Here is a 56,663-nt window from a genome sequence, read left to right as displayed (position 1 = left end):
CGTGTGGGCCGCAGCCAGCGGGAGAGCGGTGACGACCGGGGCGTCGTCCGCATTATCGGTGAGCCAGTTGTCGTAGCCCGCGCCGTTGGCAGCGATGAGGTCCGCGCTCTTCGCCTTCGCGATGTCGGCCGCGGTGGCCTCGTAGCCGTGCGGATCGTCGTCCTTGTTCTCCATGATGGTCTCGACGGAGAAGGTCTTCTCCGCGCCGTCGACGCTCTCGATGACCGCCTTGGCGATGTCTCCCCAGACCGGGGTCGAGGCGACGATCTTGAATTCCGTGTTCTCGGCCGGGTTGTCCTGCGAGCCGCCCTCGGAGCAGGCGGCGAGGCCTGCGGTGAGGGTGAGGACGCCGAAGATGGCGGCGCCGCGCTTGCGGGTGGTTGCACTAAAGTTCATAAAAACTTCTCACGGTTGTTGGTAATGGGAACTGGTTGCAATAAGCAATGTAGTGCAGCACCCCTCCGCCCAGCAATTTTTTGGCCAACCGCCTACGGTAAGAGGCATGAATCAACCCGCCCGCCGAGGCACCCTCGCCTCCATCGCCGCCGAGTTGGGCGTATCCCGAACCACCGTCTCCAATGCCTATAACCGGCCCGGTCAACTCTCCGAGGAGCTGCGCACCAAGATCCTGCAGACCGCGGAGAAGATGGGCTACCCGGGGCCCGACCCCATCGCGCGCTCCCTTCGCATCCAGCGGGCGGGGGCCGTCGGCGTTCTCCTGACCGAGGAACTGACCTACGCCTTCGATGACCAGGCCTCTGTTGAATTCATGTCTGGCGTCTCGCAGGCCTGCGGCGAGATGGGTGTGTCCATGCTGCTCATCCCCGCCGGGGTGCAGTCCGATGGGAAGGACGCCACCGCCCTGATTAACCAGGCCGCCGTCGACGGTTTCATCGTCTACTCCGTCGCCGACGAAGACCCCTACCTGGAGGCCGCCATCAGCCGAGGACGTCCCGTCGTCATCTGTGACCAGCCCGCCGGCCGGGAGGGGGTCCGCTTCGTCGGTATCGACGACCGCGAGGCCATCAAACCGGTCGTCCGTCGTCTCGTCGACGCAGGTCACCGCAAGATCGGCATCCTGTGCATCCGACTGGATCGGGAACCCAACAACGGGCCCGTCAGCCAGGAGCGGCTTGCCGGGGCGCGCATGAACGTGCAGCGGGATCGTGTGACCGGCGCGCTCGAGATCCTCGCTGAGGCGGGCATCGATACCGCCAGCGTGCCCCTCGTGGAGCGCCACATTAACGACGCCGGAACCACCGAGGACGCCGCCCGCGAGCTGTTGGAGAATCACCCGGATCTCACCGCCGTGGTGTGTACGACCGACTCGATGGCGCTCGGTCTGCTGCGCTACGCCGAATCGGCGGGCATCGACGTGCCCGGCGATCTTTCGGTGACCGGTTTCGACGGCATCCCGCAGGCGGAGGCCGCAGGTCTGGTTACGGTGCGCCAGCCCTCCCGCACCAAGGGGCGGCTGAGCGGGGAGCAGCTCGCGGAGGAGATCAGCGAGCGCCGGAAGGCGGCGAAGAACCGGAAGTCCGCGCCATCGCGGGCGCAGTCGGAGAACCCGCCGGCGGTCTACCTGGAGACCACGGTGCTGGACGGAACTTCTATCGCCGCCCCGCGGGCTTAGGGAAAGCGGGCACTAACCACCCAGCTCCGCGGGCCACTGCACCGCGGGCTCAATGGATCCAGCTCCGCGGGCGACTGCGCCGCGGGCACTAATGACGCAGCTCCGCGAGCTGCTGGAGTGCGTCTCGAACGGCGAAGGGGCTGCCCAGGCTACGGGTCGCCGCGGTGGTGTCTGAGAGCCGGCCGCCCACATGGACGCCGACGTCTGGGCGTGGCTGAGTGAGGGTGGCAAGGACGGTTTCGTCCGTGACGTCGTCGCCCAGGAAGAAGACCACGTGCTCCGGCAGCTGGGTGCGCAGGCCCACCACGTAGCTGCCCTTTGTTGCGGTGGCGACGCTGAGTTCCAGGATGTCGCGACCCCAGGTGACCTGCACCGGAACCGCCGGGGTGCTGCAGGTGGCCGCGAACTCCGCCAAGCGCTGATTCGCCTGCTCCGCGGCCTCGGGGCTGGTGGCCTGCCGGGTGTGCAGGCCCGCCGAGTACGGCTTGTACTCCACCCACATGCCGGGGTTGGCTGCCGCGATCTGTTCGGCGTGGCTGCCCAGCTTCTGCAACACCTGCGCCTGAGCCGAGGAAGTGGCGTTCGCGGTAGCGTCCGTGGTGCTGTCGGCGGCGTCCTCGCTCGAGGTATCGGTGCCACCCGAGAGTGAGTCCTCCGCGCCGTGGGAGCCGACCAGGCGGATATCGTCCGGGCCCGGGCTTTCGAGTACCGGTAGGCCGGTGACCGCGGAGAGTTCGCGCAGCTGGCGGCCGGAGATGATGAGCACCGTCACCCCCGGGAGCCCGGCGAGCTCGTGCAGTGCCTCCAGCGCGCCGGGGACCGCGCGCACGTCGGTGGGGGAGTCCGAGAACTCCGCCAGCGTGCCGTCGAAGTCCACCGCGAGTAGGAGCCTCTCCGCCGCCGCGAGGTAGGAGAGATCCTCTGCGCCCAGAGTGTCGGGGCCCAGAGTGTCGGAACCCAGCGTGTTGGGATCCTGTTCCTTGGGACGCGGTGAGTTGGGATTCTGCGGGCCTGGGATCGGGGTGGCGGGCATTGGCGAGCTCCTTAAAGTGTTCTCTTCGCGGGGCCCGTGGCAGCCCCTGGGGGCGGGTACTGCCTAGGCGCGGGAGACCATGCTCAGCGACTTCGGGGTCTCCCACTCCGGGGCGTCCGGGTGGAATTGCTGCAGCCGCAGCGAGCGTCCACCGTCGCGCGTGTAGGTCAGTGTCTGGTTCTCCAGGACGTCGCGAAGGCGCTCAGCGTTGCGTTCATCGCTCGGTGCGCACTGGGATTCGCCGCCGATTTCCTCGACGCTCAGCTGACCGACCTCCAGCTGGGATTCCTTCTCCCGCCATTGCACGTCGGCCTTGAGATTCAGGCAGCCGCTCGCCCCGGTCAGGGAGTCCTCACCAATGACCAGGAAGAGGCGGCCCTCCTGGGTCTCCGGCAGATCCGCCGGCGTCTCCGGGTCCTGGTAGATGCGGGTGACCTGCCACTGCGTCCACCCCACCGGGGATTCGGACTCGCCGCAGGCACTAAGCCCCAGCAGGCCGGCGGCAGCGAGGATGGCGGCACCCGCCTGAGCCACGGTTCGGCCCCGCTGAGTTCCGCGCAGGTTTCTGGGTTCCATCACCGTTCCTCCCCACTCGGGGACGTCGCGTCCGCGCGCAGTTCGGCCAGGAAGCTGTCCGCCCAGTGGTCGACGTCGAACTCGCGGACGTTCTCCCACATCTTCCGCATCCGCGCCCGGCGATCCGAAGGCTTGGAGGTCGCCGCCGCGAGGATGGTCTGCGAAAGCTGGGTTTTATCGTAAGGGTTGCACATGAACGCGCTGGTCAGCTGCGTGGCTGCGCCCGTGAACTCCGAGAGCACCAGGGCACCAGTGCCATCCGAGTGGCAGGCTACGTACTCCTTGGCCACCAGGTTCATCCCGTCCTTCAGCGCGGTGACCAGCATGATATCCGCCGCCAGGTACAGTGCCACCAGCTTCTTGAAGGACTGGTTATTGTGCACATAGCTGACCACCGGCCGGCCCATCGAGCCATGCTTGCCGTTGATGCGGGAGACGATGCGCTCCACGTCCTTGCGGGTGGCCTGGTAGTCCTCCAGCCGTTCCCGCGAGGGGGTGGCCACCTGCACCATCGAGATGTCCTTGGCCTTGAGACCGTGCTTCTTCAACTCCCCGGAGTCCAGCAGTTCCTCAAGGGCCAGCAGGCGCTGCACGATGCCCTTCGTATAATCCAGCCGGTCCACCCCGGCCATAAGAACCTTCGGTGAGCCGAGCTGCTGGCTCAGGTGCTGCGCCTTGGCCAGCGTCTCCGGCTGTTGGGCCTGTCGTTCGACGGCGGCGGAGTCCAGGGAGATCGGGAACACCCCGATGCGGGTGACATGCTCTCGGGCCTGCTGAACCTTCCCATCGACCTCGGCCTGCGCATCGGCTGCGGCAGCACTGGTCGTCGTGGGATTCGTGGTGCACCAACCGATGACGGAGTTTTCCTCCGGAAGTCGGGCACCATTGACGAACTCGGCATCCGTAGGGTCGTCGTAATGAACGTCGAAATCCAGTGCGCGGAGCGTATGCAGGAAGTTCCGGGCGCTGTCCTGGGTCTGGAAGCCGATGAGATCCGCGCCGAGCGTGCCGGCCAGCACCTCGCGGCGCCACGGGAGCTGGCGGAACAGCTCCGGGGCAGGGAAGGGGATGTGGAGGAAGAAACCAATCTTCAGGTCCGGGCGCGCCGCGCGGATCATGCCGGGCACCAGGTGCAGCTGATAATCCTGCACCCACACCGTCGCGCCGGGCGCGGCCTCCTTGATCGCCTTATCCGCAAAGCGGCGGTTGACGGCGTGGTAGCTCGCCCACCAGGAGCGCTTATAGCGCGGATGCACAATCAGATCGTGGTACAGCGGCCACAGCCCCGCATTGGAGAAGCCCTCGTAGAACTCCTCGTAATCCGTCTCGGAGAGATTCACCGGGATGAGGTCGATGCCGGTCTTCTTACGCGACGGCATTTCCTTGGACTTGACCTTCTTGGTCGTTCCGGGCCAGCCGATCCACGCGCCGTTATTGTGCTGCAGCACCGGCTTGAGCGCCGTGACGAGCCCGCCCGGGGAGGCGACCCACTTATCGTCGATCCGGTCGACGGGCAGACGGTTGGCGATAACAAGAAAATCCGAACCACCGTCGGTGGCCATCGTGCCTCCTGAAGCGCTTCCTAGGTGCCGATTATGGCACCAAGTGTACGCGGACTACTGGGCCTTCTTCGTGGCCTTTTTCGTCGCCTTCTTAGCGGCCTTCTTGGTGCTCTTCTTCGCAGCCTTCTTCGTGGCCTTCTTGGTCGCCTTTTTCGCAGCCTTCTTGGTGCTCTTCTTGGCGGCCTTCTTTGCCGACTTCTTCGTGGTCTTCCGGCTCGCCTTCTTCGTGGCGGCCTCGTTGGCCTCCAGCTCCTCGACGACCTTGCGGTGGATCAGGCCATCCGGCTCGACGCCGAGCATGCTCATCAGGGTCACGCCGTCCAGGAAGTCCTCGGCATAGGTGGCAACGATCCGCTGGGCGGCGAGAGCGGTTTCCACCGGTACGGCGTGCAGAGACTCGGCGCTAGCTGGACGATTGTCTGTGACCTTTGGGGGCACTGGCATCCTCTTTCACGAAAACTCTTGAACTGGCGGTGGGCTTTGACGGTGAATCAAAAACTCGTTGCCTGGTAACGGGCCTATTCTACGCTAATCAGTCCCGGCCGTGTTCGGAGCCCGCAGCTGAGGCACCATCGCCGGTGAGGTCCTGCTGAGCCGGGGAGTCGGCCTGCTCCTGCGGCTGCTGTTGTGCCTGCTTCTCGTCCTCCCGGATCTTCGCGAGCTTGCGGCGCTGCCTCGTGCGCAGCAGGGAGTCGATGCTCCACAGGGACCGGGTGCCCTCCCGCTTGCGGCTCATCCGCGGCACCGAGCGGTCCATCGGGTGCTGGTCCAGGGGGTGTGCCGCGTGGTTGCCGTGTCGGCGCCGTGGCCGGCGTTCGCGCACCGCAATGCGGGGGCGGCGCAGGCCGTACTCCCGGTGCAGGATGCGTGGGCGACGCAGGCGGCGGGCCACCCACTCGCCGAAAACCACGCCGGCAGCCAGCGTCGTCGCCGTCGCTGCAGCCAGGGCCAGGTTCGACATACCAATGACCAGCTTGTCCTGCAGGATCGAGGACATTCCCCGGTATAGCGCCAGGCCGGGCAGGAAGGGCGTAATGCCGGCGGCGGCGGTGATCTGCGGCGGAACCATATACCGGCGGGAAAGCAGACCACCGGTCATGCCCACCAGAATCGCGGCGGCCGCAGCTGGCATCATCGTGGAGCTCTCGGCCAGCACCTGGACGATATTGTGCGCGATGGAGGCGACCAACGCGGTCGCCGCGGCGACCACCGTCGCGCGCCGCTCCGTGAAGCAGGCCAGACAGAAGAAGACCGTCGCCGCCGCGCCAGAGAGCACGCGCACCGTCGTCCCGCCGAGTACGCCTGAGGTGGTGGACACGTCCAGAGGGGTCATGTCGATGCCAACCATGTGGACGAACTGCAGGGCCGCGCCGATGCCGGCGATGATCGCGCCCGTGTTCAGCACCGTCTCGAAGAAGCGGGCAGAAGCCGTGACCGGCGCCCCCGTCACCGCATCCTGAAGCGCCTGGACCAGCGTTAACCCGGCGAGCTGCGCGACGATACAGGACGCCACCACCAGCGAGGGAGGGAAGTACCAGCCGCGTTCCGTCGCGAACTGCGTGACGACCGCGGCGGGCAAGACCGCGATGAAGCCACCCAGGAAGTTCTGGTAGAACTCCGGCAGCGACTTCGACGCCAACCACGCCGTCGAGAACATGATGAACAGGGTCGTGATCGTCGCGACGAAAGCGACAGCGTAGCCACCGCCCAGCAGCAGGGCGATGGAGAAGGCAAACCCACCCCAGGAGAGCAAAGCCCAGCGGGTACGGAACGGCAGCGGGCTGCGCTCGATCTGGGCGAGAATCTGCTCCGCGGTATCCAGCGGGGTGGCGCCGGCGATGATGGAACGCACCAGCCGGTCGATCTCCGTGAGGCGGGAGAAATTCGTGCTGAGGGTCTTCACGACTCGGAAGGCGGACACGGGGCTGCGGGACTCGTCGTTGTGGGCGTACACGGTGATGGTGTTCAGCGTGATGTCCACGTGAGTGTAGTGCAGGCCATACGCGGCGGCGATCGCCTTGATCTCCGCCTTCGCGTCCGAATTGCCGGTGCCGGCGGCCAGCAGTTGGTCCCCGATGCGTGCAGCAAGGTTCAGTACGCGGTGGATTTCCTCCGGGTCCGTGAGGTTCACCGGGGCCAGCGGGGTCGGCGGCGGCGCTAACCGAATCCCGTCGATGGTCGCGCGATTGCCGGTAAAGAGCATGTCGCTGGCGCGTCGGGCGAACCGAGCTAGATAATTTGCCACAACCACACCGTACACAAGGCCCCCTCCCGCACTTGAGGTGATGGTGGGTCTAAAAATTCGTGGGCTCTCGTGGTGGGCTGCTACTCTTTAAGCGCTCATGCCTCGTACGGGGCGTTGGGTGTGCCGAAGTGGCGCAATTGGCAGCGCAACGCACTTGTAATGCGTAGGTTGCGAGTTCGAGTCTCGTCTTCGGCTCTGTGTAAGGCTCCGGGAAACCGGGGCCTTTTCTTTATGTCTTGGCTCTTGCTCCGGGGTTCGCCCGGGAGGCCGTGCGGGTGGCGGGGATAAGTTCTTAGTGGTTTGGGGGCATTCAATAAATGGGGAGAAAGAGAGAGTGCCGGAATGGTGACTTTTCGGACGAAATAAAAATTAACTCCAGTTTTGCCCTCTATTAACTCGCGATATAACTGGGGTTGGAGAAGCGTTTCTCTAATTAGACCCAAATGGGGGAAATTCATATCCGCGCTGGCACAAGGTTGTTTCGAAGCTATTCTTCTGCTGTGTGTTCGTGCCGCTGAAAGACGTTAAGCATTTCTTCGGCGCGGCTTTCTCGCCAGAAGTAATAATTCACCCCACGCGTAATGTGAAAGCCTTTTCATGCCTCAATTGACCGCAATTCGCCCCTCGCGATCGAGCAAGATCGCCACCCGCACCGCTGCAACAGCCCTCGCCGCCGCCCTCGCCGGCGGCATTGCCGCGAGCCCGGCGGTCACCACCGTAGCGCTCGCCGCTCCGGCCGGTTCCTCCCAGGCCGGTACCGCACCTCGAGGCAACCTGCTGCCGGAAAGCTCCGCCACCGGACCCGTCCAGCTCCCCGGCTCCTACGACCCCGTCCCCCACAACGGCGCCCCGCAGCCACAGGCCTTCCCGGCCTCCGAGTACGGCTGGTACCTGTCGGATCTCAGCTCCCACCCTTATGGCAACTACGTCACCCTCATTGACGGCTTCAAGGACCTGCGGGCCAAGCACCCGGGCGTCATGAAGTCCAACCTTGACCAGGTCGCCGAGATCAACAACAACGCCCCCGCCGCCCGGATCGCCCAGGCCCAAGAGGATGCCGCGACCTCCAAGGAAGGTGTGCTCCGCATCTTCGCCGACGCCTTCGGCGAGGAGCTCGGCGAGCACTTCCGCCAGGCGCTGAAGGAGCACCGTCTTCCCAAGACCCAGATGCTTTTCGGCGGTGCCACCGCACGCGCCGGGGGAGTGGCCTCCTCCACCTTCATCGAGAAGACCTACTACAACAACGAGCGCCCCTTCGTCGCCGCACCGGAACGGATCACAAAGCACAACCTGCCGGGCAAGGACTTCTACAGCACCTCGAAGTCCTTCCCCTCCGGGCACACGAACCAATCCACCTGGACCACCACGCTGCTGTCCTATATGCTCCCCGAGTTCGCTCCAGAGCTGCTCGCACGCGGAGCCGAGGGTGGCTACTCCCGCGTGGTCCTGGGCGTGCACTACCCGCTGGACGTTATTGGTGGTCGCATGGTCGGCACCGCTGCCGCCGCGGATCGACTGAACGACCCGCGCATGCGCGCCAACCTGAATGCTGCCGCCCAGGAGATCCGTGCTGAGCTCGAGTGGCGCTGCGGCGACACCCTCGCGAACTGCGCACAGAAGCAGGCCGAGGCCGGTAAGGGCTATAACCCAGAATCCGTGGATCGCTACACCGAGCTGATGAATTACGGCTTCACCCCGGTCTACTCCGAGTCCGCCCCAATGGTGGTCCCGCAGGCCGCGCCCGCCCTGCTGCTGGGCAAATACCCGAACCTCTCCCACACCCAGCGCGCCGAGATCCTCCGCCAGACCGCCGGCCCGGCCGGGTACCCGCTGGATAAGCAGGGCCCGGAGGGCTCCTGGCAGCGACTCAACCTGGCCAAGGCGCTCACCGCCCAGGTCACCATCGCCGACGACGGCTCCGTGGAGGTGGCTGGCTAATGGCAACGCTTACTCGTCGCCGCGTCCTGCAGGGAATGGCCGCCACCGGTGGGGTGGCCGCCGCGGGGAGCCTGCTGCCTGCCGCCCAGGCAGCCCCCGCCCGCACCGTGTTGGGTGCGGAGAACTGGGACCCCGAGGTCTTCGCCCACTCCGTCGCCTCCGGGGATCCGACCGCCAGCGCCGTCATCATCTGGACCCGCGTGACCCCAACGAAGGACGCACAGCCCGGCTTGGGGAAGGGGCCGGACGTCCCCGTGACGTGGGAGGTCGCCACCGACCCGGAATTTCAGGACGTCGCCGCATCCGGGAAGGTCACCGCCAGCGCCGAGTTCGATCACACCGTCAAGGTCGACGCCACCGGCCTAGGATCCGCCACCACGTATTTTTATCGTTTCACGGCCGACCTGGGGGAGCGGAAGGCGACCTCCCGGGTGGGGCGCACCCGCACCGCCCCCGGATCCGGCGACGATGTCAGCGCGATCCGCTTCGGCGTGTGCAGCTGCTCGAACTACGAGGCCGGCTTCTTCCGCAGCTACCGGGACATGGCCGAGCGCGATGACCTGGAATTCGTCCTGCACCTGGGGGACTACACCTATGAATACGAGACGGGCGGCTACACCGGCGTGTACGGCCAGCAGCCCCGCACCGTGGAGCCCGCGCACGTCACCCAGACACTCGCGGATTTCCGCATCCGCCAGGGTTGCTACCGCAAGGACGCCGACCTCGCCGACCTGCATGCAGCCAAGCCGATGGTCTGCGTGTGGGACGATCACGAGTTCGCAGACAATAACTGGCGCGAGGGTGCGACCGGGGAGAGCTTCAAGAAGGGGGACGACTACCCGGCGCTAAAGGCAGCCGCCTCCCGCGCGTACTTCGAGTGGATGCCCGTGCGGGTGCGCCCCGAAGCGCGCGCCCAGCACCTCTACCGCACCCTGCAGTACGGCCCATTGATGGAGATCATCATCCCGGACCTGCGCTCCTACCGCGATGCGCAGCTGATCCAATCCGGTGACCACCTGCTGGACTCCGACCCGGACTTCATTCGCGCCGCCGGTCGGGAGGGCCGCACCATGATGGGGCGCAGCCAGTTCGAGTGGTTCAGCAACGCCATCAAGTCCTCCACCGCGAAGTGGCAGGTCATCGCCAACGAGGTGATGTTCGCGCCGATGACCCTGCCGGCGACCCTGGACCCGAAGCTGCACGACTGGCTGGTGGAGAAGATCGGCCTGCCGGAGCAGGGCATCCCGCTGAACCTCGACCAGTGGGATGGCTACATGGTGGAGCGGCAGAAGATCATCGACATGATCGCCGGGCTGCCGGATAAGAACGTGGTCTTCCTGACCGGGGATATCCACAGTTCCTGGGCGAACGATATTCCGCGGGATATTTTCGGCTACCGCACAGGCCAGAACACGAAGGCGGTGGCCACTGAGTTCGTGACCCCGTCGGTGACCGCGAAGAGCGCCTTCGATTCTTTGGCGGTCAGCCGCGCCTTCGACGCCGCCACTCGGCAGCTGCTGTACACCGGCGAGAACCTGCTCTCCGGGGTGAACCGTTGGTTCAAGTGGATCAACTTCACCGATCACGGCTACATGGCCGTGGAGGTGGGGCAGAAGGCCACGCAGTGCGACTGGCACTACGTGGACCACGTGCTGGCCAAGGACACCCCGTTCCGCCTGGGCAATAGCTTCCGGGCCGAGGTGGGCTCCCCTGGTGCCCGTAGCGTTGGCGCGGGCCTCAATCGCGCCCAGCGGGTTTATTAGTCCGACCGGGAGCGGGGAAGGGGCGCTTGCTAGAAGCGGTAGACCATGACGTAGCACTCCTCGTGGGGTGCCACGCCGTGGTCGATGAATCCGAACTTGGAGTACATGCGGCGGGCGCGGTCATTGCCGAAGTCCACCGCCAGGCTGACGGAGTGGTAGCCCTTCGCACGGGCGTGGTCCAGGGTTGTACCCAGTAGCTTGCGGCCGAGCCCAAGGCCGGTCATCGTCGGGCGGAGTGCGATGGCCAGCTCCGGGATGTCATCGGAGATATAGCCCGCGCCGGGCTCGGATTCGGTGAAGTTACGCAGCCATGCAGCGCCCGCGGGCGCGCCTTCGTACTCGGCGATGATTCCGCCCTGCTCCGCGGTCCACATGTCTACGTAGCGGACCAGGTCATCCTGGAAGTGCTCGGAGAGGTCTTTCCCAGGGTCACCCCAGGTATCGGTTTCGCGGAACATTTCCGTGATGAATCCGCGGTCGCCCTCGGTCGCGACACGAAATGCGACCGCGTCCGTGTTCGGGCGCTCGGCTGCTGACTCTGCCTGAATATCCTCGCTCATGCCCCCAAATATAGAACACCGGCGCCGAACCGCGGGATCGAGGATCCGTGCTCGGCGCCGGTGGGCTCCACAATCTAAGGAGCTTTCAGCAGGTCGGGGATTAGTAGATGTAGACCTTGTCACCCGGCTGCAGGTAGTTGAAGAAGGTCTGGGCGGACTTGCGATCCATGCGCACGCAGCCGGCGGACTGCACGTTGGTCGTGCCCTGGTGGAAGGCGTGACCGTTGTTCGTGAAGTAGACGGCGTACGGCATTGGTGCATTGCCGAACTCGTAGCTGATCTCGTCCTTGACCTTGCGGGTCACGGTGAACATGCCGCGCGGGGTCTCCTGGCCTGGGCGGCCGGTGGAGACGACGACCGGGCCGTAGGAGCGGTTGCCGCCCCTCTGCAGCCAGGCGCGCTGGGCCTTGATATCAACGCATGCGTGCGCGGAAGCCGGGCACGGGTTGGAGGCCGGGCGGGCCTGCTTCTTCGGGGCCTGCTTCTTTGGTGCTGGCTTCGGGGCCGGCTTCGGCGCGCGAGCAGCCTCGCGCTGCTGCAGGGCGCCCGGTGCGACAGCGTTGACGAAGTTATCGATGCCCTGAACAACCGGGGTGCGGAACTGCGGCGGCAGGTTCTTGGCCTGGGCCACGAGCGCGTCGCGGGCGTTCAACAGGGCGGTCACGCCATTGGCCTGTGCCTGGCGCAGCTGGGCGTCGAAGTCAGCCTGCAGCTGAGCGATCTGCGGCGGCAGGGAAGACCCGGCCACGGAGGAGCCGAGCTGCGGGGCAGCGCTGGCCTCAGAGGCGGTGGCGACGGATGCCCCAACGCCGAGGGTGGAGGCGCCGAGCGCGAGGGCAGCAGCGCCAGCGAACTGCTTCTTGGAGGTGTTGGACACCTTGCGGTGCTTGCCGATGTAATGAGTCATGCGCTTCAGAATAAACCCATTTGTACGTGAGAGAAAGCTGAACGCGCCGGTTGAGCCTCCTGTTAATGCTGCGTTCAACTGGCAACGCTGCCCGTGGGGCGGCGTGGGGCGAGCCAGGTCCCCCGGGATCCGCCGCTATCGCGTCTCAGTGCTGCCGGACCCCACACCGCCCGCGACGGGAATATTCTCCAGCGGACAAGCGCTAAAATATGTACAGCAAGCATTCAGCAAGCTCCCAGTCTCGGTGGAAGCAGATCGGTGAAGATAGAGCCATGACTACCCCAAACACGCAGCCCGTTAAGGTTCTCGTCGTCGACGATGAGGACAACATCTCCGACCTGATCAAGGTCAGCCTGAAGTTCCAGGGCTTCGACGTGGAGACTGCTGACAACGGGCAGACTGCGCTGGAGATCGCGGAAACCTACCGCCCCGACGCCTTCATTCTGGACGTCATGATGCCCGGCATGGATGGCTTCACCCTGCTCAACAAGCTCCGCGAGGCCGGCCACGACGCCCCGGCCCTGTTCCTCACCGCCAAGGACGGCGTGGAGGACCGCATCCACGGCCTGACCATCGGCGCGGACGACTACGTCACCAAGCCCTTCTCCCTGGAGGAGGTCATCACCCGACTGCGTGTGATCCTGCGCCGCGTGGCCAAGGACGACTCCGAGGAATCCAGCCTCATCACCTACGAGGACATCACCCTGGACGACGACATGCACGAGGTCACCAAGGCCGGGGAGGTCGTGGACCTGTCCCCGACGGAGTTCCAGCTGCTGCGCTACCTGATGGTCAACGCAGAGGTCGTCCTCTCCAAGTCCAAGATCCTGGACCACGTGTGGAATTACGACTTCGGCGGGGACGGCAACGTCGTCGAGTCCTACGTCTCCTACCTGCGCCGGAAGATCGACACGAAGGAACCCCGCCTGATCCACACCGTCCGCGGCGTGGGTTACGTGCTGCGTAAGCCACGCTCCTAGGTTTTGCCTGGTCGATGGCTTCCCTCCCTGAGAATTCGGACGTCCCCGCCACCGGGACAGCGAACTCCGCTGGTTCCCCTGGCGCGGACGATGCCGGCACCGCTGACTGGCCGGTGGACGGCGAGCACGGTGAGTTCCAGCGTCCCGGGCGCTTTCTGTCGAACTTCCCGCTGCGTGTCAGCCTCGTCGTCGTGATGACGTTCCTCGCCGCACTCGGCCTGTCTTTTTCCGGCGCGGTGACGACCTCCACGCTGCAGCACTTCATGGTCTCGCGCGTGGATGACCAGCTCAATAGTGCGATCAACGGCTGGGCCTACCGGACCACCGACGACGAACGCTCCTACCAGGACAGACCCGGTAGCAGCACCCCGCAGCCCAACCGGCCGCCCACGGATTTCTTCGTCCGCGTGGTGGACGGGGAGATCTCCATCGAACCACTGAACTCGGTCTTCGACTCCGCCCCGGAGCTGCGGGGATTGGAGCAGCCGAGGGAGCCCGTGACGGTGCCCGCCCGCGCGGGGAGCGCGTCCCACGCCCCGTGGCGTGCGGCCTCCGTCGAGAACCAGGATGGCACCGTCACCATCGTCGCCCTGCCCCTGGAGGGCGAGGAACACACCATCCGCAGGCTGGTGTACCTGCAGATCATCATCGGTTTCCTGGTGGTGGCCTCCATCATGATCGTCTCCCAGTACCTGGTGCGCCGCGCGCTGCGCCCGCTGAACCAGGTGGAGGAGACCGCCTCCCTGATTTCCCAGGGCCACCTGGACCAGCGCGTCCCGAACTGGGAGCCGGATACCGAGGTCGGTCGCCTGGCGCAGGCCTTCAACCGGATGCTCGCACAGATCCAGGGTGCGTTCCTCGCGGTGGGTGCCTCCGAGCGCCAGGCCCGCAAGTCCGAGGCCACGATGCGCCGCTTCATCGGGGATGCCTCCCACGAGCTGCGCACCCCGCTGACTTCCGTGCGGGGGTATGCGGAGCTCTACCGCTCCGGGGCCACCGACGATGCGGACATGGTCATCGGCCGAATCTCCGACGAGGCCGAGCGGATGGGGCTGCTGGTGGAGGACCTGTTGGCCCTGGTCCGCATGGATGAGGGCCGCCCGCTGCAGAACCAGCGGGTGGATGTGCTGGAGCTGGCGCTGCGCGCCGCCGACGGTGCCCGGGCGGGCTTCCCGGGGCGCAGCATCGGCGTCGAGAATCACTACGGCTCCATCCCGGTCGTGATGGGCGACGCCAACCGCCTGCACCAGGTGATCAGCAACCTCCTCACGAACGCGCTGAAGCACGCGGGTGAGGACGCCAGCGTGAAGATCAGCCTGCTCAAGACGAGCCCAGGACTGGTCACCATCGACGTCCAGGACGATGGCGAGGGCATCCCTGCCGACGCCCTGCCGCATCTCTTCGAGCGTTTCTACCGTCCGGACGGCTCCCGCTCCCGCGCTTCGGGCGGTTCCGGGCTGGGCCTATCCATCGTGCAGTCCCTGGTCAAGGCACACGGCGGGGCGATCACCGTGGACTCCACGGTGGGGGAGGGCACCACGTTCAGGGTGCAGCTGCCCGTGGCGCCGGAGGATTCGCCAGCGCAAATTTCACCAGAAGACTGACCTTCTGGTTGCGGGGCAGCATATTGTGCGCCACCTGCAGCTGCGGGTAGAAGTCCTGCACCCGCACTAGCCGCAACGGGCCCGGATGCTGGGGGATACCCCCGGTCGGTTCGGCGTCGCCGAGGGCGAAGGCCGCATTGAGGGGGACCATGCGGTCGTAATCGGAGGCGATCTGCGTGATCGGCACGGTGCACTCCCCGGCCGGCGCCAGCGCGTCGGCCAGCGCGGGGGAGCCCACCACCTGCTCCGCGAAAGCGGGCGCCATGACGGTGCTGATCACCCGGTTGACCAGGGCCTCCCGCGCGGTCCCGGACCAGGGCATGTGCACGCCTCGGAAGTCCGCGCCCAGACCCACGATGTGGTTGATCGCATCCCCGCCGGGACGGCTCGCCACGGCCAGGGAGATCAATCCGCCCTGGGAATGTGCAACCAGGTCGAAGGACTCCGCGCCGGTGGCGTCTTTGAGCGCGGCGATCTGCGCCCGCGTTTGGGCGATGGATTGCACCAGCGACGTGGTGCCGTTGTCCCCATAGCTGACGGAGAATACCCGCCGGTCCCGCCCGTCGAAGGTGCTGCGCAGGTAGGGCACCATGCGCGCGAAGTTCCCGCGACCACCCACGGTGCCGTGCACCACCACGATGGGGCGGGGCTCGGAAGGCAGCATCCGGTGGGTGGGGGATTCATCCCATTCGCCCAGGTCCGGGATGTGAGCCAGCAGCGAGCGTCGCGGGGTAGCCTCCTGGCCCAGACCGGAGTGCAGGATGGGGCTGCGGCGGGGACTGCGGGGCGTAGAGGGGGACATATCGTTTTAGAGCGCTGGTGTTAGTCCTCGTCCTCCGGCACGCCAGCAACACCCTGGTTGCGCAGCTCCGCGCGGATCCGCGCCGCCGCATCGTCCATCTTTTCCGGGTCCGTCTGATCCATCGGGATGATGTTCTGCAGGCTGTAGCCGGACATGTCGGAGGCCGGGAACAGGTGGATGTGGGTGTGCGGTACCTCGAAACCGGCGATCATGTAGCCGCACCGCGGGGCGTCGAAGGCCTCGCAGATGGCCTTGCCGATCACCTGGGCGACCTCGTTGAGCTTGCCCCACAGCTCGGCCGGCACGTCGGTCCAGCGGTCGATCTCCTGGGTCGGGACGACCAGCACGTGGCCGTAAGCGACCGGCTCGATGGTGAGGAATGCGGCGACCTCGGCGTCGCGGTAGACGAAGCGACCCGGCAGTTCGCCGTTGATGATTTTCGTGAAAACGGTAGCCATACCTCGTGATGTTACCCGCGAAACCATCGGCGAACACCGGCTTTGGGGCAGCGTCGCGTCGCGCTGTCCGGCTGGCTCGCTAGACTGGGGCACTATGCGCATTCTTGTACTTGGCAGCGGTGCCCGCGAGCACGCATTGGCTTATTCCCTGTCCCGCGATGAGTCCGTCTCTGAGGTCCACGTGAGCCCCGGCAACCCGGGGATGAAGGCCATCGCCACGCTCCACCCGGATGACTCGAATCCGGTGGGCTTGGCCCAGGAACTCGGGGTGGATCTGGTCGTGATCGGCCCGGAGATCCCGCTGGTCGCGGGCGTGGGCGACGATCTGCGGGAGGCAGGCTTCGCGGTCTTCGGCCCATCCAAGGCTGCGGCCCAGATCGAGGGCTCCAAGGCCTTCGCGAAGGACGTCATGGCGCGCGCCGGGGTCCGCACTGCCTCGGCGGAGTCTCTGCAGCCGGGTACGTCGGATGCCGAGATCGAGGCCGCCCTGGACCGCTTCGGCCCCCGCTTCGTCGTGAAGGACGACGGCCTGGCCGCCGGTAAGGGCGTTGTGGTCACCGACGACCGTGCTGCCGCACGCGCCCACATCGACGACGTCCACGCCGCCGGCAACCCGGTGCTGTTGGAGAGCTTCCTCGACGGCCCGGAGGTCTCCCTGTTCTGCCTGGTGGACGGCGAGACTGTTGTCCCGCTGATCCCGGCGCAGGACTTCAAGCGCGTCGGCGAGGGCGATACCGGCCCGAACACCGGCGGCATGGGCGCCTACACACCGCTGCCGTGGCTGCCGGGGGGCGGCGTGCAGCGCATCGTCGACGAGGTCTGCATCCCGGTGGCCAAGCAGATGGCCGAGGACGGAGTGCCGTATTCCGGCCTGCTCTATGCCGGGCTGGCCTGGACCTCCAATGGTCCTGAGGTCATCGAGTTCAACTGCCGTTTCGGTGATCCGGAGACCCAGCCGGTGCTTCAGCTGCTCGACACTCCGCTGGCTGGCGTGCTGAACGCCGTCGCCACCGGCTCGCTCGCGGAGCTGCCGCCGCTGCAGTGGAAGGACGGCTACGCGCTGACCGTCGTGCTTGCCGCGGAGGGCTACCCGGAGTCCGCGAAGAAGGGCGGGGTCATCACGGGCGCTGAGGCGGGCAGCGAGGCCCGCGGTGTCCGCGCCGCTGGTGTGGCAGAGAAGGACGGCGCGCTCGTCGCTTCTGGCGGCCGCGTGCTCAACGTGGTCGGTGAGGGCGCGACCCTCGAGGAGGCCCGCGAGAAGGCCTACGCCACCCTTGCCACCATCGACCTGCCGGGCGGCCACTTCCGCAAGGACATCGCCCTGGCCGCCGTCGAGGGCAAGATCACCGTCCCCGGCGAGGGGCAGGCCTAAGCCAGAAGGCTAGAAACCGATGCCCGAAGGACACGTGATTCACCGGCTGGCGTCTCAGCTCAATCAGCTGTTCGCCGGCCACGCCCTGCGCGTAACCAGCCCGCAGGGCCGCTTCGCCGAGGAGGCCGGCGCGCTGACCGGTGACATGCTCGACCGGGCGGAGGCCTGGGGCAAGCACCTGTTTTTAAGCTTCGGCAACCCTCGTAACCCGCACCGGCGGGCGGATCACATCATCCACGTCCACCTGGGGCTGATCGGCACCATGGCCGTCGAGCCCTTCACCGGTGGCCAACCCCGCGGCCAGGTGCGCCTGCACCTGCACCGCATCGACGCCGAGGGCGGGGAGGACATGTGCACCTGGGGCAACGCCGTGGAGGCAAACCTGCGCGGCCCCCAGTGGTGCCGACTCATCACCGACGAGGAGATGGACGCCGCGGTCGCCAAGCTCGGCGCCGACCCGCTGCGCTCCACCGGCCCGGAGGTAGACCCGGAGAACGCCGCGAAGCTGGCGGAGCTCGATGACTTCCTCTCCCGCTCCCGCCGCAGCATCGGCTCGATCCTCATGGACCAGGCCCGCTACGCCGGGGTGGGAAACATCTACCGCGCCGAAACCCTCTTCCGCCTGGGCATCCACCCGGACGTCCGGGCCTGCGACCTGGCGGCGGAGGAACGCGAGAATATTTGGCAGGACCTCGTGGAACTCATGGCCGAGGGTGAGGCCAGCGGGCGGATCGACACTGTGCGCCCCGAGCACACCCCGGAGGCGATGGAGCGGGCTCCTCGCAAGGACGACCACGGTGGCGAGGTCTACGTCTACCGGCGCGCCGGGCAGCCCTGCTACGTCTGCGGCGAGGAGATCAGCCACCGCGTGGTGGAAGGCCGGAACCTCTTCTGGTGTCCTGGCTGCCAACCCGTGGCATAGCCCTTAAACCGCTGGTCGCCAGCCCCTCGGCGCAGCCCTGTGCCGCTGTGGGATAATGAGGGGCGTGACTGCTGCAAAGAAGAATATTTCCAACGTCCTCGCCACCCGCTACGCTTCCCCGGAGATGACCAACCTGTGGTCCCCGGAGGAGAAAATCAAGATGGAGCGCCAGCTCTGGCTCTCCGTGATGAAGGCCCAGAAGGAACTCGGCATCGAGATCCCCGCCGAGGCCCCGGCTGCCTATGAGAAGGTCCTCGACCAGGTGGACCTGAACTCCATCGCAGAGCGGGAGAAGGTCACCCGCCACGACGTGAAGGCCCGCATCGAGGAGTTCAACGACCTCGCCGGCTTCGAGGAGATCCACAAGGGCATGACCTCCCGCGATCTCACGGAGAACGTGGAGCAGCTGCAGATCTACCGCTCTCTCGTGCTGGCCCGCGATAAGGCCATCGCCGTCCTGAATCGGATCGGTCGCCTGGCCGGCGAGTACCAGGGGCTCGTGATGGCGGGCCGCTCCCACAACGTTGCAGCGCAGGCCACCACCCTGGGCAAGCGCTTCGCTTCTGCGGCCGATGAGCTGCTGCTGGGCCTGGCGCGCGCCGAGGAGCTGCTGGCCCGCTACCCGCTGCGTGGCATCAAGGGCCCGATGGGCACCGCGCAGGACATGCTGGATCTGCTGGGCGGCGACGAGGCGAAGCTCGCGCAGCTCGAAACACAGATCGCCGACGGCCTGGGCTTTAGCCAGGTCTTCAACTCCGTGGGCCAGGTCTACCCACGTTCCCTCGACTTCGACGCCCTGTCCGTCCTCGTGGAGCTGGGCGCGGCGATGAGCTCGCTGTCGATGACGATCCGCCTCATGGCGGGCAACGAGACTGTCACCGAGGGCTTCAAGGAGGGCCAGGTCGGCTCGTCTGCGATGCCGCACAAGATGAACGCCCGCTCCTGCGAGCGCGTCGGCGGCATGCAGGTTCTGCTGCGCGGTTACCTGACGATGGCGGCCGACCTCTCGGGTGCCCAGTGGAACGAGGGCGACGTCTTCTGCTCCGTCGTCCGCCGCGTCGCCCTGCCGGATGCCTTCTTCACCTTCGACGGCATGTGCGAGACCTTCCTCACCGTGCTCGACGAGTTCGGGGCCTTCCCGGCGATGATTGAGCGCGAGCTGGAGCGCTACCTGCCGTTCCTGGCCACCACCCGCATCCTCATGGCGGCGGTGCGCGCGGGCGTGGGCCGCGAGACCGCTCACGAGGTCATCAAGGAAAACGCCGTGGGCATGGCGCTGGACATGCGCGAACGTGGCGCGGAGCAGAACCTCATCGAGCGCCTCGCCGCTGATGAGCGCCTCCCGATGAATGAGCAGGATCTCCACGACGCCCTGGCCGACCGCAAGGCCTTCATTGGTGCGGCCGAGTCCCAGGTCTCCCGTGTGCTGGACCGCGTGGCGTCCATCGTCCAGGCCCACCCAGACGCAGCGGCCTACACCCCTGGCGAGATTCTCTAAACCGGCACCGCCCCCACGCAATTCGGTAAATTCGAAGGCGTGGGAGCATTGATTTGGTTTATCGCAGCCCTGGTCCTCGCCGGTCTTGAACTGGCGGCCGGGGAGTTCACCCTGCTCATGCTGGCCGGCGGCGCGACCGTCGGTGGCCTCGTGGAGTGGGCGGGCGCACCGACCTGGGCGGCGATCGTCGCCTTCGGCATCGCCACTGCTGGGCTGATCCTGTTCCTGCGCCCCATTCTTCGCCGTAGGCTGCACGGCCCGAAGGCGCTCGACACCTCCCAGCAGGCCTTGGTCGGCGCGACCGCTGAGGTTCTGGAGGACGTCGGTGCCCGCGGCGGGCAGATCCGCCTGGATGGCTCCATTTGGTCCGCGCGTTCGATGGACCCATCCGAGACCTTCACCAAGGGCGAAGAGGTCCACGTCATCGACATTGATGGCCCAACCGCTGTCGTGTGGAAACACGACTAGCGGGAAACGCAGTCCGTGAAAGAACCAACCAGGAAACGGTAAACATATGTCCGGCATGATCTTCCTCTTAGTTCTGTTGGCTTTCATCGCTCTCGTCGTGGTGAAATCCATCGCCCTGATCCCGCAAGGCGAGGCGGCCGTCATCGAGCGGCTTGGTAGCTACACCCGCTCCGTCTCGGGCGGGATCACGATCCTCGTTCCCTTCATCGACCGGGTCCGTGCCCGGGTGGATACCCGCGAGCGCGTGGTCTCCTTCCCACCGCAGGCGGTCATCACCCAGGACAACCTGACGGTGGCCATCGACACGGTCGTGACTTTCCAGATCAACGACCCCGCCAAGGCGATCTACGGCGTGGATAACTACATCGTCGGTGTGGAGCAGATTTCTGTGGCAACGCTGCGCGACGTGGTCGGCGGCATGACGCTGGAGGAGACGCTGACCTCCCGCGAGACGATCAACCGCCGACTGCGCGGTGAGCTCGACGCCGCGACCGCCCGGTGGGGCCTGCGCATCAGCCGAGTCGAGCTGAAGGCAATTGATCCGCCACCGTCCATCCAGCAGTCCATGGAGATGCAGATGAAGGCGGATCGCGAGAAGCGCGCGATGATCCTCACCGCAGAGGGCCGCCGGGAGTCGGACATCAAGACCGCCGAGGGTGAGAAGCAGGCCCGCATCCTCTCCGCTGAGGGTGAGAAGCACGCCGCCATCCTGGCCGCCGAGGCTGAGCGCCAGGCGATGATCCTGCGCGCCGAGGGCGAGCGCGCCTCCCGCTACCTGGAAGCACAGGGTGAGGCGAAGGCCGTCCAGAAGATCAACGCCGCCATCAAGGCTTCCAAGCTCACGCCGGAGGTGCTGGCCTTCCAGTACTTGGATAAGCTGCCGAAGCTGGCCCAGGGCGAGGCATCGACGATGTGGATGATCCCGTCCCAGTTCGGCGATTCCCTGGAACAGTTCGCCAAGGCCTTCGCAAAGAAGGACGACGAGGGAGTGTTCCGCTACGAGCCGGGCCACGTGGACGAGGACACCCGCGAGAAGGCCGAGGCAGATGACACGGAGGAGTGGTTCTCCACGGCTTCCGACCCGGAGATCGCCAAGGCCGTAGCCGCGGCGAACGCGGTGGCCAATAAGCCGGTGGAGGAAGATCCGATGGATCCGACGCCTAAGCCGCAGCACGCTCGTAAGGAGCTCCCGGCGGAGCCGGTGCAGCAGCCCGCCCCGCAGAGCGTGGATCCGCAGAATATGTGGACGAACCCCACGAATTAGGGCGCACCTGGGGGAGGGCCCGGCGGGGGTCTAGCCGGGCCGAATCGCGGTGCTAGACTGTCTAGCCATGCGACCAGAATTGTCTGATTACGAGCACATTTCCGCGGGTAAAGTCCGCGAGATCTACGAGATCGACGCAGAGCACCTGCTGATGGTCGTCACGGATCGGATCAGTGCCTACGATTTCGTGCTCGACACCGATATTCCAGACAAGGGGCGGGTGCTCACCGCGATGAGCGCCCACTTCTTTGAGCAGATCGACTTCCCGAACCACCTCGCGGGACCGCTGGATGACGAGCGCATCCCCGAGGAGGTGCTCGGGCGCGCCATGGTGTGCAAGAAGCTGGATATGGTTCCCTTCGAGTGCGTGGCTCGCGGCTACCTCACTGGGTCCGGCCTGAAGGAGTACGAGGCCACCGGCGCGGTCTGCGGCGTCGAGCTCCCGGAGGGCCTGGTCGAGGCCTCCAAGCTGGACGAGCCGATCTTCACCCCGGCGACGAAGGCGGAGGTCGGGGATCACGACGAGAACGTCGGCTTCGACGTCGTCGTCAAGGACCTGGGGGAGGACCTCGCGGAAAGGCTGCGCACCGCAACCCTGGAGATCTACTCCCAGGCCGCGAAGATGGCCGAGGAGAAGGGCCTGATCCTGGCGGACACGAAGTTCGAGTTCGGCCTGGACAAGGCAGGCAACCTGGTGCTCGCCGACGAGGTGCTGACCCCGGACTCCTCCCGTTACTGGCCGGCTGACGGCTACGAGGAGGGCAAGGTGCAGCCGAGCTTCGATAAGCAGTTCGTGCGTAACTGGCTGACCGGCCCGAAGTCCGGCTGGGATAAGAATGACGGTTCCCAGCCGCCGGAGCTGCCGGGCTCCGTGGTGGAGGCGACCCGGGCGCGCTACGTGGAGGCCTACGAGCGCATCTCCGGCAAGCGTTTCGCCGACTGGATCGGCAGCTGCGTCTAAAACGCAGCCTGCACGGCAGGAAGCGCTGAACCCTCGGCTTAGCGCTCCTCCGAACTCGCCGGGGCGGTTGGAAAAGACCCCGGATAAGGCTCAACCCCGCTCAACCATGATGGTTGCGCGGGGTTTATGCGTTGCGCAGCGGATCACCGCGCTGCGCGGGCGGTGTGGCTGGGTGCCTAGACGCGAGCGGTGTGCTTAGCGACCTCGGTGATGCCGTGGTGCGTCAGGTGGAAAGCCAGGTTGCGGTGCTGCGGGGCGACGTCGATGATGCCGGTGATCCAGCGGTCGCGGGCGCAGGTGTCGTGGCCGGTGGTCATCGGCTTGATGTCCACGAAGGTGGAGCGGGTGTCGCGGGAGGCGTTGGCCGCTGCGCGCTGCAGGGCGTCCTCCACCGGGCGAGCCTTGACGATCAGGGACGGGGTGCCCTGCGGCAGCAGGTTCAGGTAGCAGGTCTGGCCCGCCGGGTTGGTGATCCGTGGGTAGCCCATGACCTTCACGCGGGCGTTCGGGGCCAGGCGCTTGACGTGGTTGACGGTGTTGCGGATGGATACGCGCAGGTTGTTCTCGATCTGCGGGATCGGCATCTTGTCGTTCAGGATGTACGGGTAGGTGTCGTTAGCACCGGCGAAGATGACGACCTCGCGGGTCGCGCCGTTGAGCTTGCCGTCCTGGCGGGCCTTGTTCGCCAGGCTGGTGATGTGCTTACCGCCAGTGCGGAAGGAGGCACCGGAGCAGGAGTAGTTGTCCACCGGGGCACGCTTGACGGACGCGTAGGCGTGCTTGAAGCGGTCGTCGGAGGCACAGCCCACGCCGTTCATCGGCTTCGGGTCCAGTGGGATGCCGCGCTGGCTCATGTAGTGCGCGACGGACGGGTTGGCCATGATCGAGTCGCCGAGCAGCACGGTGTTACCAGGAGCTGCGGAAGCTGTGGCAGGTGCCAGCATGGCGCCGAGAACAGCAACCACGGAGAGGGCGAGGGCCTTGAGACGCATATTCATCCTATCTGTGGATTGGTGTAGAAGATTCGATGCTCGTTACAGGCGGATTGTATTTGCTTCCCAGAGAAAATGAAACAAATGAGCATTATTGGGGCGCAAGTTACAGAAGTTGTGCAACTTACTGTGTTGCCCCGGTGGTTCTGGGGCGTGCCCCTGCGCAGCTCACCGGGCTCGTGATCCGTGTCCGGTGCGGGTGCTAGCTTAGGGGCTTAGCGAAACCGGGAGCTGTGTGCAGGCTGGCTGGCTGCCTGCCGGGGAGTGTTCCCCGCAGGTGGTGACCAAAACTGGCTGCCATCCCAGCGCCAGTACAGCTGGCTCCCAGGTAACGAATTCATAACACTATCGTGTTTTGGTTAGAGAAGAAAGGTCAAGGGCTTTCGTGACTCAGGGCACTGAAGGGCAGCAGCAGAACCAGGGCGGCACCACGGCCGCGACCAGCGGGGACAAGCAGGCCCCGCGGCTAACCGCTCCCGTGGCCAAGAAGCTAGCCACCCGGCGCAGTTTCCATGGCCGGGACTTCAGCGATGACTACGAGTGGCTTCGAGATAAGGAAGCCCAGGAGGTTCTGGATCACCTCGCCGCGGAGGACGCCTTCGCCGTGCAGGAGACCGAGCACCTGACGCCGCTACGCGAGGCCATCTACCAAGAAGTGAAGTCCCGCGTGCAGGAGACGGACATGTCCCTGCCCGTCCGTGCGGGCGACTGGTGGTACTTCTCCCGCTCGACGGAGGGGAAGAACTACGCCTCGATGTGCCGCGTCCCCGTCGATAACCCGGAGGACTGGACCCCACCGCAGATCGATCCGGAGACCCCGCACCCGCGCGAGGAGGTCTTCCTCGACGTCAACGCCGAGGCCGAGGGGCATAACTTCTTCTCCCTCGGGGCGGCGAGCGTCACCCTCGACGGCACCCGCTTGGCCTACTCCGTGGACACCGCGGGCGACGAGCGCTTCACCATGTACTTCCGTGACCTGGCCACCGGCGAGCAGATCGGGGAGCCTATCCCGGATGTCTTCTACGGCGCGACCTGGGTCGGCCGCGACACGATCTACTACCAGAAGGTCGACGCCGCCTGGCGCCCGCACGAGGTCTGGCGCCACACGCTGGGCACCTCCGTTGAGGAGGATGAGCTGATCTACCGCGAGGAAGACGAGCGCTTCTGGACCGGCGTGGGCACCACCCGCTCCAAGCGCTTCCTGCTGATCGCCTCCTCTTCCAAGGTCACCAGCGAGATCTGGTACCTCGACCTGGAGGCCGAGGAGAAGGGGGAGGGCGCGGAGCTGACCTGCATCCTGCCGCGCGAGCAGGGGGTGGAGTACGGTATCGACCACGCCCGCGTCGCGGGCGAGGAGCACTGGCTGGTCATCCACAACAAGAACGGTGTGAACTCAGAGCTGGGCTACCACCCGGTCGGTCAGATTGCCTCCCTGGACGACGTCACCGTCCTTGTGCCGCACCGCGACGACGCCCGCATCGAGGGCGTGGACTGCTTCCAGAACCACCTCGTCCTCGAGGCCCGCGAGAACGCTGTCTCGAAGAGCCACCTGATGGACATCTCCGACGGCTGGTCCGAGTTCCGCCCCGTCGACTTCGGCGAGGAGCTCGCGACCGTCGGTGCTGCCGGGAACAGCGAGTGGAATCCGCCCGTCCTACGTTTCGTCTTTTCCTCCTTTACGACGCCCACCCGGGTCTACGAGCTCGACCTAGTTACCGGGGAGCAGATCCTGCGCAAGGAACAGCAGGTCCTCCCCGGCCCGGACGGCAAGGAATTCAACCCGGCCGATTACCAAGCCACCCGCATCTGGGCCACCGCACCGGACGGAGCGCAGGTCCCGGTCAGCCTGATCCACCGCGCGGACGTCCCACTCGACCGGGAGAACCCGGTGCTGCTCTACGGCTATGGCAGCTACGAGTCCTCCATGGACCCGGGCTTCTCCATCTTCCGGCTCTCGATGCTGGATCGCGGCGTGGTCTACGCCATCGCGCACGTCCGCGGGGGTGGGGAGATGGGCCGCCTCTGGTACGACAACGGAAAGGGGCTATCCAAGAAGAACACCTTCACTGACTTCATCGCCGTGGCCGATGAACTGATTGCCCGAGGCATGACCAGTCCGCAGCGCATGGTCGCCGAGGGCGGTTCTGCCGGCGGCATGCTGATGGGTGCGGTGGCGAACATGGCCGGCGACCGCTTCGCGGGCATCGAGGCGATCGTGCCCTTCGTCGACCCGCTGACCTCCATGCTCATGCCGGAGCTGCCGCTGACCGTGACCGAGTGGGATGAATGGGGCGACCCTTACCACGACCCACAGGTCTACGACTACATGGCGGAATACGCCCCCTACGAGAACATCACCGCGGACAAGACCTACCCGCCGATCCTGGCGGTCACCAGCCTCAACGACACCCGCGTGCTCTACGTGGAACCCGCGAAGTGGGTGGCCAAGCTCCGCGACGTGGCGGGCGCGAACGTCCTGCTGAAGATCGACATGGAGTCTGGCCACGGTGGTGTCTCTGGTCGCTACAAGGCTTGGGAGCAGGGTGCGTTCGAGACCGCATGGGAGCTGGACCGTATGGGCGCCACCGAGCTGCTGGACTAGGTTTTGCCACCTTTGGTGGTGGTTTTTGCCGCCTTCGGTCGCGCTTTCCGCCACCTTCGGAGGTGCTTTTTCACCTCCCTCGGCAGCGCCATTCCAATAATTCCTTGGCCTTTCAGCCTGGTGTTAACATGGGCACGTACTTAATGGATTTTTCCAACAGCTGGGAGCACTAGAGAACATGGCTCGTGTGGTTGTCAACGTCATGCCGAAGAAAGAAATTCTGGATCCCCAGGGGCAGGCCATCGTCCGCGCCCTTGGTCGTCTGGAGATCAGCGGGGTGCAGGATGTCCGTCAGGGCAAGCGCTTTGAACTCGAGGTCGATGACCAGGTGAGTGAGGCGGATCTCGAGAAGATCGCCGCCGAGCTGCTCGCCAACACCGTGATCGAGGACTACGAGGTCGTCACTGCGGAGGTTCAGCAGTGAGCCCCCGCATCGGAGTAATTACCTTTCCGGGCACCCTCGATGACGTCGACGCCCTCCGCGCCGTCCGTCTCGCCGGTGGCGAGCCCGTCGAACTGTGGCACGCGGATGCTGACCTGAAGGACGTCGACGCTGTCGTCGTCCCGGGTGGTTTTTCTTATGGCGACTACCTGCGCGCCGGTGCCATCGCAGCGATCGCACCAGCCATGCGCTCCGTCGTCGAGGCTGCGGGCCGTGGCCTGCCAGTCCTGGGCATTTGCAATGGCTTCCAGATCCTGCAGGAAGCAGGGCTGCTGCCAGGTGCGCTGACCCGCAACGAGGGCCTGCACTTCGTCTGCCGTGACATCGAACTCGAGGTGGAGAACAACTCCACCCCGTGGACCTCCGGCCTGGAGAAGGGATCCACCCTGCTGGTCCCGTCCAAACACGGGGAGGGACGCTTCCAGGCGGATGAGGAGACCCTCAAGCGCCTCGAGGGGGAGGGCCAGGTCGTCTTCCGCTACGTGGTGAACCACAACGGCTCCCGCAACTCCATCGCGGGCGTGTGCAGCGAGAAGGGCAACGTCGTTGGCCTCATGCCGCACCCCGAGCACGCCGTGGAAGAGCTCACCGGACCGTCCACCGACGGCCTCGGCATGTTCCAGTCCGTCCTTCACAGCCTGGTCTAGGGCCTCACCGGCTACCAGCGAGAACTTTTTCAAGAAAGTAGTTCAGGGAAGTAGTTCTATGACGAACAACCTCAACAACGGTTCCGGCGCCGCGGCCGACTCTGGCGCTGTCAAGGTGCACAACGACACGGTCGCGAACGCTGAGCAGACCCCGGACCTCGTCCAGCCGTGGGCGGACCTCGGCCTCAAGGAAGACGAGTACGCCCGCATCAAGGAAATCCTGGGCCGCCGCCCAACCGAGGCGGAGCTGGCCGTGTACTCCGTGATGTGGTCGGAGCACTGCTCTTATAAGTCCTCCAAGGTTCACCTGCGTTACTTCGGTGAGACCACCACCGAGGAGATGAACTCTAAGATGCTCGCCGGCATCGGCGAGAACGCCGGCGTGGTGGACATCGGCGACGGTTGGGCCGTGACCTTCAAGGTCGAGAGCCACAACTCGCCGTCCTACATCGAGCCCTATCAGGGTGCGGCCACCGGCGTGGGTGGCATCATCCGCGACATCATGGCCATGGGTGCGCGCCCGGTCGCTGTGATGGACCAGCTGCGCTTCGGTGCAGCGGATGCCCCGGATACCCAGCGCGTCCTGCCGGGCGTGGTCGCGGGCATCGGCGGCTACGGTAACTCCCTCGGCCTGCCGAACATCGGCGGCGAGACCGTCTTCGATTCCTCCTACGGCGGTAACCCACTGGTCAACGCCCTCGGCGTGGGTGTGCTCCCGGCCGAGGACCTGAAGCTCGCCTTCGCCTCCGGTACCGGCAACCGCGTCGTCCTTTTCGGTGCCCGCACCGGCCTGGACGGTATCGGCGGCGTGTCGGTCCTCGCGTCCGAGAACTTCGAAGAGGGCGCGGAGCGCAAGCTCCCGGCCGTGCAGGTCGGCGACCCCTTCGCGGAGAAGGTCCTCATCGAGTGCTGCCTGGACCTGTACAACGCCGGCGTGGTCGTTGGTATTCAGGACCTCGGTGGCGCAGGCCTGTCCTGTGCCGTCTCCGAGCTGGCTGCCGCCGGCGATGTCGGCATGCACGTCGTGCTCGACAACGTCCACCAGCGTGCCAAGGGCATGACCGGCGCGGAGATCCTGTCCTCCGAGTCCCAGGAGCGTATGTGCGCGGTCGTCGAGCCGGAGAAGCTCGACGAGTTCATGGAGATCTGCCGCAAGTGGGACGTCATCGCCTCCGATATCGGCGAGGTCACCGACACCGGCCGCCTGATCTGCGAGCACCAGGGCGAGGTCATCCTCGACGCCCCGCCGAAGACCATCGCGGACGAGGGCCCGGTCTACGAGCGCCCGTACCAGCGCCCGGCCGACCAGGACGAGCTGCAGAAGCAGGCCGACCTGCCGCGCCCGAATAACCTGCCGGAGCTGCGCCAGCAGTTGCTGGACCTGGTCGCCTCCCCGGCGCTGTGCTCCCGCGCGTTCATTACCGAGCAGTTCGACCGCTACGTCCGCGGCAACACCGTCCTGGCGAAGGACGCCGACGCCGGCATGCTGCGCATCGACGAGAAGACCAACCGCGGCATCGCAGTCTCCGCGGATGCTTCCGGCCGCTACGCGCAGCTCGACCCGCGCATGGGCGCAAAGCTCGCGCTGGGCGAGGCCTACCGCAACGTCGCCACCACGGGTGCGACCCCGGTCGCCGTTTCCAACTGTCTGAACTTCGGCTCCCCGGAGGACCCGGAGGTCATGTGGCAGTTCCGAGAGGCCGTCCACGGCCTGGCCGACGGCTGCGTGGACGTCCAGATTCCGGTCACCGGCGGCAACGTCTCCTTCTACAACCAGACCGGTGATACCCCGATCCTGCCGACCCCGGTGGTCGCAGTTCTGGGAACCATCGACGACGCCACCACCCGCCTGCCGCAGCAGATCGCGGAGGGCTCGGAGTACGAGCTGATCCTGGCTGGCGCGATGACCAAGGACGAGCTGGGCGGCTCCATCTGGCAGCAGGTTGTCCACGACAACCTCTCCGGCCTGCCACCGCAGATCGATCTGCACGCAGAAGAGCGCCTGGGCAATGCCCTCTCCGCTCTGCGTGGCGTGGCAGCTGCCGCGACCGACCTCTCCGAGGGCGGCCTGGCGCAGACCATCGTCGAGCTGGCGATCCAGTCCAATACGGGTGTCACCGTCAACCCGGCCATGAACCTGGAGCCAAGCCTGGCTGCCAGCGAGGACCTGCACGAGCAGCTCTTCGTGGGCCTGTTCTCGGAGACCGCCACCCGCGTGGTGCTCGCGGTGCCGAAGGCAAGCTACGCCAAGGCGATGGAGATCCTCGCCGACCACGAGGTCCCGGCAGCCTGGATTGGCCGCACGGGCAGCGTGGACGCCGAGGGCCGCCCGGAGGTCTGCTTCGAGGTTGGTGCCACCGGCAACCTGCCGGGCGATCAGCCGGAGCCTGCGGAGCAGGACGCTTCCGAGGAAGGCGAGGTCGCACGCCTGGTCTTCAACGTCGAGGAGCTGCGCAACGTCTGGGAGGCAACCCTGCCTGCGCTCTTCGGGCACGCCACCGGCGCGAACTCCACCGTCTAGGTCGCACAAGCCCTAGCTAGGGGAGGGGCGCCCGAAACGCTAACCCTCCTGATCGCCGAGCTGAGACTCGAGCGCTTGAATGCGCTCCTTCAGCTCGGCGATATCTTTTCGGTATAGGCCCAGTGTCTCGTCGACCTGGGCCTTCGTCCATCTCGGCTGAATGTGCTTCGAGCAATTCGCGTCGGTGGCCACCAGATCCACGACCATGATGCGTTCGGTGGGCTGGCGGAGCCGTTCGCCACCGATGGTGGTCGCGTCCTCGGCGAGCTCGGGGTCGTCAGCGGCCTCCACGATGCGGGCGTGACCAAAGACCTTCAGACGGCGACGCAGCGGGTAGTCGACAAAGAACAGGCACACCCGTCCGCCGTCCTCCCCGCCCCGGTCCACATTGCCGGTGGTGACGAACTGGTTATTGCCGTGGAACTCCGGCCAGAACAGCCGCTTGCCGTCAGCGCTGATGTGAACGAATCCCTGCGGTCCACCGCGGTGCTGCACATACGGCCACCCCGTGCCGGTGACGGTGGAGATGTAGAAGTGTTGGGCGCTACGGATCAGCTTGCGGGCCTTGCCGTCGAGCCCGTCGAAGGGGCCATCGGCGTGCCCCTGTTCCACGCCTGGAAGCTGCGTTTCCTCGCTGTGCTGCCGGGCGCGGACGAAGCGGTCGTAGGCGATTTTCTCGTAGGTCAACTCGTCGGTCATCGCCGGCTTCCTTCCTGATCTTTGTCTTGTAGGCGCGCCGTCTCTGGCTGCTACCGCGGAGCGGTAGGACGTCAGAGCAGTAGGACGTCTACCTCTTCGCCCTCGGTGGGGCCCGCGGATCCCGCCGGGATCACCACCATGCCATTCAGCCCCACGAGGGAGGCGACGAAGTGCGAGCCGAACCGCTGGCCGCTGAACGCATCCACCACTGGCTCACTGCCGGAGTAATCGACCCGGGCGGGGGAGAGCAGCGTGCGCCCCGTGCTGGCTGGGAAATGCCCACGGACCCGGGCGCGCACGCGTGGGCGGTTCAGGGCAGTGCCGTAGGTTGCCAGCCCCCGCATGCGGCACAGCAGCGGGGCGACAAAGATGTGGAAGCTCACCCACACGCTGACCGGGTTGCCGGGTAGGCAGAGCAGGGGAGTGCCCGCCCATAGGCCGCCACCCTGGGGTTTGCCTGGCTGCATATTCAGCGGGCCGAACCACATGTCCGTGCTGTTCTCACCCGCGACTTGTTTGACCACGTCGAAGGCCCCGGCGGAGATACCGCCGGTGGTGACGATGAGGTCGTGGCTGACCGCGAGCTCGTTCAGAAGGTGGCGGAAGGCGTCGGCGTCGTCCCGAACTTGGAAAATGCTGGCGGTGACCCCGGCGCCCAGGGACTCGGCGAGCTGGGCGGCCATCGGGCCGTTGGAGTCCGGGATGCGGGGGAGGCTGCTTTCAGCTGATCCGGTCCCAGCGTGGTCGGTCTCGGCGTCATTGGTCACCGCGACCTCGTCGCCCGTGGTGACCACCGCGACGCGCAGTGCGGGGTGGACCTCGGCCTCCTCCACCCCGGTCGCGATGAGTGCGGCGACGGTCCCGGCGTCGAGCTCGCAGCCGGCCGGGGCGAGCGCGTCGCCCGGAAGGATATTGGAACCGGCGCAGCGCACGTGGGTTTGCTCTGGGTCGAGTGCGTAGATCTCGATGGACTCGGGCAACGGGTGCGGGCCGGTGGGGATATTCGTCGCCTCAACGGGGATGATTACCACCTCGGCATCCTCAGGCACCGGGGCGCCCGTCATGATGCGCTGGGCGTGACCCGTCGGCGGTAGTTCGGGAGCCGCACCGGCGAAGACGTCGCCGGAGACGGGAAAGCACAGCGGGGCCGTACTCAGGTCCCTGGTTGCAAGGTCGGCTGGCACATCCGAGGCTCGGATGGCGAAACCATCCATCGCAGAATTAGAAAACGGGGGAACGGCCTGCTGGGCGCTCACCGGGCGTGCCAGCACCCGGCCTAAAGCCTGGGCGAGGGGCAGCGTCTCAGTTCCACGACCCGCCCACTGCAGCCAGGCGTCGGCCAGCGACTGGGTAAAGCGGTAGTGCTCCTCGATAGAACGCATATGCCCACCCGTGCCGTGGCAGGGGTGGGCGGTAGTGCTTGTCACTGGGCTAGTCGCTGAGCTTGGTATTACCCGGCAGCGGGGAGACCAGCGGCTTCGGCACGTAGGTGGAGCGCAGCTCGCGCAACGTCATGGCGTGCTGCTCCAGGCGCTTATCCTCGTTGGTCTGCGGCACGTACTTGCGGGCTGGTAGCGCGTGGCCGTCGACGTCGACCGCGACGTAAGTGAAGGAAGCGTGGATCGCGGTCGGCAGGTTCGAGGTGTCCTCGCGGGGGTCGCCCGCGCGCAGGTGGACGGAGACGGACATGGAACGGGCGTCGGTGCGGATCAGGCGGGCGTCCACCTCGATCAGGTCACCGATGGAGACCGGGCGGTAGAAACGGATACCACCGGCGTAGACTGCGACGGTGCGCTCCCCGGACCAGCGCATGGTGCAGGCGGTCGCGGCCTCGTCGATCCACTGCATCGCGGTACCACCGTGGACGTCGCCGCCCCAGTTGACGTCCGTGGGCTTAGCGAGGAAGCGGGAAGTAACCTGCGGCGCCGTGGAATCGTCCGTGTAGGACTGGCGCAGCATCTCCTCCTCGATCGCCTTGCGCAGCTGGATGCGGGACAGCGCAGCCTCCTCGACGCGCTTTTCCTCCTCGGTCTGCGGGATGTACTTCGGCACGGCCTTGGACCGACGGTTCTCGTCCATGGCGACGAAGATCACGAGGCAGTCGCAGGCGCGGGTGAACTGGCCGTCGCGCGGGTCGGCAGAGAGCACCTCGTTGACGATGTGCATGGAGGAACGCCCGGTGTAGGCGATGCGGGAACGCACCTCGACCAGGTGGCCGGAAGGGATTGGGCGGGTGAAGTGGATGTGCCCCACATAGGCGGTCACGCAATAGGACTGGGACCAGCCCACGGCGCAGGCGTAGGCCGCCTTATCGATCCACTCCAGCACGCGCCCACCGTGTACGCCCATGCCGCCGGCGTACAGCACGTCGGTGGGGGAGGCGAGGAAACGCAGCGTGACGAGCGGCGATGGCCCCTCCGTGCTCATCACTTCTGGTTGAGCCGTCAAGGTCTCATCGGTGTTTGTAGACGTCGCATCTTTAGCCATGAACGCCATGTTAAAGCACAGTCTGATAAAACACTGACACAGTCGCGAAATAGTTGCGCAGAAAGCCGGAGAAACTGGTTATTCCCGCAGCTCAAGAGCCCGCGATGGGGTGCCTCACGTTGTTGCGAAAATGGCTTGTCCGCAGGCGTCATTAGGGTGGGGGTATGAGCCGAAAATTAAGTGGTCTTGAGCTGACCGCCGCGGCGACCGAGGCGATGGCCGCCGTCGCGGACTGGGTGGCGGATCCGGAAGGTCAGCCCGTGCCCTCCCGCCAAACGCTCGCGGATGCGGTCCGGCGCAGCGCTGAACTTCTCGCACAGGACGCGCCCGGAAATACCGTGGAGCTTCGGGTGCCGCCTTTCGTGGCAGTGCAGTGTGTGGCCGGCCCGGTGCACCGCCGGGGGAATCCGCCCAATGTGGTGCAATGCAGCCCGTTGGCCTGGCTGCGGGCGGCGGCCGGGATGGCGTCGTTGACGGAAATGTCAGAACGAGCGGGTACCGACGCGGCGGGCAGTTCGATGAGCAAGATCAGCGTCGAGCTTTCCGGAACCCGTGCTTCGGAGGTGGAGCGCCACTTGCCCCTGTTTGGAAGACATTAAAGGGCTGGTAATGTCGTGATAGTGGCAAAAGATACTGGCCTGAATTCTTTGAATGGGACCAACTCGGCACCGTCGGTGGATGCGGTACAACCCGCCCAGCCAGCGGACCGGGGGTACGACGATCACGGGGAGCAGCCTCCGCGCGAGGAGTGCGGTGTCTTCGGGGTATGGGCGCCGGGGGAGGACGTCTCGAAGCTGACCTACTACGGGCTGTACGCGCTGCAGCACCGTGGCCAGGAAGCGGCGGGCATCGGCGTCGGCAGTGGCGACCAGATCCTCGTTTATAAGGACCTCGGCCTGGTCAGCCAGGTGTTCGACGAGCAGATCCTTAACTCCCTGAAGGGACACATCGCGATCGGTCACACCCGTTACGCGACGGCCGGCGGGGGACGCTGGGAAAACGCCCAGCCGATGTTCCGCATGGCTTCGGACGGCACGGACGTCGCCCTGGGACACAACGGCAACCTCACCAACCACCTGGAGCTGATGGCCGAGGCCGCGGAAAAGCGCCTCGTGGATCCCGCTGATGAGCCGAGCGACTCGGACGTCATGTGCGCCCTCATCGCAGACCTCATCGACGAGAACACCTCGATGGAGGAGGCTGCGCTCCAGCTCTTCCCGCGGGTCAAGGGCGCATACTGCCTGACCTTCACGGACGGCAAGGGCCTGTACGCGGTGCGCGACCCGCACGGCGTGCGCCCGCTCAGCATCGGCAAGCTCGCCAACGGTTGGGTCGTCTCCAGCGAGACCGCGGCCCTGGACATCGTCGGCGCGGAGTTCGTGCGCGACGTCGAGCCGGGCGAGTTCATCGCCATCAACGAGGACGGCATCCGCTCCCGCAAGTTCGCGGAGCCGACCCCGAAGGGCTGCGTGTTCGAGTATGTCTACCTCGCGCGCCCGGACTCGGTCATCAACAGCCAGCCGGTGAACGCGACCCGCGTGGATATCGGTCGCCGCCTGGCGGAGGAATGGCCGGCTGAGGGCGACCTGGTCATCCCGGTGCCCGACTCAGGCACCCCGGCGGCGGTGGGGTACGCCCAGGCCTCCGGCATCCCATTCGGCCAGGGGCTGACGAAGAACGCCTATGTGGGCCGCACCTTCATCGAGCCCTCCCAGACCATTCGTCAGCTAGGTATTCGCCTGAAGCTGAACCCGCTGCGCCACGTGATCAAGGGCAAGCGCCTAATCGTGGTGGACGACTCCATCGTGCGCGGCAACACCCAGCGTGCCCTCATCCGCATGCTGCGGGACGCAGGCGCGGCCGAGGTGCACGTTCGCATCGCGTCCCCGCCGGTGAAGTGGCCGTGCTTCTACGGCATCGACTTTCCGTCGCCAAACGAGCTGCTGGCCAACAACGTGGACCCAGACAACATGGTGGAAGCCATGCGGAAAGAAGTCGGCGCGGACTCCCTGGGCTTCGTCTCCACGGAGGCGATGGTGGAGACCAGCGCGCAGCCGCGGGAGACCCTGTGCGCTGCCTGCTTCGACGGCGTGTACCCGCTGGGGCTCCCGACGGGCAATCCGAACGCGGAGCAGGTTCGTCTCCGGCAGCGCCGCCTCGCGGAGGAGGCTGAGCAGGCCGCAGGTGGCAGCGATGCCTCAAGCAACAACCCCGAAGATAACTAGCGATTGAACACCCTCGGCGGAAGCCGGATTTCACAAGCAGGAGAAAACTCATGAGTGATGATCAGAAGACTCAAGCTGGGGCGTCCTACGCCGCCGCTGGTGTGGATATCGAGGCCGGCGACCGCGCTGTCGAGCTCCTGGCCCCGCTGGCGAAGCGCGCGACCCGCCCGGAGGTCCGCGGCGGACTCGGCGGCTTCGCCGGGCTGTTCGCGCTGGGCGAGTACGACAAGCCGCTGCTGGCCGCATCCTCCGATGGTGTGGGCACCAAGCTGGCCGTCGCCCAGGCGATGGATAAGCACGACACCATCGGCCGCGACCTGGTGGCCATGTGCGTCGACGACCTCGTCGTCTGTGGCGCCGAGCCGCTGTTCATGCAGGACTACATCGCGATCGGCAAGGTGATCCCGGAGAAGGTTGCCGAGATCGTCAAGGGCATCGCCGATGGCTGCGAGGAAGCAGGCTGCGCCCTGCTGGGTGGCGAGACCGCCGAGCACCCGGGTGTCATGGGCGAGAACGACTACGACGTCTCCGCCACCTCCGTCGGTGTGGTTGAGGAGGCCAAGCTGCTGGGCCCGGACAAGGTCCGCCCGGGCGACGTGGTCATCGCAATGGAGTCCTCCGGCCTGCACTCCAACGGCTACTCCCTGGCTCGCAAGGTTCTCCTGCAGGACGCCGGCCTGCCGCTCGACCAGGAGGTGCCGGAGTTTGGGCGCACCCTGGGTGAGGAGATGCTCGAGCCGACCCGCATCTACGCGAAGGACTGCCTGGACCTGGCCGCAGAGTGCGACGTCCACACCTTTGCCCACATCACCGGTGGCGGCCTGGCAGCCAACGTGGCCCGCGTGATCCCGGAGGGTCTGGTCGCCGAGCTGCACCGCTCCACCTGGGTACCGGGCCCGATCTTCGCGAAGATCCAGGAGCTGGGTGGCGTGGCCCAGGAGGAGATGGAGAAGACCTTCAACATGGGTGTTGGCATGGTCGCCATCGTGTCCGAGGAGGACGCTGACCGCGCGCTCGCTATGCTGGCGGCCCGCCACATGAAGGCATGGCGCCTGGGCGTTGTCCGCTCTGGCGAGGGCGGCGCGACCTTGCAGGGCGAGCACCCGGCGGAGAGCTAAGCCGCTCTCGGGGGGGAGGGGGGGGGGAAGACTGTGGCGCCGGACGTTGCCGGCAGCCACGGGCCAACACGAAAAGCGGCGTCGCTGCCACCTGGGGGTGGGGCGAGGCCGCGGGGTAAAAAATACGGCCCGAGCGCGACCGGGTTTGTGAGGTCGTGGGCTCGGGCCGTATGACGCGGGGGACTAGTAGCGGTGGTCGCTCCAGTCGTCCCACTCGTCATCGCGCTCGGAGTACTCGTCCTGCTGCGGAGCTCCAGAGAGCTCTCGCTGCAGACGCTCCAGATCCATTTCCGGAGCCTGGTACTTCAGTCGGCGAGCTACCTTGGCTTGCTTAGCCTTTGCGCGGCCGCGACCCATGGCTGACCCCCTTGAGAGATCGTATGGCGACTCGAGGGAACGGTCGCCTTCTTATTGTTTAAGCATTTCCTGGTCTACACCATAGCGAATTTTTTTCGCGAATTCCGAACCCGGGGCCGCCCCGCCCCGCGCCGCGCCGTGGGAAACCGTGGCCACGATGCGAGATGGATTGCAAAAGCGCAGGTCAGGTAGGGTGGCGCGGCGGTATCCGCGAAGATTAGCCGTTGCGCAGATTTTTGATAGCTGCGCGTCCCGGCTTTTCCGCGTCGTCCACCTTCGCGTCCGCAGGGTCGATCGCGGCGTCCACCTCCCCGGCCTGCAGGGCTGGCACTGCCGCCGGGTCCGTCGCCAGCTTTTCCACCACATTGCGTCGCACCAGCGCGAGGGCAACCGGTCCCAGGGTCGCGTCGTGCACGCTACTGCCCACCCGGCCGATGCGGCGGCCACCCGCAGTAAGATCCGCGCCAACCTCCGGGAGCGCATTCCGGGAGCCATCGAGGTGGAGCAGCACCAGAGTGCGCGGCGGCTTGCCCAGGTTCTGGACTCGAGAGACGGTCTCCTGCCCGCGGTAGCAGCCCTTATTCAGGTGCACCGCATGCGCCGTCGGGCCCTCGCTCTCCTGTGCCAGCTGGGTCGCCCCGTGATTATTTTCGCCCAGGTACCAGGGGACCTCGTGGGGGATGGTCTTTTCGTCCGTGTCCTCGCCGACTACCGGTTGGCGCGCGGCGATGCGCCAGGCGGTGTAGGCCATCAGGCCAGTTGGGGCGTAGCCGAGGTCACCTGTGGCATGGTCCCAGCTTCCGATCTGTGCCTCAGCCGGCAGCCACACGTCGGTCACCGCAACCTCGCCCAGTTTTCGGGTGCGCCAGGAGTGCGCATCCGGAAACGCTCCATCCGGGGTAGCTCCGCTGCCCGCGCGGTCATCCTCCGCCGACTCTTGCGCACCGGCCTTCTTCAGGACGGCCACCTGCACCAGGTCAAGGCGCTCGACCTCAACCTCCGCCCAGAAGATCATGCGGCTGAGGTAGGTCTCCAGTCCCTCGGCCTGGTCAGCGGCGACGTCCAGCAGGATGCCATCGTTCAAGGCAGCGACCCCGAATTGGTATTCCACGTGGCCCTGCACATCCAGGATGAGACCAAAGGTGGCCTGACCAGGCTGGATCGCGTTGATCTTCTGGCTGATCAGATCGTTGAGCCAGGTCTTGGCCTCCTCACCGTGGACCCACAGGGCGACACGGTCGAAGCGGTCGATGAGGCCGGTCGCGCCATCTTCGACGGCGTTCTGCTCACCAAGGGGGTTCCCGTAGTGCCAGGCGACGGGGTAGGTCTTGTCCTCATTGGTCGCGCTGGCTCCTGGGACGTGGCTCAATAGGGGAGAGCTGGGGGTGGTCATGAAGGGAAAACAACCTTTCTGCGCTCGTTAGTTACCCCGATGCTAGTAGGGAATCGCCACGGCCATCGACCAGGGCATATTCTTGGAGTGAGTCCCGGCTTGAGCCCCGCGCCCCGCGCGTGCTGCCCTCGGCGCGAAGGGGCTAGCCGGTTGCTGAGGTGGCTTGACGACAAAGGAGTAGCTATGGCGATTGTCATTGATGTTCTCGGTGCCCCGGAGCCCCGGGTTTGGGACGCTGAGCAGCCGTTCCTCTATGCCGACGACCTCGCGGCAATCCGCGGAGATGGCGTCTTCGAGACCCTGATCCTGCGCGAGGACGTGGTGCGCAACATGGACCGCCACGCCTCCCGTTTCCAATCGAGCGCGGCGATGCTGGAGCTGCCGGAGCCGGATATTCAGCGCTGGACCGCGGCCACCGAGCTGGCGGTCAGCGAGTTCGCTCGCGTCTACCCGGAGCAGCACGAAGCGGCGCTGCGCTGGGTCTACTCGCGTGGTCGCGAATCGGGCGGTGAACCCACCGGGTGGATCACGGTGACCCCGGTGGGCGAGGCACAGCTCAAAGCCCGCCGCGAGGGCGTCAGCGTCATGACCGCCGAACGCGGCTTCAGCCTCGATATTTCGGATCGCTCGCCGTGGGCGCTGATCGGCGCGAAGACTCTCTCTTATGCGGCGAACATGGCAGCACTACGCGCAGCGAAGAAGGCAGGCTTCGACGACGTCATCTTCTTCAGCGAAGAAGGCACTGTTCTGGAAGGTCCGACGAGCAGCGTGATCATCGCCCGCGAGTCCGAGGGCGGCGGTAAACCACAGCTGCTGACCCCCTGCCCCCACACGGGGATCCTCCCGGGCACGTCGCAGGCTGCGGTGTTCCGGCTCGCCGCGGAGCGCGGCTGGCCGGTGGCTGAAGAGCAGCTCACCGATGAGGATCTGCGCACCGCAGCCGGGGTGTGGCTGGTGTCCTCGGTGCGGATCCAGGCGCGCGTCACAGCCATCGACGGCCAGCCAATGCCGCGGCCGGCCTTCGCGGATGAGCTCGAGGCCCTGATCGCGGAGGCCGTCACCGCGCAGGCCTAGCTAGGCACGGCGCTAGCCAGGCGCAGAGCTAGCCGCGCACCCGCTTGAGCTGCGCGGACATCCACGGCACCATCTCGCCGTCGATGAGGCGCTCGTCGACCCAGCCCAGGTCGTTATTCGGCATGAGGCCGTAGAGACGCTTGCCGGGGCCCAGGGCGCTCGGGCCGGTTTCGGTAGCCAGGGTGGAAGCGCTCTCCAGCTGCCAGGCGCGCTCGGTGAGCGGCTTGCCGTACATCAGCTCGATCATGCCGTCGGAGTGGGCGATGAGCAGCTCGATGTTGTCATCGTTGTCGATGCGCCAGAAGCCGGCCTCGCGGCGCAGCAGCTCGCCGACCTCGGCCTCGCCCGCAGCCTCAGCGCTAGCCTCGTCACCTTCCGCCTCAGCGCCCTCTGCGGCAGGCGGGTTGATCTTCCAAGTGCGGGACTCGAAGCCCAGGCGGTTCTCGCCATCGTGGAAGATGCTCAGCTGCTGGCCAAAGGTGAACTCCTCCTCGCCCGGCTGCGCAGCCTGGCCTCGGCCACGCCACACGCCGACCAGCGGCAGGAGTGCGAGCAGGCCGTCATGCAGGTTCGGGCCGAAGCGCAGGTTGGCGGTGTCCTCCGGGATCGGGAGGTCGCCGAAGACTGGCAGGTTCTTATCCGCCGTGCTCTTCGACTGCTCGGCGGCGAGGTTCACGGCCTCGTTGCCGTCCAGCTTCGGGCCGGAGTTGGTGCTTTCTGCCGGGGTGTTGGCACCCTGGTCAGGAGACTGATTATTAGCCTTATCGGAACTCATGGCCTCCACTCTATAGGGAGGGCCGTTGCTCTTCCGTGAGGGGACGGGTCGGAGGGGTGAGATCCTCGATGCTGACGGTGGTGTAGTAGTCCTCCGCCTCGATGAACACCGAGCCTCCTCCCACGTAGACGCGCATCGGGATCCCGGGGAAGGGGATGGAGTCCTTCTCGATCTTGAGCCGGAAGCCGTCCATCAGCGCCGCGGCGGTCGCCTCGTCCAGCTGATCAGCGGGGACGATCTCCGCGCCTTCCTTCTTGTCCACCGGTCCCTCGATGACGGTGACGGGGCGCAGGTAGACGTCGCCGCGCTTGATGCGGACCTTCATCTCGACGATCGCGGGGGCACGGAAGCCCTTCGGGGTGCCGCGGAAGATCGCTTCGGTTTCCCACCCGCCGCGCGGGGAGATGTCTGCCTTATTCGAGACGTCCAGGTCGGGGATGCCCATCAGCTTTCCCAGGGGGACGACGCCCAGCTGGAGGCGGTGGAAGACCTTGCGCGCAGGAGCGTCGTGAATATCGCCGGTGAAGATCTGGGAGCCGGTGACGTCGACGTACTGGGCTGAGGAGTGGACGGTGACGTCGCCGAATCCGGCGATGGGGACGTCCTTGGCGGTGACAGTGACGGCCTCCAGTTCATTGGTGAGCGCCTGGGTGACGTAGGGGAAGCCCGCGAGCATGACATCCGGCGGCTTAGGCAGCTGTGAGCCCTCGTAGAGCTGCTGGGAGATCTTCGCCTCCGTGCGGGCGGCGATGAGGGAGTCCGTGAGCGTGAGCGCGAGGGATGCGACCAGAAGACCGGCGAGAACCTTCCACAGGCGGCGCCGGGGGCGCGGTGCTGGGGAGGAATCAGCCGAAATCTGCGGGTTTGCCATGAAGAACATTATGGCGCATCGACGGGCGCGGGCCATACCCGATCCGCGGTGGTGGGGTATCGATGGCGAAATCCGATGTCTGGGTGCTTGCGTAGGGTGGATAGAACACCAAGCGAGATGAACCAGAATTTTTCCGGGAGCGAGTTTTATGACCTGCACTTTCCACGCCTACGAGCAACTTCACGCTCAACCGGAGGTGGTCGCCGCGGTACACACCCTGCTCCGGGAGGTCGAGCAGGCCGACGGGGTGGCTGCGCTGAGTGAAGCCTTCCTCAAGGGCATCGATGGGGACCACGGGCACCAGCACATCGTGGCCCTGACCGACGAGCGTGCGGTGGGAATCCTGGCGCTGGACGGCGCCGTGACCGCCAGTGTGAGCGGGGAGAACCCGACCGCCGAGCTGGCCGTGGTACCCGATGTGCGTCGCCAGGGTGTCGCCCGTGGGCTCCTCGCGGCGGCGAATGAGCACTTGGGACTGACTGGCCCCCTGGACGCGTGGGCGCACGGGGATTTGGCACCGGCTCGCGCGATGGCCGAGGCAGCGAATGCCCGCCGCACTCGTGAGCTGCACAAGATGGCGGTCGACGCCTCCCCAGGAAGCGCCCGCGGCGAGCAGTTCCGCGCCGGGGCAGAAGATGCCACCTCGAAGGTCGAATCCCAGGGGCTGACGGTGCTGACCTACCCCGAAGCCGTCGAGCGCTTCGGAGAGGAGCTCGTGGACGAGGAATGGGTCCGCGTGAACAACGAGGCCTTCGCCTGGCACCCGGAGCAGGGTGGCTGGGATATCGATCAGCTGCGCAGCGCCCGCGATACTGCGTGGTTCGATCCCAACGGCGTGCTGATGGTCTGGACCTGCGGGGAGGATGAGGACGCCGCCGGGCCGCGGTGTGCTGGCTTCCACTGGACGAAAATCCCCACCGAGGAGCAGGAGAAGCCCGAAGGCGAGCGCGCTGGGGAGGTTTATGTGGTCTGCCTCGCCGACGAAGCCCGGGGCAAGGGACTGGGGCCCGCGATCACGATGCTCGGCATCGGCGAGCTGATGAACCGAGGCGTGGGAACCGTCGAACTCTACGTCGAGGGCGATAACGGTCCGGCGGTAGCGACCTACGAGGGACTGGGCTTCGGGATCGTCCACACCGATGTGGTTTATCGTGGAGAATTAGATTAATTCCCAGCCCCGCAGAACTATTGCGGAATCTTAGTGAAAGGCTGCCTCGAAGATGTTGAAGAACAAGCCATTGATCGCCGCACCGGGGTCGCGACGCACCACGGCCGCGTTGGCCACCCTGCTGGCCGGTGGGCTCGCCTTGACCGCCTGCTCCGGTAGTGACGCCCCGCCGGCGCAATCCGGTGACTCCACCACCGCCGCGGTAGAAAATCCGTACCCCATGGCGGACGTCTCGGGAACGGTCCGCGGCGCGGGGGCGACGTCCCAAAAGATGTTCATCGAGGACACGGTGGGCCCAGCGCTGCACCCTGATGGGATTGAGCTGGAATACCAGGCCACTGGCTCGGCCAAGGGGAAGGCCGCGTTTGTTGGCAAACAGGCGGATTTTGCGAGCACCGACGTGCCACTGAGCGAACGCGCGACGAAGGATGCCCAGAAGCGCTGCGAGGGCAACACCGCCTGGCACATCCCGATGGTGTTGAGCCCCGTGGCAGTGGCCTACCGGCTGGATGGCGTGGACCAGGAGATCAACCTGCCCGCCCGCGTCGTGGCGAGCATCTTCGCAGGCAACGTCACGTCCTGGGACGACCCCCGGATCGCGAAGGCTAACGAGGGAGTGAAGCTGCCGAAGACCCCGATCAAGGTGGTGTACCGCGGCGACCAGTCCGGCACCTCCGAGATCTTCCAGCGCTTCCTCGCAGCGGCAACCGATGGGGCGTGGAAGCCGCAGGGGACGTCCTTCCCAACTGGTGTGGGCCTCGGCGCGAACGGTTCGGCCGGGGTGGCTGACCACGCTGCCTCGGAAAACGGTTCCATCACCTACACGGCCACGCCGTTCACCAAGCCCGCCCCGCAGCTGAAGGCTGCGAAGGTCGACTTCGGCTTTGGCCCGGTGGCGCCGTCCTCCACGTCCGTCACCGAGTCGCTTAAGAGCGTGAAGTACCAGGGCAAGGGCAAGAACATGATCGTGGACGCCGACTCCCTGTTCGCCGATGCTGCGGAGGGCACCTACCCGCTGGCGCTGACCACCTACGAGGTCGTCTGCTCTAAGGGCTATGGGGAGGAGACCCGCGACAAGGTGAAAAACGTGCTGTACACGATGCTGGCCAACCAGCAGGGCGACTACGCGGATAAGGGCTACGTCCCGCTGACCGGTGAGATGAAGACCAAGGTGGAAGAGGCAGTCGGCGCGATCGGGGCCTAGGGATTCGGCTCGCGGGTTCCGTGGGTGAGTTGGGCCGTTCTAAGGCATAATTGAGGTTATGACGCAGCCCACCCAGGACAAGCCACAAAACCCCATTCACCTCGTGATCATGGGGGTCAGTGGTTCCGGTAAAACCACTCTGGCCCGGATCATCGGGGAGCGCACGGGTCGGCCCGTGCTGGAGGCAGATGATCTCCACCCGGCGGAGAACCTCGCCATTCTGGATCGCGGTGAGGTCCCCAGCAAGGCGAAGTACGTCAACTGGCTGGAGAGCGTGCGCGACTGGATGAGTGAGCACGGCCGCGCCGGGGACTCCACCGTGGTTGCTTGTCCGGCGCTGACCCGGGCTCACCGCGAGGTGCTCAACGAGGCGGAGGGTATCACATTCTTCGTGCACCTCTACGGCACCTTCGATGTGCTCTCGGAGCGCATGAGCCACCGCATCGGCCGCGATATGCCGCAGGAGCTTCTGGTGGCGCAGCTGGAGCTGTTGGAGCGCCTCCACTCCGACGAGCTGGGGATCCAGCTGGACGTGACCCGCAAGCCGGAAGACCTCGTGGACGATGCCCTGGCAGCCGCCAAGTTTGCGGAGACTGCTTACGGCAGCGAGTCCTAGAACGCCCAGAACGAAGCGGGGCCTTCGTGTCGACGAAGGCCCCGCTTTATGCTGCTGATCGGCTGATGGACTAGCCACCGCTGTTCTCGATATCGGCACCCACCGGCACGGTCTCGTCCTCAGGGTCGTTGAGCCAGCCATCCGGCAGCTGCACCTTCGCGGGGGAACCCTGGCGACCGCGCGCGCCGTCGGCGTCGTTGGCGAGAGCATCCGAGTCCCAGATGGGATCGAGTACCTCGCGCAGCTCGGCCAGGGAGCTGACCTTCGAGAGGCTGCGGCGTAGGTCGCCGCCGGCGGGGAAGCCACGCATGTACCAGGTCATGTGCTTGCGCAGGTCGCGGCAGGCGCGATCCTCGCCGTCGTGCTCGGCGAGGAGCTCAGCGTGCCGCATGATGATGCGCGCCACCTCGCCCAGGGGTGGCTCAGCTGGCACCGGCAGGCCGCGCAGCTCGGCGGAGAGCTCGGCAAAGAGCCACGGCCGGCCCAGGCAGCCACGGCCCACGACCACGCCGTCGCAGCCGGTCTGCTCCATCATTGCGCGGGCGTCGGTGGCCTTGAAAATATCGCCGTTGCCGAGCACCGGCACGCGGCCGTCCATGTGCTCCACGAGGCGGGCGATCTCGCTCCAGTCGGCGTCGCCGGCATAACGCTGCGCGGCGGTGCGTCCGTGGAGGGCGACGGCGGCGGCACCCTCGTCGGCAGCGATGCGTCCGGCGTCGAGGTGGGTGCGGTGCTCGTCGTCGATGCCGATGCGCATCTTCACGGTGACGGGGATGTCCGTCCCCTCCGTGGCTTTGACGGCGGCGGCGACGATATTGCCGAAGAGGCGCCGCTTGTAGGGCAGGGCCGCGCCACCGCCACGGCGGGTGACCTTGGGCATGGGGCAACCGAAGTTCATATCGATGTGGTCAGCCATGTTCTCATCGACGATCATCTTGGCTGCTTCGTAGGTGTACTTCGGGTCGGTGGTGTACAGCTGCAGGCTGCGGGGGTCTTCGTCCGGCGCGAAGGTGGTCATGTGAAGCGTTTTGGGGTTGCGCTCCACGAGCGCGCGGGCGGTCACCATCTCGCAGACGTAGAGGCCCGCAACGGAGCCCATCCGCTCCCGCTCCTGCTCGCGGCAGAGGGTGCGGAAGGCCACGTTCGTCACGCCTGCCATTGGGGCGAGGACGACGGGGCTGTCGAGCTTCAGCGTTCCGATGCTGAGGCCCTGCTGCTTGGTTTCGATGCTGCTAGTCACGGTGACCATGTTCCCAGGCGGGGCGGGCTGCAGCAAAGCGAAAGTTCGGACGGCGATGCCGCGGCAGGGGCAGTGAGCCGGTTTCGGGGGAGCCGAAAAGGGGGTAGTTAGCTATACAAAAGTGTGTAGGTCACACTTCAGAATCGATTTATGTAGCATGGCGCCTATAGGCCAAGAGTTTTTGCCCACTCAGCAAAACAAACCATTATCGGTCGCTGTGGGCTGAACGCCACAGGAGGAATAAATGACAGATCGCATTGCCCATGAGCAGCTCAAGTCCAAGGTGATGAGCGCCGAGGAGGCGGCACAGTTCGTCAATAATGGCGACAAGGTCGGCATGTCCGGCTTTACCGGTGCCGGCTACCCGAAGGCCCTCCCCACCGCCATCGCTAATAAGGCGAAGGACGCCCACTCCCGTGGCGAGGACTTCAAGATCGACGTCTTCACGGGTGCTTCCACGGCCCCGGACTGTGATGGTGTGCTCGCCGAGGCAGAGGCCGTCAACTACCGCGCGCCTTATGCTTCCGACCCGATCATGCGCAAGGCCATCAACGCTGGCGAGATGAAGTACCAGGACATCCACCTCTCCCACATGGGTTTGCAGGTGGAGCAGGGCTTCTTCGGCAAGTTTGATGTCGCCATCATCGAGGCCGTTCGCATCACTGAGGAGGGCAACATCGTGCCGTCCTCCGCGGTGGGTAACAACGTTGAGTACATCAACGCCGCGGACAAGGTCATCATCGAGATCAACGAGTGGCAGTCCGAGGATCTCGAGGGCATGCACGACATCTGGTCGATGCCGGCGCTGCCGAACCGCACCCCGATCCCGATCAACAAGCCGGGCGACCGCATCGGTACCACCTACATCCCGATCGAGTCCTCCAAGGTTGTCGCGGTCGTGAAGACCAACGCGCCGGACCGCAACGCTCCGTTCAAGCCGGTGGACGAGACCTCCGAGCAGATCGCTGGCCACTTCCTCGACCTGCTCGAGGGTGAGGTGAAGGCCGGCCGCCTGACCTACGACGGCTACATCATGCAGTCCGGCGTGGGTAACGTCCCGAACGCCGTGATGGCGGGCCTGCTGGACTCCAAGTTCGAGAACATCCAGGCCTACACCGAGGTCATTCAGGACGGCATGCTCGACCTGATCGACGCGGGCAAGATGACCGTTGCTTCCGCAACTTCCTTCGCTCTCTCCCCGGAGTACGCGGAGAAGATGAACGCAGAGGCTAAGAAGTACCGCGAGTCCATCATCCTGCGCCCGCAGCAGATCTCTAACCACCCAGAGGTTGTGCGCCGCACGGGCCTGATTTCCTCCAACGGCATGATCGAGGCGGACATCTACGGCAACGTGAACTCCACGAACGTCTCCGGCTCCCGCATCATGAACGGCATTGGCGGTTCCGGTGACTTCACCCGAAACGCCTTCCTGTCGACCTTCATCTCGGGCACGATCGCCAAGGACGGCGCGATCTCCACGATCGTTCCTTTCGCATCCCACATCGACCACACCGAGCACGACGCCATGGTCATCATCACCGAGCGTGGCTACGCCGACCTGCGTGGCCTGGCGCCGCGTGACCGTGTGAAGAAGATGATCGAGATCGCTCACCCGGACTACCAGCCGCTGCTGGAGGAGTACTACGAGCGCGCGAAGTCCAAGGGCACTGGCCTGCAGACCCCGCACGATCTGGCCACCGCTTTTGATTTCCACATCAACCTGGCGGAGAAGGGCAGCATGAAGGGCTAATCTGTAGCCATCTCGCGCACCTAACCCGTCCCGGTTTTCGCCGGGGCGGGTTATTTGTTTTTCGTGCCTCGCCATGGGGTAAGCTGTGTTCCGCAAGCGTGGCTTGTGTGCGTGCGATTGTGCGCGTGGGCCTTTAGCTCAGTTGGTAGAGCTCCGGACTTTTAATCCGTAGGTCGTGGGTTCGAGCCCCACAGGGCCCACTTTTTGTAATTCCCCGGTTGTTGCAACCGGGGGTTTTGCTTTTCCCGAACTAGTCATGGGTTTCTACCGTTCGAAGCACCGGAATCTATGGCCGGATGTGGCTGAGTGGTTGGAGGCACAACTCTAGGAATTGCGTCGCGCGGCGTGGCACAGTATCTTGTTGAGACGAACCCAGTGGTCAGAAAATCCCCTCGTCACATGGCAATTTGGTTGTTGTATAGGGAGCGGGTTAGACTGAGCGAGCTGTTTGAGACGCGTAGAGCGTTTTGAACGTGCTCCCATCGTCTAGTGGCCTAGGACTCCGCCCTTTCACGGCGGCAACACGGGTTCGAATCCCGTTGGGAGTACGGCCCTGTGGCGCAGTTGGTTAGCGCGCCGCCCTGTCACGGCGGAGGTCGCGAGTTCAAGTCTCGTCAGGGTCGCAAGATCAACCCCAAGCTCCGAAGAGCTTGGGGTTTTTGCTTTCCTATGTGTCTTCCACCCGGCTTAGTCTTGGCGCACGGGACAGGCGGTTGTGTGCCGACAGCCAGGTAATCTCTTGCTCATGAGTTCCTCCAAGACCTCGTCCTATCACCTCTTCCGCCGGTGGCAGGGCGCGACGTTCACCAAGCTGGGGCTGCTTAGCGAAAGTATGTCCGTGGCTACCGCTTCGAAGCTGGTCACACCCCTGGCGGTACTCATTCCGGTACTCGCAGCCCTCGCGGAGGCCCAGGTTCTCACTGACTCCGCCTGGTGGCTGACTTTGGGGGCCATCGTGGTGGGGGTGCTGCTGTACTGGATTGCGACGATCGGCATCGAAAACCGCCAGCGCTACAACTACGCCGTGCGCTCGCGGAAGGAGCTCACGTCCCGCAAGATCGCCTCGGCAAGCCTTTCCGACTACCAGCGCGAGCACGATTTCGAGAAGCGGGAAGTCGACGGGCGCCCATACCTCGCCTCGGACCGAGTCGACGAGTTCATCCAGGACGGTGGCCTGGAAAAGCCATGGGAGTTCTCCTCCTACAGGTACCGGCTGCCGAAGGATCTGGAGCAGTTTAAGTACCTGAACCTGCGGCGTCACTACGCACAGGGGCGTGCGATGTTCAACGGGAAGCTTCTAGGCATGGCCTGCGACCCCGACTGGACGAGTCACGTCATCCAGCTGCACCCCATCGGCTATTTCGACCACATCACGTCGAACCTCGTCGTCGACAACCTCTACTACACCCCGGGGTACGACGAGTTACTGTTCGACGGCAGCTCCATCATCGTCAACAAGGACGACGGTGTCCTGATCGATCTCATCGAGAGCAAGGCGGCGAATGTCATCGGCTCCTCGACGTTGGTCCTGACATCCGATGGTCACGTGATTGTCGGTCAGCAGGGTTCGCTGAGCGATAACTCGCAGGGCATGCTGATCCCGTCGGGCTCCGGTTCGGTGTCGCTGAACGATAGCTTCTATGCGGAGACTTTTGCGGACATCGTCGCTGGTGCGGCGCAGCGTGAGTATTTCGAGGAGGCTGTCGTTCCGGGTGCGCAGGAATACCTGCGGAAGACGAAGTCAACCGGGGTGTTCCGGACGCCGGACAGTGTGACCGTGCCGGTACCGATTGCTACGCGGCCCATCGCCTACATGCGGGATCTGACGCGCGCTGGGCTGCCGGATTACTTCAACCTGTCCTATACGCAGCTCACCGCGGAGCAAGCAATCGGGAAGAAGGCATTGCCCTCGGAGAAGGGGCTCCAGACAGGGATGCGGGCGGAGCGGCTGCAGCCAGGGGAGGACGTCGCGCAGTGTGTGGACCGGATCGTCAAGGATCACCGGGCTGACGGTGGCTCGGTCTCTATGCAGATGGAGATGACCCGCCACGCCCTATTGCAGATGCGGGAGCGTGGGGTGCTAGGAGAATTCGTGAGTCATCTTCAGCGGGCGACTGCCTAGCTGAAGATTGGCAATGGCCTTAAAAGTTCCAAAGGCTGTGCCAGACTCCTGTTATGCGCCTCAACCGAAGCTTGTCCCGGCGGCAGTTCGGCGTCGCTCGTCGGACTGGATCCTGCCTCGCTGCCCTCAGCCTGTCACTGCTGTTGGCTAGTTGCGCCGGCGAAGCTAGCGATTCCGCAGCCGATCGCCCTACCGTGACTCAAACGATCACCAAGGCTGGCCCGCCGCCGTCCGATGTTCAGAATGATGGTGCAGGGGAGGGGAACGATGCTTCGGGCGATGCCGACGAGAGGACTGAGCCGCAGCGGGAGCGCGCGCGGCCGAAACCGCAGCGCGTGAAGAAGGGCGAGTGCCCCTATCTTGAGTCCAACTCGAATACCCGACCCGGTGAAATCGTCTCCATGTACTGCGATGGGCGATGGATGCGGGCGGGACGTAACGGCACTGATCACGTGTGGGTCGAACGTTTCGACGGCGCCGAATGGGGTGAGGTGGAAGCCGACGGGGTGACCACCTCCGGCATGCAGGGGCCGTGCTTCTCCGATGCGCGGCTGCGCCGTCTCGGTGCCCCCGAAAAACTGATCGACATGGTGACCCTCTGCGATTAGTGCCAATTAGTGTCATCGGTACCGGAGCTGCGGCAGCGCTAAGCTGCCATGGTGGGGGGGTAAAACCTATAAAAAGCAGCTTGCATGGCCCGAAAAGACGCCCTTTAAAATGCCTATCTACCTGCTGTGATGTGTGCATGTTGGCCGTGATTTGTGCCCACGTTAACCGCTGGGTATAGTTACCACTCGTGCGATAGCACACGGCCCTGTGGCGCAGTTGGTTAGCGCGCCGCCCTGTCACGGCGGAGGTCGCGAGTTCAAGTCTCGTCAGGGTCGCTGTGAAGCCTCAGGCTTCTCGGCCAGATAGCTCAGTCGGTAGAGCGTTCGCCTGAAAAGTGAAAGGTCCCCGGTTCGATCCCGGGTCTGGCCACACTCCCAGCCCCATCCCAACGGATGGGGCTTTTGCTTTACGATTGCATTCCCCTCGAGCGCCTGAGATGGCAGCCATACCCGCGTAAAATCGCAGGTTCAAGGCCCGCCCTCCGTGGTGGGCTAACCCAACCCAGCGAAAGGGGAGTGCCATGACCGCATCAGATTCCCAGCGACAGGTCCGCAAGGAAGTCGCCCGCTTCGTCATCGAGGTGGACGGCGAGCAGGCAGGTTTTGCCGCATTCGAGGACACCGACGGCGTCCGCGACTTCAACCACACCGTCGTGGACCCCGCATTCCGGGGCCAGGGACTATCAAAGCCCCTCCTCGCAGCGGCACTGGATGCCACCCGCAAGGAGGGGCTGAAGGTCCGCCCGACCTGCTCGGCCGTGGCGGGATTCGTCGAGAAGAACCAGGACGATTACGGCGACCTCGTCGTCGAGTAGGTCCTAGACGGCGCCGTCGACGTCGTTATCGGTGCTCGACGGGGCAGCCTTCGAGCCGTCGCCACCGGCCGCGCCCTTGGGGGCATTCGCGGTATTTTTTCCCGCGTCGCCCGATCCCTCGGCGGGGCTCCTCTTCTGCATTTCCGCGACCCAGTGCACCGCGTCCACCAGCGGGGTGCGCTGGTCCTTCTGGCGCGGGCGCACCTTCGCCGGGATACCGGTGAGGATCGAGTCAGCGGGCGCGTCCTTCGTCACGACGGCGTTGGCACCAATGGCGGAGTTATCGCCAATCGTGATCGGGCCCAGCACCTTCGCGCCCGCGCCCACAGTGACACCGTTTCCGATCGTTGGGTGGCGCTTCGTCTGAGTTAGTACCTGTCCGCCGAGGGTCACCCCGTGGTAGAGCATGACGTCGTCGCCAATCTCCGTCGTCTCGCCGATGACGATGCCCATGCCGTGGTCGATGAAGAAGCGCCGACCAATCGTCGCACCAGGGTGAATTTCGATGCCCGTCAGGAAGCGGGTGAACTGCGCCAGGATTCGTGCTGGCCCCTTCCAGCCGCGCTTCCACATCTTGTGGGACACGCGGTGCGCCCAAATGGCATGGAGGCCGGAATACACGATGGCATTTTCCAGATCGCCTCGTGCGGCGGGGTCGTGCAGGCGGGCGTTCTTCAGATCCTCCCGGATCGTGGCAAAAATGCTCACGCGCGATCCTCTTTCTTCACATCGAATTTTTGCTCCCGGTGCTGCCGGGTTGGGCATCCCAGCAGGCCGTTTCATCAGTTGGAGGGAAGCATACTCATCATATGCAGCACGCCACCGCCGTGGCGTATTCCCGAAAGTTTAATTCCGGGTGCCAACGGCGGTGGCGTGCAGAGAGTGAGCGGGCTGTATCCGGACTCGGGTGAGCCCGGAGCATCGCCTCTTCTAGTCGCGCAGGTCCTCGAAGAGCAGGGTGGAGACGTAGCGCTCACCGAAGTCCGGCAGGATCGCGACGATGGTCTTACCCTCGTTCTCCGGCTTCTGAGCCTCCTGCAGTGCGCCCCAGACGGCTGCGCCGCCGGAGATACCGCCCAGGATGCCCTCGGTGACCGCGAGCTCGCGGGCGGTCTTCACAGCTTCCTCGAGAGGGGCGTCGATCACGCGATCGAGGACGTCCTTATCGAGGGTCTCCGGGAAGAAGTTGGTGCCCAGGCCCTGGATCTTGTGTGGGCCGAAGCGGCCCTCGGTCAGCAGCGGGGAATCGGCCGGCTCGACGCCGACGATCTCGATGCTCTCCTTCTTCTCCTTCAGGTACTTCGCGGCGCCGGAAATGGTGCCACCGGTGCCGATGCCGGCGACGAAGATATCCACATTGCCGTCGGTGTCCTCGAAGATCTCCGGGCCCGTGGTCTCGTAGTGCTTCTTCGGGTTGGCTGGGTTCTTGAACTGGCTGGCCAGAATGGAGTTCTCGGTGGACTCGACCAACTCGTTGGCCTTATCGACTGCACCCTGCATGCCGGCGGAACCCGGGGTGAGTACCAGCTCAGCGCCAAGAGCGCGCAGCATGATGCGACGCTCGTTAGACATCGTCTCTGGCATCGTGAGTACAACCTTGTAACCGCGAGCCGCGCCGACCATGGCCAGTGCGATACCGGTGTTACCGGAAGTTGCCTCGATAATGGTGCCGCCCGGCTTGAGCTCGCCGGCGTCCTCGGCAGCCTGAACGATAGCCAGACCAATACGGTCCTTCACGGAGTTGCCTGGGTTGGCGGACTCGATCTTCAGTACCACATCAGCCTTGTAACCCTCGGTGAGCTTGTTGAGCTTGACCAGCGGGGTATTGCCGATGAGCTCGGTGATGTTCTCGTAAATCTTTGCCATTTTCTGGTTTACCTTTCCTGGTTGCGAATCAGCCAGAAGTGAAATAGACTGATCTGTCTACCCGTTATGATACCCGCCCTTGGGGTTGTGAGGCAACGGTGAAGACGGGAATTGGCCAAGCTGGTGACGTCCCTAACAAAAATGGGCACAATGGGCAGCGGAAGAAAACAGCGAAACAGCTTCATCCGCATACCCCAGAAGAAGAGAGGTCACGATGAGCGAGAACGTCATCCTCACCAGCACCAATAACCGCGTCGCCACGATCCAGCTCAATCGCCCGGAGGCGCTCAACGCGCTCAACAGCGAGCTCATGCACGCCGTTGTGGACGCGGTTGAGGGCTTCGATCAGGACCCGAATATCGGCGCAATTGTCATCACTGGCAGCGATAAAGCCTTCGCCGCGGGCGCTGACATCAAGCAGATGCAGTCCGAGACCTACCCCGAGATCCGTCAGAAGAAGATGTTCCTGGAGTGGGAGCGCGTCGCGCAGGTCTCCACCCCAATCATCACGGCTGTCAACGGCTTCGCGCTCGGCGGCGGCTGCGAGGTCGCAATGATCGGCGACATCCTGCTGGCGAGCGAGAAGGCCAAGTTCGGCCAGCCGGAAATCACCCTGGGCATCATCCCGGGCATGGGTGGCACCCAGCGCCTGACCCGCGCGGTGGGCAAGGCTAAGGCGATGGATCTGATCCTCACAGGCCGCATGATGGATGCACAGGAAGCGGAGAGCTCCGGCCTCGTATCCCGCGTGCTGCCCGTCGAGGGCTTCGACGAAGCGGTCCAGGAAGTGGCCGCCAAGGTTGCTGGCATGTCCAAGGTTGCTACCACCGCCGCGACCGACATGGTGGACGCCGCCTACGAGACCACCCTGCGCCAAGGGCTGCTCAGCGAGCGCGATGCGTTCTGGTCCCTGTTTGCCACGGAGGATCAGAAGGAAGGCATGGCCGCCTTCGTGGAGAAGCGCAAGCCGGAGTGGCAGCACCGCTAAGGATCGCCGTTCGTCCGGCGGTTGCGGGGTGAGCGGGCTTAGGCTTTGAGAAAACGACGGGGCACACTAGGAAACATGGCTAAGAAGAAGACCTTCAAGAGGACGATCGCGCTCTCGCCAGCAGAGGCGCACGGAGTGTTGAGCAGCGAGGAGTACCTGCTGCACGTAGACCAGCCCACAGATGGCTCCACGGTCGAGATTGTCGACTCGGACATCGCCCGGACTCCGGAGGGGCAGGTCACAGCCCAGCTTCAGGTCGAGATCACACCTGCAGGAGCTGCAGCCGAAGGCGCCCGGGCGGCTGCCGAGGCGGCCGACGGGGCTGCGGGCGAGTCGGGCGAGGGGCAGCCGAAACAGCCGATGCGTCTCCAACAGACCACCACGGTGGAACCGCTGACGGGGGAGACCTGCGTGGCCGAAACCGCCATGCCCCTCCCGCAGGGGCTGGGGGAGATGCGCATGCTCTTCACCTACACGCCTCAGCGCAAGGACCCGCAGTCCAGCGACGTTGTTATCGAAGTATCGGTGGACGTGAGTGTCCCAGTTCCGATGGTCGGCGGCATGATCGCGCGCAAGATCCTGGGCGATGCGGATAACACCATCGACAAGGGCTTGGCGCGCATCGAAGCGGAGGGGCTATCCCGCCGCTAGCGTGAAGAACCGGGTGAGTGGGGTCCAGCGCATGGATCCTGCTAACCGCCTGTGCGTTCCCTGATGAAGGGCTTGGCGTACGGGCGGTTTTCGCTTTAGCGGGGGGATTTTGGGGGTAGTTAGCGGGTGATCTATACTTTGCTTGACTACCTGCTAACCCCTAAAAGGGGGAGTGTTTGGTGGAAAAACTTCGGCCCGTTTTGGCGCCCCGCGCCGGCCGGGCCGCTGAGTAGCAGTGCCAGGAGCATCGGCCGCGCTAAACCGGTGCTCGTGGTTGGTCGCTGGGGAAGCGCCGCGCCCTGCGCGGTGGACTTCCCACGCACAAGGGAGTGATCCGTGGAAAAGCGGCGTCTTAGCGATGACGATCAGGCAGTCCAGAAGGCTCTGGACTACCTCAAGGCGCAAACGGCAATCCCCGTCACCATGTACGGGGAAGTCAAAAGCCCGAAGAAGCTCCAGATCGTCAACTGGATCGGGCTTCGTACCCCCGCGTTGGAAAACCTCGAGGTGGTCAGCGCAGCAGGCGTCGGTGGACGCGTTATGGCCACCCGGCGTCCGGTAGGTGTCTCCGACTACACCCGAGCCAAGGCCATCAGCCACGAGTACGACTCCCTCATTTGCGATGAAGGCCTGCACTCGCTCGTTGCCGTGCCAGTGATCGTGAGCCGTTCGCTACGGGGCGTTCTTTACGCCGGCATCCACTCCCGAGCTCGCCTGGGGGATAAGGTCCTGGAGGAAGTGACCATGACCGCCCGCTGCCTCGAGCAGGAGCTCGCTATCAACGAGGCGATGCGCGAGCGTGCCTCCGGTGAGCCCGCGCAGGCAGCCTCGGAAGGCAAGTCCGCCGAGGATGCCCCGAAGCCCTCCGGCTCGTTGAATAGCGCCGAATGGGAACAGGTCCGCGCAACCCACTCCAAGCTGCGCATGCTCGCCAGCCGCGTGGAGGACGAGACCCTTCGCCGCGACCTGGAGGCACTGTGCACCCAGATGGTCTCCCCAGTCCGCGTCAAGCAGACCACCAAGTTGTCTGCCCGCGAGCTGGACGTCCTGTCCTGCGTCGCCCTCGGCCACACGAACGTCGAGGCCGCGGAGGAGATGGGCATCGGAGCGGAAACCGTGAAGAGCTACCTGCGCTCCGTCATGCGCAAGCTTGGTGCCCACACCCGCTATGAGGCCGTCAATGCTGCCCGCCGCATCGGCGCCCTGCCTTAAAACACCGCTCTGCTTTAAAAACACAGTGGTCACGCGGAGCCTCCGCCGTCCCGCTTGATATCCGGGCCACACGCCACGGGGCGTCGGTCGGCAGCTCTGGAAGGTTTTAACGCGTATCCTTGGCTGTTGTGAACGACAGTTTTGTGGTGAATGGAGGCGCCCGGCTGCAGGGCGCAGTGAAAGTCAGCGGCGCGAAAAACAGCGTGCTTAAGCTCATGAGCGCCGCCATGCTCGCCGAGGGCCGGACCGTCCTGAAGAACTGCCCGCAGATCTCGGACGTCCCCTACATGGCGGACGTCCTTCGGGGCCTCGGCTGCGACGTCGAGCTCGACGGCGGCACCGTCGTCATCGACGTCCCGGCGGAGATCAATCACGACGCCGACTTCGACGCTGTCCGCCAGTTCCGCGCATCCGTCGCCGTCCTTGGCCCACTGACCGCACGCTGCCACCGTGCGCGAGTCGCTCTCCCCGGCGGCGACGCCATCGGCTCCCGCCCCCTCGATATGCACCAGACCGGGCTGGAGACGCTCGGAGCCACCACCCGCATTGAGCACGGTTGCGTGGTTGCAGAGACCAGTGGCCTGCACGGAGCTGAAATCAAGCTCGACTTCCCCTCGGTCGGAGCGACGGAGAACATCTTGACCGCAGCGGTTCTGGCTAATGGCGTCACCGTTTTGGATAACGCGGCCCGCGAACCGGAAATCGTCGACCTGTGCAACATGCTCAACGAAATGGGCGCGAAGGTCGAGGGCGGGGGATCGAACGTCATCACCGTCACCGGGGTGGAGAAGCTGCACCCGGTCGAGCACGAGGTGGTCGGTGACCGCATCGTCGCCGGCACGTGGGCGTATGCTGCGGCGATCACCCAGGGGGACGTCACCGTTGGTGGCATCGACCCGCAGCACCTGCACCTTCCGCTGGAGAAGCTCAAGCTCGCCGGCGCACGCGTGGAGACCTACCCGACTGGCTTCCGCGTGGTGCAGGAGTCTAAGCCCACCGCGGTGGATTATCAGACCCTTCCTTTCCCCGGTTTCCCGACTGATCTGCAGCCGATGGCGATCGCGCTGTGCGTGGCCTCGGAGGGGATGAGCGTGATCACGGAGAACATCTTCGAATCCCGCTTCCGCTTCGTCGACGAGCTCGTCCGTCTTGGCGCGGACGCCAGCGTCGATGGTCACCACGTGGTTATTAGGGGAGGACGTCAGTTGTCGTCTGCACCGGTGTGGTCCTCGGATATCCGTGCCGGGGTGGGGCTGGTGCTCGCCGGGCTGATTGCCGATGGTGAGACCGAGGTCCACGACGTCTATCACATCGATCGTGGCTACGAGGACTTCGTGGGCACGCTGCGTAGTCTCGGCGCGGACATTCGCCGGGTGGGGCGCTAGCAGCGCAGGCGGTTACCGCTTAACGCGGGGCATAAGCATCGATACCCTGGGTCAGAACGAACTCTGACCTGGGGTTTTGTGTTTGTTGTGGGGTGTGTGTAGATTATTGATCTGCAAGGCCGCCGGCGCTGATGCCGGGTGGTTGGGTTCCCCTTCGGTCTTGTTTCCTTATCGCTGACTTTGTCGTGAACGTTAAGTGATCGTGAGTTTTCCTCCGGTTTGCTTCTGGTTCATGTGGGTGATAAGCTCGGAATCCGCCTCAACGTGAAGCGCCACAGTGTTGTGGTTG

At 65.3% G+C, this 56,663-nt stretch carries 50 protein-coding genes, 6 tRNA genes and 1 pseudogene (1 of these 57 running past the window's edge); 36 read left to right on the top strand and 21 right to left on the bottom strand.

Annotated elements, in window-relative coordinates:
- Positions 1-396, bottom strand: partial view of a metal ABC transporter solute-binding protein, Zn/Mn family gene (locus QP997_RS03590; protein WP_284846232.1) — the start only. 717 nt of this gene lie to the left of the window's left edge; only the first 396 of its 1,113 coding nucleotides appear in the window; the start codon lies at positions 394-396; its stop codon lies beyond the left edge, outside the window.
- 106 nt (positions 397-502) lie between these two features.
- Between QP997_RS03590 and QP997_RS03585 the strand changes: the two genes are divergently transcribed.
- Positions 503-1,633 carry a LacI family DNA-binding transcriptional regulator gene (locus tag QP997_RS03585; RefSeq protein WP_284846231.1) on the top strand — a complete coding sequence of 377 codons (1,131 nt, stop codon included), beginning with the start codon at positions 503-505 and terminating at the stop codon, positions 1,631-1,633.
- A gap of 88 nt (positions 1,634-1,721) precedes the next feature.
- On the opposite strand, the gene otsB is transcribed toward QP997_RS03585, so the two are convergent.
- The 5 genes from otsB to thrE form a co-directional block, all read right to left on the bottom strand.
- A complete protein-coding gene (gene otsB, locus QP997_RS03580) occupies positions 1,722-2,666 on the bottom strand; it encodes a trehalose-phosphatase (RefSeq protein WP_284846230.1) in 945 nt (314 codons plus the stop codon).
- 63 nt (positions 2,667-2,729) lie between these two features.
- Positions 2,730-3,242: a hypothetical protein gene (locus QP997_RS03575; RefSeq protein ID WP_284846229.1), complete on the bottom strand. Its 513-nt coding sequence runs from the start codon at positions 3,240-3,242 to the stop codon at positions 2,730-2,732.
- A complete protein-coding gene (locus QP997_RS03570; RefSeq protein WP_284846228.1) occupies positions 3,242-4,804 on the bottom strand; it encodes an alpha,alpha-trehalose-phosphate synthase (UDP-forming) in 1,563 nt (520 codons plus the stop codon). Before QP997_RS03570 ends, QP997_RS03575 begins: the two co-directional genes overlap by 1 nt.
- Positions 4,805-4,858: 54 nt before the next feature.
- Positions 4,859-5,242, bottom strand: a complete 384-nt coding sequence (locus tag QP997_RS03565; RefSeq protein ID WP_187441107.1) for a hypothetical protein — start codon at positions 5,240-5,242, stop codon at positions 4,859-4,861.
- A 94-nt stretch (positions 5,243-5,336) separates the two neighbouring features.
- The gene (thrE, locus tag QP997_RS03560; RefSeq protein WP_284846227.1) at positions 5,337-7,064 is read right to left on the bottom strand and encodes a threonine/serine exporter ThrE; all 1,728 of its coding nucleotides are present in this window, start codon (positions 7,062-7,064) and stop codon (positions 5,337-5,339) included.
- A 107-nt stretch (positions 7,065-7,171) separates the two neighbouring features.
- On the opposite strand from thrE, the gene QP997_RS03555 reads away from it, so the two are divergent.
- From QP997_RS03555 to QP997_RS03545, 3 genes are all read left to right on the top strand, one after another.
- Positions 7,172-7,244, top strand: a tRNA-Thr gene (locus QP997_RS03555).
- A 411-nt stretch (positions 7,245-7,655) separates the two neighbouring features.
- Positions 7,656-8,987: an acid phosphatase gene (locus QP997_RS03550; protein WP_284846226.1), complete on the top strand. Its 1,332-nt coding sequence runs from the start codon at positions 7,656-7,658 to the stop codon at positions 8,985-8,987.
- Positions 8,987-10,750 (top strand): alkaline phosphatase D family protein, encoded by a 1,764-nt coding sequence (locus tag QP997_RS03545; RefSeq protein WP_284846225.1) that lies wholly within the window; start codon positions 8,987-8,989, stop codon positions 10,748-10,750. Before QP997_RS03550 ends, QP997_RS03545 begins: the two co-directional genes overlap by 1 nt.
- Before the next feature lie 29 nt (positions 10,751-10,779).
- Here the strand turns inward: QP997_RS03545 and QP997_RS03540 are convergent, their stop codons facing one another.
- The gene (locus QP997_RS03540; protein WP_148812867.1) at positions 10,780-11,310 is read right to left on the bottom strand and encodes a GNAT family N-acetyltransferase; all 531 of its coding nucleotides are present in this window, start codon (positions 11,308-11,310) and stop codon (positions 10,780-10,782) included.
- A gap of 100 nt (positions 11,311-11,410) precedes the next feature.
- Entirely contained in the window at positions 11,411-12,217 is an 807-nt protein-coding gene (locus QP997_RS03535; RefSeq protein WP_284846224.1) for a L,D-transpeptidase, read from the bottom strand.
- A 272-nt stretch (positions 12,218-12,489) separates the two neighbouring features.
- Between QP997_RS03535 and QP997_RS03530 the strand changes: the two genes are divergently transcribed.
- Together QP997_RS03530 and QP997_RS03525 are read left to right on the top strand one after the other, a co-directional pair.
- Complete coding sequence (locus QP997_RS03530) at positions 12,490-13,197, top strand: response regulator transcription factor (protein WP_070759720.1); 708 nt, start codon at positions 12,490-12,492, stop codon at positions 13,195-13,197.
- A 14-nt stretch (positions 13,198-13,211) separates the two neighbouring features.
- Entirely contained in the window at positions 13,212-14,801 is a 1,590-nt protein-coding gene (locus tag QP997_RS03525; RefSeq protein WP_148812863.1) for a sensor histidine kinase, read from the top strand.
- Here the strand turns inward: QP997_RS03525 and QP997_RS03520 are convergent.
- Positions 14,740-15,603: an esterase/lipase family protein gene (locus QP997_RS03520; protein ID WP_148812861.1), complete on the bottom strand. Its 864-nt coding sequence runs from the start codon at positions 15,601-15,603 to the stop codon at positions 14,740-14,742. The genes QP997_RS03525 and QP997_RS03520 overlap by 62 nt on opposite strands.
- A 20-nt stretch (positions 15,604-15,623) precedes the next feature.
- A complete protein-coding gene (locus tag QP997_RS03515) occupies positions 15,624-16,061 on the bottom strand; it encodes an HIT family protein (protein WP_284846223.1) in 438 nt (145 codons plus the stop codon).
- A gap of 94 nt (positions 16,062-16,155) precedes the next feature.
- On the opposite strand from QP997_RS03515, the gene purD reads away from it, so the two are divergent.
- The 6 genes from purD (at position 16,156) to QP997_RS03485 (ending at position 22,546) form a co-directional block, all read left to right on the top strand.
- Entirely contained in the window at positions 16,156-17,433 is a 1,278-nt protein-coding gene (gene purD, locus QP997_RS03510) for a phosphoribosylamine--glycine ligase (RefSeq protein ID WP_284846222.1), read from the top strand.
- Between the two features lie 19 nt (positions 17,434-17,452).
- On the top strand, positions 17,453-18,355 hold the full coding sequence (locus tag QP997_RS03505; RefSeq protein WP_284846221.1) for an Fpg/Nei family DNA glycosylase: 903 nt from the start codon (positions 17,453-17,455) through the stop codon (positions 18,353-18,355).
- 55 nt (positions 18,356-18,410) lie between these two features.
- On the top strand, positions 18,411-19,853 hold the full coding sequence (gene purB, locus QP997_RS03500; RefSeq protein WP_284758550.1) for an adenylosuccinate lyase: 1,443 nt from the start codon (positions 18,411-18,413) through the stop codon (positions 19,851-19,853).
- Positions 19,854-19,892: 39 nt separating this feature from the next.
- The gene (locus QP997_RS03495; RefSeq protein WP_284758551.1) at positions 19,893-20,321 is read left to right on the top strand and encodes an NfeD family protein; all 429 of its coding nucleotides are present in this window, start codon (positions 19,893-19,895) and stop codon (positions 20,319-20,321) included.
- Between the two features lie 46 nt (positions 20,322-20,367).
- Positions 20,368-21,585: an SPFH domain-containing protein gene (locus tag QP997_RS03490; RefSeq protein WP_284846220.1), complete on the top strand. Its 1,218-nt coding sequence runs from the start codon at positions 20,368-20,370 to the stop codon at positions 21,583-21,585.
- Positions 21,586-21,652: 67 nt separating this feature from the next.
- Positions 21,653-22,546 (top strand): phosphoribosylaminoimidazolesuccinocarboxamide synthase, encoded by an 894-nt coding sequence (locus QP997_RS03485; protein ID WP_148812851.1) that lies wholly within the window; start codon positions 21,653-21,655, stop codon positions 22,544-22,546.
- 176 nt (positions 22,547-22,722) lie between these two features.
- Here QP997_RS03485 and QP997_RS03480 read toward each other — a convergent pair whose 3' ends face one another.
- The gene (locus QP997_RS03480; protein WP_284846219.1) at positions 22,723-23,538 is read right to left on the bottom strand and encodes a GDSL-type esterase/lipase family protein; all 816 of its coding nucleotides are present in this window, start codon (positions 23,536-23,538) and stop codon (positions 22,723-22,725) included.
- A 478-nt stretch (positions 23,539-24,016) separates the two neighbouring features.
- Between QP997_RS03480 and QP997_RS03475 the strand changes: the two genes are divergently transcribed.
- From QP997_RS03475 to purL, 4 genes are all read left to right on the top strand, one after another.
- On the top strand, positions 24,017-26,140 hold the full coding sequence (locus tag QP997_RS03475; RefSeq protein WP_284846316.1) for a S9 family peptidase: 2,124 nt from the start codon (positions 24,017-24,019) through the stop codon (positions 26,138-26,140).
- A 178-nt stretch (positions 26,141-26,318) separates the two neighbouring features.
- Positions 26,319-26,564, top strand: a complete 246-nt coding sequence (purS, locus tag QP997_RS03470) for a phosphoribosylformylglycinamidine synthase subunit PurS (protein ID WP_012360859.1) — start codon at positions 26,319-26,321, stop codon at positions 26,562-26,564.
- Positions 26,561-27,229 (top strand): phosphoribosylformylglycinamidine synthase subunit PurQ, encoded by a 669-nt coding sequence (gene purQ, locus QP997_RS03465; protein ID WP_012360858.1) that lies wholly within the window; start codon positions 26,561-26,563, stop codon positions 27,227-27,229. The genes purS and purQ overlap by 4 nt, the downstream gene beginning before the upstream one ends.
- Before the next feature lie 58 nt (positions 27,230-27,287).
- Positions 27,288-29,750: a phosphoribosylformylglycinamidine synthase subunit PurL gene (purL, locus tag QP997_RS03460; protein WP_284846218.1), complete on the top strand. Its 2,463-nt coding sequence runs from the start codon at positions 27,288-27,290 to the stop codon at positions 29,748-29,750.
- A 39-nt stretch (positions 29,751-29,789) separates the two neighbouring features.
- Here purL and QP997_RS03455 read toward each other — a convergent pair whose 3' ends face one another.
- From QP997_RS03455 to QP997_RS03445, 3 genes are all read right to left on the bottom strand, one after another.
- Positions 29,790-30,449: a pyridoxamine 5'-phosphate oxidase family protein gene (locus QP997_RS03455; protein ID WP_070759748.1), complete on the bottom strand. Its 660-nt coding sequence runs from the start codon at positions 30,447-30,449 to the stop codon at positions 29,790-29,792.
- Between the two features lie 71 nt (positions 30,450-30,520).
- Positions 30,521-31,831, bottom strand: a complete 1,311-nt coding sequence (locus tag QP997_RS03450; protein ID WP_284846217.1) for a molybdopterin molybdotransferase MoeA — start codon at positions 31,829-31,831, stop codon at positions 30,521-30,523.
- Positions 31,832-31,880: 49 nt separating this feature from the next.
- The gene (locus tag QP997_RS03445) at positions 31,881-32,945 is read right to left on the bottom strand and encodes an acyl-CoA thioesterase (RefSeq protein WP_284846216.1); all 1,065 of its coding nucleotides are present in this window, start codon (positions 32,943-32,945) and stop codon (positions 31,881-31,883) included.
- A 155-nt stretch (positions 32,946-33,100) separates the two neighbouring features.
- On the opposite strand from QP997_RS03445, the gene QP997_RS03440 reads away from it, so the two are divergent.
- The 3 genes from QP997_RS03440 to purM all read left to right on the top strand — a co-directional run bounded on the left by QP997_RS03440 (position 33,101) and on the right by purM (position 36,279).
- A complete protein-coding gene (locus tag QP997_RS03440; protein WP_284846215.1) occupies positions 33,101-33,535 on the top strand; it encodes a sterol carrier family protein in 435 nt (144 codons plus the stop codon).
- Positions 33,536-33,610: 75 nt separating this feature from the next.
- A complete protein-coding gene (purF, locus tag QP997_RS03435; protein WP_284846315.1) occupies positions 33,611-35,161 on the top strand; it encodes an amidophosphoribosyltransferase in 1,551 nt (516 codons plus the stop codon).
- A 50-nt stretch (positions 35,162-35,211) separates the two neighbouring features.
- On the top strand, positions 35,212-36,279 hold the full coding sequence (gene purM / locus QP997_RS03430) for a phosphoribosylformylglycinamidine cyclo-ligase (protein ID WP_070760123.1): 1,068 nt from the start codon (positions 35,212-35,214) through the stop codon (positions 36,277-36,279).
- A gap of 183 nt (positions 36,280-36,462) precedes the next feature.
- On the opposite strand, the gene QP997_RS03425 is transcribed toward purM, so the two are convergent.
- Together QP997_RS03425 and ygfZ are read right to left on the bottom strand one after the other, a co-directional pair.
- Positions 36,463-36,636, bottom strand: coding sequence for a DUF3073 domain-containing protein (locus QP997_RS03425; protein WP_012360850.1), 174 nt, complete (start codon positions 36,634-36,636; stop codon positions 36,463-36,465).
- Positions 36,637-36,853: 217 nt separating this feature from the next.
- Positions 36,854-38,029 (bottom strand): CAF17-like 4Fe-4S cluster assembly/insertion protein YgfZ, encoded by a 1,176-nt coding sequence (gene ygfZ, locus QP997_RS03420; RefSeq protein WP_284846214.1) that lies wholly within the window; start codon positions 38,027-38,029, stop codon positions 36,854-36,856.
- Between the two features lie 183 nt (positions 38,030-38,212).
- On the opposite strand from ygfZ, the gene QP997_RS03415 reads away from it, so the two are divergent.
- The gene (locus QP997_RS03415) at positions 38,213-39,103 is read left to right on the top strand and encodes an aminodeoxychorismate lyase (protein WP_284758559.1); all 891 of its coding nucleotides are present in this window, start codon (positions 38,213-38,215) and stop codon (positions 39,101-39,103) included.
- A gap of 28 nt (positions 39,104-39,131) precedes the next feature.
- On the opposite strand, the gene QP997_RS03410 is transcribed toward QP997_RS03415, so the two are convergent.
- Entirely contained in the window at positions 39,132-39,878 is a 747-nt protein-coding gene (locus tag QP997_RS03410) for a heme-binding beta-barrel domain-containing protein (RefSeq protein ID WP_284758560.1), read from the bottom strand.
- 10 nt (positions 39,879-39,888) lie between these two features.
- The gene (locus tag QP997_RS03405) at positions 39,889-40,749 is read right to left on the bottom strand and encodes an LmeA family phospholipid-binding protein (protein ID WP_284846213.1); all 861 of its coding nucleotides are present in this window, start codon (positions 40,747-40,749) and stop codon (positions 39,889-39,891) included.
- Between the two features lie 148 nt (positions 40,750-40,897).
- On the opposite strand from QP997_RS03405, the gene mshD reads away from it, so the two are divergent.
- From mshD to QP997_RS03390, 3 genes are read left to right on the top strand one after another with little or no spacing between them, the layout of a single operon-like run.
- On the top strand, positions 40,898-41,917 hold the full coding sequence (gene mshD, locus QP997_RS03400; protein ID WP_284846212.1) for a mycothiol synthase: 1,020 nt from the start codon (positions 40,898-40,900) through the stop codon (positions 41,915-41,917).
- A 52-nt stretch (positions 41,918-41,969) separates the two neighbouring features.
- A complete protein-coding gene (pstS, locus tag QP997_RS03395) occupies positions 41,970-43,121 on the top strand; it encodes a phosphate ABC transporter substrate-binding protein PstS (RefSeq protein WP_148812831.1) in 1,152 nt (383 codons plus the stop codon).
- A 58-nt stretch (positions 43,122-43,179) separates the two neighbouring features.
- Complete coding sequence (locus tag QP997_RS03390; protein ID WP_070760134.1) at positions 43,180-43,737, top strand: gluconokinase; 558 nt, start codon at positions 43,180-43,182, stop codon at positions 43,735-43,737.
- 70 nt (positions 43,738-43,807) lie between these two features.
- Here the strand turns inward: QP997_RS03390 and dusB are convergent, their stop codons facing one another.
- On the bottom strand, positions 43,808-44,986 hold the full coding sequence (gene dusB, locus QP997_RS03385; RefSeq protein WP_070760136.1) for a tRNA dihydrouridine synthase DusB: 1,179 nt from the start codon (positions 44,984-44,986) through the stop codon (positions 43,808-43,810).
- 235 nt (positions 44,987-45,221) lie between these two features.
- On the opposite strand from dusB, the gene scpC reads away from it, so the two are divergent.
- The 9 genes from scpC (at position 45,222) to QP997_RS03340 (ending at position 50,272) form a co-directional block, all read left to right on the top strand.
- Positions 45,222-46,727, top strand: a complete 1,506-nt coding sequence (gene scpC / locus QP997_RS03380) for a succinyl-CoA:acetate CoA-transferase ScpC (protein ID WP_012360841.1) — start codon at positions 45,222-45,224, stop codon at positions 46,725-46,727.
- Positions 46,728-46,854: 127 nt separating this feature from the next.
- Positions 46,855-46,927, top strand: a tRNA-Lys gene (locus QP997_RS03375).
- A 275-nt stretch (positions 46,928-47,202) separates the two neighbouring features.
- A tRNA-Glu gene (locus tag QP997_RS03370) sits at positions 47,203-47,275 on the top strand.
- A gap of 1 nt (position 47,276) precedes the next feature.
- Positions 47,277-47,350 (top strand) — tRNA-Asp (locus QP997_RS03365).
- Positions 47,351-47,472: 122 nt separating this feature from the next.
- Positions 47,473-48,849: a hypothetical protein gene (locus QP997_RS03360; RefSeq protein WP_284846211.1), complete on the top strand. Its 1,377-nt coding sequence runs from the start codon at positions 47,473-47,475 to the stop codon at positions 48,847-48,849.
- Between the two features lie 194 nt (positions 48,850-49,043).
- The gene (locus tag QP997_RS03355; protein WP_041628515.1) at positions 49,044-49,457 is read left to right on the top strand and encodes a hypothetical protein; all 414 of its coding nucleotides are present in this window, start codon (positions 49,044-49,046) and stop codon (positions 49,455-49,457) included.
- Positions 49,458-49,659: 202 nt separating this feature from the next.
- Positions 49,660-49,733 (top strand) — tRNA-Asp (locus QP997_RS03350).
- A gap of 21 nt (positions 49,734-49,754) precedes the next feature.
- A tRNA-Phe gene (locus QP997_RS03345) sits at positions 49,755-49,827 on the top strand.
- A gap of 151 nt (positions 49,828-49,978) precedes the next feature.
- Complete coding sequence (locus QP997_RS03340) at positions 49,979-50,272, top strand: GNAT family N-acetyltransferase (protein ID WP_284846210.1); 294 nt, start codon at positions 49,979-49,981, stop codon at positions 50,270-50,272.
- Positions 50,273-50,407: 135 nt separating this feature from the next.
- On the opposite strand, the pseudogene epsC reads toward QP997_RS03340, so the two are convergent.
- Both epsC and cysK read right to left on the bottom strand, forming a co-directional pair.
- Positions 50,408-50,980 (bottom strand): annotated as a pseudogene (gene epsC / locus QP997_RS03335) (serine O-acetyltransferase EpsC); the annotation flags it as partial.
- 222 nt (positions 50,981-51,202) lie between these two features.
- Complete coding sequence (gene cysK / locus QP997_RS03330) at positions 51,203-52,138, bottom strand: cysteine synthase A (RefSeq protein WP_012360828.1); 936 nt, start codon at positions 52,136-52,138, stop codon at positions 51,203-51,205.
- Positions 52,139-52,352: 214 nt separating this feature from the next.
- Here cysK and QP997_RS03325 point away from each other — a divergent pair, with 214 nt between their 5' ends.
- From QP997_RS03325 to murA, 4 genes are all read left to right on the top strand, one after another.
- Entirely contained in the window at positions 52,353-53,126 is a 774-nt protein-coding gene (locus QP997_RS03325) for an enoyl-CoA hydratase-related protein (protein WP_070759597.1), read from the top strand.
- A 75-nt stretch (positions 53,127-53,201) separates the two neighbouring features.
- Complete coding sequence (locus tag QP997_RS03320) at positions 53,202-53,777, top strand: DUF2505 family protein (RefSeq protein WP_284846209.1); 576 nt, start codon at positions 53,202-53,204, stop codon at positions 53,775-53,777.
- A 336-nt stretch (positions 53,778-54,113) separates the two neighbouring features.
- Positions 54,114-54,989, top strand: coding sequence for an acetate metabolism transcriptional regulator RamA (gene ramA / locus QP997_RS03315; RefSeq protein ID WP_070760148.1), 876 nt, complete (start codon positions 54,114-54,116; stop codon positions 54,987-54,989).
- A gap of 128 nt (positions 54,990-55,117) precedes the next feature.
- On the top strand, positions 55,118-56,374 hold the full coding sequence (gene murA, locus QP997_RS03310) for a UDP-N-acetylglucosamine 1-carboxyvinyltransferase (RefSeq protein WP_070760150.1): 1,257 nt from the start codon (positions 55,118-55,120) through the stop codon (positions 56,372-56,374).
- The last annotated feature ends 289 nt before the right edge of the window (positions 56,375-56,663 follow it).

Origin of the sequence: Corynebacterium sp. MSK039 (genome assembly GCF_030232315.1) — a bacterium.
In the GTDB taxonomy this organism is placed as follows: Bacteria; Actinomycetota; Actinomycetes; order Mycobacteriales; family Mycobacteriaceae; genus Corynebacterium.
This window is presented reverse-complemented; position numbering and strand designations above follow the sequence as displayed.

Coding starts and splice junctions, on each gene's coding strand:
- QP997_RS03585 (WP_284846231.1), top strand. CDS start 503: ATGAATCAACCCGCCCGCCGAGGCACCCTCGCCTCCATCGCCGCCGAG.
- otsB (WP_284846230.1), bottom strand. CDS start 2,666: ATGCCCGCCACCCCGATCCCAGGCCCGCAGAATCCCAACTCACCGCGT.
- QP997_RS03575 (WP_284846229.1), bottom strand. CDS start 3,242: ATGGAACCCAGAAACCTGCGCGGAACTCAGCGGGGCCGAACCGTGGCT.
- QP997_RS03570 (WP_284846228.1), bottom strand. CDS start 4,804: ATGGCCACCGACGGTGGTTCGGATTTTCTTGTTATCGCCAACCGTCTG.
- QP997_RS03545 (WP_284846225.1), top strand. CDS start 8,987: ATGGCAACGCTTACTCGTCGCCGCGTCCTGCAGGGAATGGCCGCCACC.
- QP997_RS03540 (WP_148812867.1), bottom strand. CDS start 11,310: ATGAGCGAGGATATTCAGGCAGAGTCAGCAGCCGAGCGCCCGAACACG.
- QP997_RS03535 (WP_284846224.1), bottom strand. CDS start 12,217: ATGACTCATTACATCGGCAAGCACCGCAAGGTGTCCAACACCTCCAAG.
- QP997_RS03530 (WP_070759720.1), top strand. CDS start 12,490: ATGACTACCCCAAACACGCAGCCCGTTAAGGTTCTCGTCGTCGACGAT.
- QP997_RS03525 (WP_148812863.1), top strand. CDS start 13,212: ATGGCTTCCCTCCCTGAGAATTCGGACGTCCCCGCCACCGGGACAGCG.
- QP997_RS03520 (WP_148812861.1), bottom strand. CDS start 15,603: ATGTCCCCCTCTACGCCCCGCAGTCCCCGCCGCAGCCCCATCCTGCAC.
- QP997_RS03515 (WP_284846223.1), bottom strand. CDS start 16,061: ATGGCTACCGTTTTCACGAAAATCATCAACGGCGAACTGCCGGGTCGC.
- purD (WP_284846222.1), top strand. CDS start 16,156: ATGCGCATTCTTGTACTTGGCAGCGGTGCCCGCGAGCACGCATTGGCT.
- QP997_RS03505 (WP_284846221.1), top strand. CDS start 17,453: ATGCCCGAAGGACACGTGATTCACCGGCTGGCGTCTCAGCTCAATCAG.
- purB (WP_284758550.1), top strand. CDS start 18,411: ATGAGGGGCGTGACTGCTGCAAAGAAGAATATTTCCAACGTCCTCGCC.
- QP997_RS03490 (WP_284846220.1), top strand. CDS start 20,368: ATGTCCGGCATGATCTTCCTCTTAGTTCTGTTGGCTTTCATCGCTCTC.
- QP997_RS03485 (WP_148812851.1), top strand. CDS start 21,653: ATGCGACCAGAATTGTCTGATTACGAGCACATTTCCGCGGGTAAAGTC.
- QP997_RS03480 (WP_284846219.1), bottom strand. CDS start 23,538: ATGCGTCTCAAGGCCCTCGCCCTCTCCGTGGTTGCTGTTCTCGGCGCC.
- purS (WP_012360859.1), top strand. CDS start 26,319: ATGGCTCGTGTGGTTGTCAACGTCATGCCGAAGAAAGAAATTCTGGAT.
- purL (WP_284846218.1), top strand. CDS start 27,288: ATGACGAACAACCTCAACAACGGTTCCGGCGCCGCGGCCGACTCTGGC.
- QP997_RS03455 (WP_070759748.1), bottom strand. CDS start 30,449: ATGACCGACGAGTTGACCTACGAGAAAATCGCCTACGACCGCTTCGTC.
- QP997_RS03450 (WP_284846217.1), bottom strand. CDS start 31,831: ATGCGTTCTATCGAGGAGCACTACCGCTTTACCCAGTCGCTGGCCGAC.
- QP997_RS03445 (WP_284846216.1), bottom strand. CDS start 32,945: ATGGCGTTCATGGCTAAAGATGCGACGTCTACAAACACCGATGAGACC.
- QP997_RS03440 (WP_284846215.1), top strand. CDS start 33,101: ATGAGCCGAAAATTAAGTGGTCTTGAGCTGACCGCCGCGGCGACCGAG.
- purM (WP_070760123.1), top strand. CDS start 35,212: ATGAGTGATGATCAGAAGACTCAAGCTGGGGCGTCCTACGCCGCCGCT.
- QP997_RS03425 (WP_012360850.1), bottom strand. CDS start 36,636: ATGGGTCGCGGCCGCGCAAAGGCTAAGCAAGCCAAGGTAGCTCGCCGA.
- ygfZ (WP_284846214.1), bottom strand. CDS start 38,029: ATGACCACCCCCAGCTCTCCCCTATTGAGCCACGTCCCAGGAGCCAGC.
- QP997_RS03415 (WP_284758559.1), top strand. CDS start 38,213: ATGGCGATTGTCATTGATGTTCTCGGTGCCCCGGAGCCCCGGGTTTGG.
- QP997_RS03410 (WP_284758560.1), bottom strand. CDS start 39,878: ATGAGTTCCGATAAGGCTAATAATCAGTCTCCTGACCAGGGTGCCAAC.
- QP997_RS03405 (WP_284846213.1), bottom strand. CDS start 40,749: ATGGCAAACCCGCAGATTTCGGCTGATTCCTCCCCAGCACCGCGCCCC.
- mshD (WP_284846212.1), top strand. CDS start 40,898: ATGACCTGCACTTTCCACGCCTACGAGCAACTTCACGCTCAACCGGAG.
- pstS (WP_148812831.1), top strand. CDS start 41,970: ATGTTGAAGAACAAGCCATTGATCGCCGCACCGGGGTCGCGACGCACC.
- QP997_RS03390 (WP_070760134.1), top strand. CDS start 43,180: ATGACGCAGCCCACCCAGGACAAGCCACAAAACCCCATTCACCTCGTG.
- dusB (WP_070760136.1), bottom strand. CDS start 44,986: ATGGTCACCGTGACTAGCAGCATCGAAACCAAGCAGCAGGGCCTCAGC.
- scpC (WP_012360841.1), top strand. CDS start 45,222: ATGACAGATCGCATTGCCCATGAGCAGCTCAAGTCCAAGGTGATGAGC.
- QP997_RS03360 (WP_284846211.1), top strand. CDS start 47,473: ATGAGTTCCTCCAAGACCTCGTCCTATCACCTCTTCCGCCGGTGGCAG.
- QP997_RS03340 (WP_284846210.1), top strand. CDS start 49,979: ATGACCGCATCAGATTCCCAGCGACAGGTCCGCAAGGAAGTCGCCCGC.
- cysK (WP_012360828.1), bottom strand. CDS start 52,138: ATGGCAAAGATTTACGAGAACATCACCGAGCTCATCGGCAATACCCCG.
- QP997_RS03325 (WP_070759597.1), top strand. CDS start 52,353: ATGAGCGAGAACGTCATCCTCACCAGCACCAATAACCGCGTCGCCACG.
- QP997_RS03320 (WP_284846209.1), top strand. CDS start 53,202: ATGGCTAAGAAGAAGACCTTCAAGAGGACGATCGCGCTCTCGCCAGCA.